The organism is Hungatella hominis (genome assembly GCF_014288005.1).
Classification (GTDB): domain Bacteria; phylum Bacillota; class Clostridia; order Lachnospirales; family Lachnospiraceae; genus Hungatella; species Hungatella effluvii.
This window is the reverse complement of the sequence record NZ_JACOPB010000020.1, coordinates 1-57671: the sequence shown is the minus strand read 5'-3', so window position 1 is coordinate 57671 and position 57671 is coordinate 1. Positions and strand designations below refer to the sequence as shown.

The 57671-nt window shown below is 49.6% G+C and carries 53 protein-coding genes, 8 tRNA genes and 1 pseudogene (1 of these 62 running past the window's edge); 7 read left to right on the top strand and 55 right to left on the bottom strand.

Translation table 11 applies throughout. The features are described from left to right. The 13 genes from H8S75_RS27290 to H8S75_RS27230 form a co-directional block, all read right to left on the bottom strand. Nucleotides 1-266 carry the beginning of a helix-turn-helix domain-containing protein gene (locus H8S75_RS27290; protein WP_025529170.1) on the bottom strand. It extends 283 nt beyond the left edge of the window, so the window shows 266 of its 549 coding nt (coding positions 1-266); it begins with the start codon at nucleotides 264-266; its stop codon lies beyond the left edge, outside the window. Nucleotides 267-497: 231 nt separating this feature from the next. After that, nucleotides 498-2783: a xanthine dehydrogenase family protein molybdopterin-binding subunit gene (locus H8S75_RS27285; protein ID WP_187024268.1), complete on the bottom strand. Its 2286-nt coding sequence runs from the start codon at nucleotides 2781-2783 to the stop codon at nucleotides 498-500. Between the two features lie 8 nt (nucleotides 2784-2791). After that, nucleotides 2792-3253, bottom strand: coding sequence for a (2Fe-2S)-binding protein (locus H8S75_RS27280; RefSeq protein ID WP_187024221.1), 462 nt, complete (start codon nucleotides 3251-3253; stop codon nucleotides 2792-2794). A gap of 3 nt (nucleotides 3254-3256) precedes the next feature. Beyond that, a complete protein-coding gene (locus H8S75_RS27275) occupies nucleotides 3257-4021 on the bottom strand; it encodes an FAD binding domain-containing protein (RefSeq protein ID WP_187024220.1) in 765 nt (254 codons plus the stop codon). A gap of 280 nt (nucleotides 4022-4301) precedes the next feature. After that, entirely contained in the window at nucleotides 4302-5189 is an 888-nt protein-coding gene (locus H8S75_RS27270) for an SDR family oxidoreductase (RefSeq protein WP_187024219.1), read from the bottom strand. A gap of 18 nt (nucleotides 5190-5207) precedes the next feature. Further along, nucleotides 5208-5783 carry an RNA 2'-phosphotransferase gene (locus tag H8S75_RS27265; protein ID WP_187024218.1) on the bottom strand — a complete coding sequence of 192 codons (576 nt, stop codon included), beginning with the start codon at nucleotides 5781-5783 and terminating at the stop codon, nucleotides 5208-5210. Between the two features lie 64 nt (nucleotides 5784-5847). Next, nucleotides 5848-6966: a glycoside hydrolase family 25 protein gene (locus H8S75_RS27260; protein WP_187024217.1), complete on the bottom strand. Its 1119-nt coding sequence runs from the start codon at nucleotides 6964-6966 to the stop codon at nucleotides 5848-5850. Continuing rightward, nucleotides 6959-7504, bottom strand: coding sequence for a DUF6560 family protein (locus tag H8S75_RS27255; RefSeq protein ID WP_187024216.1), 546 nt, complete (start codon nucleotides 7502-7504; stop codon nucleotides 6959-6961). Before H8S75_RS27255 ends, H8S75_RS27260 begins: the two co-directional genes overlap by 8 nt. Before the next feature lie 42 nt (nucleotides 7505-7546). Further along, complete coding sequence (locus tag H8S75_RS27250; RefSeq protein ID WP_187024215.1) at nucleotides 7547-8239, bottom strand: hypothetical protein; 693 nt, start codon at nucleotides 8237-8239, stop codon at nucleotides 7547-7549. 28 nt (nucleotides 8240-8267) lie between these two features. Continuing rightward, nucleotides 8268-9128, bottom strand: a complete 861-nt coding sequence (locus H8S75_RS27245; protein WP_187024214.1) for a PhzF family phenazine biosynthesis protein — start codon at nucleotides 9126-9128, stop codon at nucleotides 8268-8270. Between the two features lie 300 nt (nucleotides 9129-9428). After that, on the bottom strand, nucleotides 9429-9635 hold the full coding sequence (locus H8S75_RS27240; RefSeq protein WP_187024213.1) for a hypothetical protein: 207 nt from the start codon (nucleotides 9633-9635) through the stop codon (nucleotides 9429-9431). 36 nt (nucleotides 9636-9671) lie between these two features. Beyond that, nucleotides 9672-9926 (bottom strand): TfoX/Sxy family protein, encoded by a 255-nt coding sequence (locus H8S75_RS27235; protein ID WP_002601459.1) that lies wholly within the window; start codon nucleotides 9924-9926, stop codon nucleotides 9672-9674. A 286-nt stretch (nucleotides 9927-10212) separates the two neighbouring features. Next, the gene (locus H8S75_RS27230) at nucleotides 10213-10992 is read right to left on the bottom strand and encodes a nucleoside phosphorylase (protein WP_187024212.1); all 780 of its coding nucleotides are present in this window, start codon (nucleotides 10990-10992) and stop codon (nucleotides 10213-10215) included. Between the two features lie 215 nt (nucleotides 10993-11207). Between H8S75_RS27230 and H8S75_RS27225 the strand changes: the two genes are divergently transcribed. Further along, nucleotides 11208-12113, top strand: a complete 906-nt coding sequence (locus tag H8S75_RS27225; protein WP_187024211.1) for an AraC family transcriptional regulator — start codon at nucleotides 11208-11210, stop codon at nucleotides 12111-12113. 188 nt (nucleotides 12114-12301) lie between these two features. Here the strand turns inward: H8S75_RS27225 and H8S75_RS27220 are convergent, their stop codons facing one another. The 13 genes from H8S75_RS27220 to H8S75_RS27160 all read right to left on the bottom strand — a co-directional run bounded on the left by H8S75_RS27220 (nucleotide 12302) and on the right by H8S75_RS27160 (nucleotide 28851). After that, nucleotides 12302-13363 carry a MerR family transcriptional regulator gene (locus H8S75_RS27220; protein ID WP_187024210.1) on the bottom strand — a complete coding sequence of 354 codons (1062 nt, stop codon included), beginning with the start codon at nucleotides 13361-13363 and terminating at the stop codon, nucleotides 12302-12304. 373 nt (nucleotides 13364-13736) lie between these two features. After that, nucleotides 13737-14984: a serine hydroxymethyltransferase gene (glyA, locus tag H8S75_RS27215; protein ID WP_187024209.1), complete on the bottom strand. Its 1248-nt coding sequence runs from the start codon at nucleotides 14982-14984 to the stop codon at nucleotides 13737-13739. A 163-nt stretch (nucleotides 14985-15147) separates the two neighbouring features. After that, nucleotides 15148-16617 (bottom strand): glycoside hydrolase family 32 protein, encoded by a 1470-nt coding sequence (locus H8S75_RS27210; protein WP_187024208.1) that lies wholly within the window; start codon nucleotides 16615-16617, stop codon nucleotides 15148-15150. Then, nucleotides 16604-17671 (bottom strand): LacI family DNA-binding transcriptional regulator, encoded by a 1068-nt coding sequence (locus H8S75_RS27205; protein WP_187024207.1) that lies wholly within the window; start codon nucleotides 17669-17671, stop codon nucleotides 16604-16606. Before H8S75_RS27205 ends, H8S75_RS27210 begins: the two co-directional genes overlap by 14 nt. 24 nt (nucleotides 17672-17695) lie before the next feature. Further along, nucleotides 17696-20173, bottom strand: coding sequence for a GH116 family glycosyl hydrolase (locus H8S75_RS27200; RefSeq protein ID WP_187024206.1), 2478 nt, complete (start codon nucleotides 20171-20173; stop codon nucleotides 17696-17698). Nucleotides 20174-20192: 19 nt separating this feature from the next. Beyond that, nucleotides 20193-21077, bottom strand: coding sequence for a carbohydrate ABC transporter permease (locus tag H8S75_RS27195; RefSeq protein WP_187024205.1), 885 nt, complete (start codon nucleotides 21075-21077; stop codon nucleotides 20193-20195). Further along, nucleotides 21070-21981: a carbohydrate ABC transporter permease gene (locus H8S75_RS27190; RefSeq protein WP_187024204.1), complete on the bottom strand. Its 912-nt coding sequence runs from the start codon at nucleotides 21979-21981 to the stop codon at nucleotides 21070-21072. The genes H8S75_RS27195 and H8S75_RS27190 overlap by 8 nt, the downstream gene beginning before the upstream one ends. Nucleotides 21982-22014: 33 nt before the next feature. Beyond that, a complete protein-coding gene (locus H8S75_RS27185) occupies nucleotides 22015-23364 on the bottom strand; it encodes an ABC transporter substrate-binding protein (protein WP_187024203.1) in 1350 nt (449 codons plus the stop codon). A gap of 196 nt (nucleotides 23365-23560) precedes the next feature. Then, nucleotides 23561-24106: a GNAT family N-acetyltransferase gene (locus H8S75_RS27180; protein WP_243007997.1), complete on the bottom strand. Its 546-nt coding sequence runs from the start codon at nucleotides 24104-24106 to the stop codon at nucleotides 23561-23563. A 57-nt stretch (nucleotides 24107-24163) separates the two neighbouring features. Beyond that, nucleotides 24164-25303 (bottom strand): Gfo/Idh/MocA family protein, encoded by a 1140-nt coding sequence (locus H8S75_RS27175; protein ID WP_187024202.1) that lies wholly within the window; start codon nucleotides 25301-25303, stop codon nucleotides 24164-24166. 15 nt (nucleotides 25304-25318) lie between these two features. Beyond that, complete coding sequence (gene recJ, locus H8S75_RS27170) at nucleotides 25319-27031, bottom strand: single-stranded-DNA-specific exonuclease RecJ (RefSeq protein ID WP_187024201.1); 1713 nt, start codon at nucleotides 27029-27031, stop codon at nucleotides 25319-25321. Continuing rightward, nucleotides 26982-28118, bottom strand: a complete 1137-nt coding sequence (locus tag H8S75_RS27165; RefSeq protein WP_187024200.1) for an MCP four helix bundle domain-containing protein — start codon at nucleotides 28116-28118, stop codon at nucleotides 26982-26984. Before H8S75_RS27165 ends, recJ begins: the two co-directional genes overlap by 50 nt. Then, entirely contained in the window at nucleotides 28084-28851 is a 768-nt protein-coding gene (locus H8S75_RS27160; RefSeq protein ID WP_349769000.1) for a M48 family metallopeptidase, read from the bottom strand. Before H8S75_RS27160 ends, H8S75_RS27165 begins: the two co-directional genes overlap by 35 nt. A 193-nt stretch (nucleotides 28852-29044) precedes the next feature. Between H8S75_RS27160 and H8S75_RS27155 the strand changes: the two genes are divergently transcribed. After that, entirely contained in the window at nucleotides 29045-29941 is an 897-nt protein-coding gene (locus H8S75_RS27155; RefSeq protein ID WP_055659605.1) for a tocopherol cyclase family protein, read from the top strand. Between the two features lie 35 nt (nucleotides 29942-29976). Here H8S75_RS27155 and H8S75_RS27150 read toward each other — a convergent pair whose 3' ends face one another. From H8S75_RS27150 to H8S75_RS27105, 10 genes are all read right to left on the bottom strand, one after another. Further along, nucleotides 29977-30822, bottom strand: a complete 846-nt coding sequence (locus H8S75_RS27150; protein WP_187024199.1) for a serine hydrolase — start codon at nucleotides 30820-30822, stop codon at nucleotides 29977-29979. 147 nt (nucleotides 30823-30969) lie between these two features. Further along, the gene (locus H8S75_RS27145) at nucleotides 30970-31875 is read right to left on the bottom strand and encodes a C40 family peptidase (RefSeq protein WP_187024198.1); all 906 of its coding nucleotides are present in this window, start codon (nucleotides 31873-31875) and stop codon (nucleotides 30970-30972) included. Nucleotides 31876-32006: 131 nt separating this feature from the next. After that, the gene (locus tag H8S75_RS27140; RefSeq protein ID WP_187024197.1) at nucleotides 32007-32942 is read right to left on the bottom strand and encodes an ATP-binding cassette domain-containing protein; all 936 of its coding nucleotides are present in this window, start codon (nucleotides 32940-32942) and stop codon (nucleotides 32007-32009) included. Then, nucleotides 32942-33991 (bottom strand): ABC transporter ATP-binding protein, encoded by a 1050-nt coding sequence (locus tag H8S75_RS27135; protein WP_187024196.1) that lies wholly within the window; start codon nucleotides 33989-33991, stop codon nucleotides 32942-32944. The genes H8S75_RS27140 and H8S75_RS27135 overlap by 1 nt, the downstream gene beginning before the upstream one ends. Nucleotides 33992-34025: 34 nt before the next feature. After that, complete coding sequence (locus H8S75_RS27130; RefSeq protein ID WP_172683671.1) at nucleotides 34026-35039, bottom strand: ABC transporter permease; 1014 nt, start codon at nucleotides 35037-35039, stop codon at nucleotides 34026-34028. Next, a complete protein-coding gene (locus tag H8S75_RS27125; RefSeq protein ID WP_187024195.1) occupies nucleotides 35036-35977 on the bottom strand; it encodes an ABC transporter permease in 942 nt (313 codons plus the stop codon). Before H8S75_RS27125 ends, H8S75_RS27130 begins: the two co-directional genes overlap by 4 nt. Before the next feature lie 166 nt (nucleotides 35978-36143). Next, nucleotides 36144-38099 carry a peptide ABC transporter substrate-binding protein gene (locus H8S75_RS27120; RefSeq protein ID WP_187024194.1) on the bottom strand — a complete coding sequence of 652 codons (1956 nt, stop codon included), beginning with the start codon at nucleotides 38097-38099 and terminating at the stop codon, nucleotides 36144-36146. A 65-nt stretch (nucleotides 38100-38164) separates the two neighbouring features. Beyond that, nucleotides 38165-39250: a dipeptide epimerase gene (locus H8S75_RS27115; protein WP_187024193.1), complete on the bottom strand. Its 1086-nt coding sequence runs from the start codon at nucleotides 39248-39250 to the stop codon at nucleotides 38165-38167. Next, nucleotides 39247-40047 carry a serine hydrolase gene (locus tag H8S75_RS27110; protein ID WP_187024192.1) on the bottom strand — a complete coding sequence of 267 codons (801 nt, stop codon included), beginning with the start codon at nucleotides 40045-40047 and terminating at the stop codon, nucleotides 39247-39249. Before H8S75_RS27110 ends, H8S75_RS27115 begins: the two co-directional genes overlap by 4 nt. A gap of 192 nt (nucleotides 40048-40239) precedes the next feature. Then, nucleotides 40240-40887, bottom strand: coding sequence for a Crp/Fnr family transcriptional regulator (locus H8S75_RS27105; RefSeq protein ID WP_002601480.1), 648 nt, complete (start codon nucleotides 40885-40887; stop codon nucleotides 40240-40242). Nucleotides 40888-40990: 103 nt separating this feature from the next. Between H8S75_RS27105 and H8S75_RS27100 the strand changes: the two genes are divergently transcribed. Further along, entirely contained in the window at nucleotides 40991-41695 is a 705-nt protein-coding gene (locus H8S75_RS27100; protein WP_187024191.1) for an ATP-binding protein, read from the top strand. A gap of 184 nt (nucleotides 41696-41879) precedes the next feature. Here H8S75_RS27100 and H8S75_RS27095 read toward each other — a convergent pair. Beyond that, a tRNA-Arg gene (locus H8S75_RS27095) sits at nucleotides 41880-41953 on the bottom strand. A 61-nt stretch (nucleotides 41954-42014) separates the two neighbouring features. Next, nucleotides 42015-43028: an MBL fold metallo-hydrolase gene (locus tag H8S75_RS27090; RefSeq protein WP_187024190.1), complete on the bottom strand. Its 1014-nt coding sequence runs from the start codon at nucleotides 43026-43028 to the stop codon at nucleotides 42015-42017. 184 nt (nucleotides 43029-43212) lie between these two features. Here H8S75_RS27090 and H8S75_RS27085 point away from each other — a divergent pair, with 184 nt between their 5' ends. Continuing rightward, nucleotides 43213-44100: a LysR family transcriptional regulator gene (locus tag H8S75_RS27085; RefSeq protein ID WP_187024189.1), complete on the top strand. Its 888-nt coding sequence runs from the start codon at nucleotides 43213-43215 to the stop codon at nucleotides 44098-44100. A 130-nt stretch (nucleotides 44101-44230) separates the two neighbouring features. On the opposite strand, the gene H8S75_RS27080 is transcribed toward H8S75_RS27085, so the two are convergent. The 9 genes from H8S75_RS27080 to H8S75_RS27040 all read right to left on the bottom strand — a co-directional run bounded on the left by H8S75_RS27080 (nucleotide 44231) and on the right by H8S75_RS27040 (nucleotide 54778). Beyond that, complete coding sequence (locus tag H8S75_RS27080; RefSeq protein ID WP_187024188.1) at nucleotides 44231-45532, bottom strand: GntP family permease; 1302 nt, start codon at nucleotides 45530-45532, stop codon at nucleotides 44231-44233. A gap of 17 nt (nucleotides 45533-45549) precedes the next feature. Beyond that, on the bottom strand, nucleotides 45550-46863 hold the full coding sequence (locus H8S75_RS32870; RefSeq protein ID WP_243270488.1) for an SLC5/6 family protein: 1314 nt from the start codon (nucleotides 46861-46863) through the stop codon (nucleotides 45550-45552). Nucleotides 46864-46874: 11 nt separating this feature from the next. Then, nucleotides 46875-47432 carry a hypothetical protein gene (locus tag H8S75_RS27070; RefSeq protein WP_187024187.1) on the bottom strand — a complete coding sequence of 186 codons (558 nt, stop codon included), beginning with the start codon at nucleotides 47430-47432 and terminating at the stop codon, nucleotides 46875-46877. Then, a complete protein-coding gene (gene fadK, locus H8S75_RS27065; RefSeq protein WP_187024186.1) occupies nucleotides 47425-49068 on the bottom strand; it encodes a medium-chain fatty-acid--CoA ligase in 1644 nt (547 codons plus the stop codon). The genes H8S75_RS27070 and fadK overlap by 8 nt, the downstream gene beginning before the upstream one ends. Before the next feature lie 104 nt (nucleotides 49069-49172). Further along, complete coding sequence (locus H8S75_RS27060) at nucleotides 49173-50186, bottom strand: electron transfer flavoprotein subunit alpha/FixB family protein (RefSeq protein WP_187024185.1); 1014 nt, start codon at nucleotides 50184-50186, stop codon at nucleotides 49173-49175. A 25-nt stretch (nucleotides 50187-50211) separates the two neighbouring features. Further along, nucleotides 50212-51000, bottom strand: a complete 789-nt coding sequence (locus tag H8S75_RS27055; protein ID WP_187024184.1) for an electron transfer flavoprotein subunit beta/FixA family protein — start codon at nucleotides 50998-51000, stop codon at nucleotides 50212-50214. 106 nt (nucleotides 51001-51106) lie between these two features. Continuing rightward, on the bottom strand, nucleotides 51107-52249 hold the full coding sequence (locus H8S75_RS27050) for an acyl-CoA dehydrogenase family protein (RefSeq protein WP_187024183.1): 1143 nt from the start codon (nucleotides 52247-52249) through the stop codon (nucleotides 51107-51109). Nucleotides 52250-52288: 39 nt separating this feature from the next. Beyond that, complete coding sequence (locus H8S75_RS27045; RefSeq protein ID WP_187024182.1) at nucleotides 52289-53515, bottom strand: CaiB/BaiF CoA transferase family protein; 1227 nt, start codon at nucleotides 53513-53515, stop codon at nucleotides 52289-52291. Nucleotides 53516-53593: 78 nt separating this feature from the next. Beyond that, on the bottom strand, nucleotides 53594-54778 hold the full coding sequence (locus H8S75_RS27040) for an acyl-CoA dehydrogenase family protein (RefSeq protein WP_002601501.1): 1185 nt from the start codon (nucleotides 54776-54778) through the stop codon (nucleotides 53594-53596). A 321-nt stretch (nucleotides 54779-55099) separates the two neighbouring features. Here H8S75_RS27040 and H8S75_RS27035 point away from each other — a divergent pair, with 321 nt between their 5' ends. Continuing rightward, on the top strand, nucleotides 55100-55498 hold the full coding sequence (locus H8S75_RS27035; protein ID WP_187024181.1) for a PaaI family thioesterase: 399 nt from the start codon (nucleotides 55100-55102) through the stop codon (nucleotides 55496-55498). A 15-nt stretch (nucleotides 55499-55513) separates the two neighbouring features. Here H8S75_RS27035 and H8S75_RS33450 read toward each other — a convergent pair whose 3' ends face one another. After that, a complete protein-coding gene (locus H8S75_RS33450) occupies nucleotides 55514-55720 on the bottom strand; it encodes a DUF6783 domain-containing protein (RefSeq protein WP_432764206.1) in 207 nt (68 codons plus the stop codon). Here H8S75_RS33450 and H8S75_RS33445 point away from each other — a divergent pair. Together H8S75_RS33445 and H8S75_RS27030 are read left to right on the top strand one after the other, a co-directional pair. Then, nucleotides 55637-55837 (top strand): annotated as a pseudogene (locus H8S75_RS33445) (DUF6783 domain-containing protein); the annotation flags it as partial. The gene H8S75_RS33450 and the pseudogene H8S75_RS33445 sit on opposite strands and share 84 nt — an antisense overlap. 63 nt (nucleotides 55838-55900) lie before the next feature. After that, on the top strand, nucleotides 55901-56725 hold the full coding sequence (locus H8S75_RS27030; protein WP_187024180.1) for a linear amide C-N hydrolase: 825 nt from the start codon (nucleotides 55901-55903) through the stop codon (nucleotides 56723-56725). 55 nt (nucleotides 56726-56780) lie between these two features. On the opposite strand, the gene H8S75_RS27025 is transcribed toward H8S75_RS27030, so the two are convergent. The 7 genes from H8S75_RS27025 to H8S75_RS26995 form a co-directional block, all read right to left on the bottom strand. After that, nucleotides 56781-56866 (bottom strand) — tRNA-Leu (locus H8S75_RS27025). Nucleotides 56867-56888: 22 nt separating this feature from the next. Next, nucleotides 56889-56961 (bottom strand) — tRNA-Val (locus H8S75_RS27020). Nucleotides 56962-57034: 73 nt separating this feature from the next. Continuing rightward, nucleotides 57035-57108 (bottom strand) — tRNA-Asp (locus tag H8S75_RS27015). Nucleotides 57109-57136: 28 nt separating this feature from the next. Then, nucleotides 57137-57210 (bottom strand) — tRNA-Ile (locus H8S75_RS27010). 113 nt (nucleotides 57211-57323) lie between these two features. Further along, nucleotides 57324-57396, bottom strand: a tRNA-Thr gene (locus H8S75_RS27005). 37 nt (nucleotides 57397-57433) lie between these two features. Continuing rightward, nucleotides 57434-57505: transfer RNA gene (locus H8S75_RS27000), tRNA-Glu, on the bottom strand. Nucleotides 57506-57554: 49 nt separating this feature from the next. Next, nucleotides 57555-57627: transfer RNA gene (locus tag H8S75_RS26995), tRNA-Asn, on the bottom strand. Between the last annotated feature and the right edge of the window lie 44 nt (nucleotides 57628-57671).

Below are 57671 nucleotides of genomic sequence, written 5' to 3'. Positions count from 1 at the left end.
TGATACATATACCAAAGTCTTAAAGGAAAACATCTCTCAGGGATTGTATAGTATTCCATTAAAGCGGGATTTTCTTCCAATATCTTTAACAGAGTGACAACAGGCCCTGTAATTGGTTTCTTTTTTCGTTCCCAGTATTCTACTGTTTTTTTTGAAACATTCATAAAGTCTGCCAGTCTCTGCTGAGTTAAACTCAACCGTTTTCTAATTTTGATAATATCCTCTGCTGATGCCTGGCTTCTGATGGCAAACGTTTTATTCTCCACTTCATCACCTCCTCTTACAATAATTATATCCTAAATTTTAGGATATAACAACTCTGTTTTACCCTAAAATTTAGGATATTTTGTTTTTATACCACTCCACGATCCCCCTGCTGCTTTCTAAAACAACTGATTTTCTTATTATACCGGCGCCGTTCTCATGTTATACTCTTCTTATCATAAAAGAGGGACCAGAACATTGAGAATATTTCATGTTCCGGTCCCTCTATTATTTTACTCTTTTCCCTGCTCACGCATCCCCCGATACACTTTTTCCGCAGTGATCGGAAGCTCCCGAATCTGCACTCCGACCGCATTCGCCACAGCGCCCGCGATGGCAGGTGACGGAGTGTTGATCACGATCTCGCCGATGGACTTTGCGCCAAACGGGCCGGTCGGCTCGTAGCTGCTCTCAAATTCCACCCGGATGTTTCCCACATCGATCCTGGTTGGAAGCTTATATTGAAGGAAGGAATTTTCAATCAGGTGACCCTTCTTCGTGTAGGTGATATCCTCATACAGCGCCATACCGATGCCCTGAGCGATTCCGCCCTCGGTCTGAACTCTCGCCAGATTCGGATTGATGACGGTTCCGCAGTCAACAACGGCCGCGTAATCGATCAGTTCCACCTCGCCGGTCTCCGTATCCACTTCCACCTCGGCCATTCCCACCATAAATGGAGGCGGTGATACCGGGGAAGTATGGGTGTATCCGGCTGACAGCATCTTCTCGTTGCAGCACATGATGCGGTTGCCGATATCCTTTAAGGAGATCTCTAATTCCCCTTCCGGCTGATAGACCCGTTTGCCGTCAAATTCCAGCTGCGCTGCATCGCATCCTAAATAATCCGCTCCCTTTTCCACGATTTTCTGCCTCAGTTCCTCACAGGCCCGGACAACCGCCATTCCCGTCAGATACGTGGTGCTGGAGGCATAGGAACCGGAATCGTAAGGAGAGACATCCGTATCGCTGCTGTGAACCACAATCTGGTCCATATCGCACTCCAGACAGTCTGCGGCCATCTGCGCCAGAATCGTATCGCAGCCGGTGCCCATGTCGGAGGCGCCGATCAGCAGAGTGTAGAAACCATCGTCATTGACACGGATCTCCACAGAGCCCACATCCACATTGGAAATGGATGAGCCCTGCATAGCCATGGCGACTCCGACTCCGCGGACCTTTCCATTGCCCAGATCCACGCGGGGGGCTTTCTGATCCCAGCCGATCATCTCCTTCGCTCTCGCCATACAGCGGTCCAGAGCGCAGCTGTTTAACTTTTCACCGTAGTAGGCAGGCATCACATCGCCTTCTCTTACCATGTTCTTTTCCCGGAGCGCCACCGGGTCCATGTGGAGTGCAGCCGCCAGTTCATTGACTGCGGATTCCACTGCAAAAATCCCCTGGGTTGCTCCATAGCCCCGGTAAGCGCCGGAAGACATGACATTCGTATAGACTACATCGTAACGGAAACGGAACGCTTCCGGCGTCCGGTAAAGCGGAATCGATTTGTGGCCGGAAAGGCCTACCGTTGTCGGGCCGTGTTCTCCATACGCTCCCGTATTGGAGAGCGAATAGACATCAATGGCCTTAATCGTTCCCTCAGCATCCGCTCCCAGCCGCACACGGATCTCCATCTCATGGCGCGGAGATGAGGCAATCTGAGACTCATAGCGGGTGTAGACCATCTTGGCCGCCCTTCCCGTCTTCATGGTCACGATAGCCGGATAGACTTCCGCGACTACCGTCTGTTTTGCACCGAAACCGCCGCCGATTCTCGGTTTAATCACACGTACCTTCGACTTGGGCACATCGAGCGCATGGGCGAGAATTCTTCTCACGTGAAATGGAATCTGCGTGGAAGCCACCACGTTCAGCCTGCCGTAAGTATCCAGATACGTATAAGCCCGGAAGGTCTCCATCATGGCCTGCTGGTTCGCCTTCGTGTGATAGACGCGGTCAATCACATACTCGCACTGTTCCAGCGCAGCATCCACGTCACCATTTTCCTCACCGCCGCAAGCGCAGAGATTACGCCGGTTGTCCGCGCCTACAGGGCAGAGGCTCTTCCAGTTCTTTTCCGGATGAACCAGAATGGAGTTATCTTTCGCTTTCCGAAAATCGAGAATTGGCTCCAGCACCTCATATTCTACCTTGATCAGACGAAGGGCGTGATCAACCGCCTCCTCCGTCTCGCCCGCCACAATCGCAGCCGCATCGCCCACAAAACGCATTCTCTTATCCAGAATCAGCCTGTCATAGGGGCTTGGCTCCGGGTACGTCTGGCCAGCCATGGTAAAACGCTTATCCGGCACATCCTCATAAGTCAGTACACAGGCAATCCCGTCCACTTCGGAGGCGGCCTTCACATCGATTGCCTTAATCAGGGCATGAGCGTGAGGACTGCGGAGCACCTTTACAATCAGGCTGTCCTTCGGCGCCAAATCATCCGTATAGACAGGCTTTCCCGTTACCAGCGCCCTGGCATCCACCTTTACTACAGGGGAATTTACCGCATGCATTTCCATTTTCATCTCGCCTCTCCTCCCCTCGCCAGATACTTTCTTATGGCCCTCATCTGGCCCATATAGCCGCTGCACCGGCATAGATTGCCGGCCAGGTACTCCCTGACTGCATCTTCTTCCGGCTGATTCAGTTCCTTTTCCATTGCAAGCACGTTCATGATCAGGCCGGGGCTGCAGAATCCGCACTGTTCGGCTCCCTCTCCTGCCAGATACATTCCAAACTCTTCCGCTTCCTTCTGAACGCCTTCCAGAGTCACCACGTCCTTGTCATCAACACGGGCCGCCAGCATAGAACAGGAGAGAACCGACTTCCCATCGACCAGAACGGTGCACAGGCCGCAGTTTTCCGTCTCACAGCCGCATTTTACACTGTAGCAGCCTTTTGCCCGGAGTAAATCAAACAGGGATGTATCGTCCTTGATCTCCGCATACGTCACTTTTCCATTTAAAGTAAATTCTATCTCCACGTTCTATACCTCCCCGCCAAGCTGCTTCATCAGCCGCCCTGCGTATACTTCCGTCAGATGCCTCCGGTATTCGGCGCTTCCTCTCGTATTGTCTCCAAATCGAAAATGCTCCGCCACGGCACCGCAGTCCACCTTGCCGTCCTCGGCCGCCACTTCCACCACTTCCGCTCTGGAGGGCCTGGCTCCGACCGATACGTACCATGTCCCCTCTTTTTTTGCCACACAGCAGGCAATCAGCGGGAAATCCGTACCGGATCGTCTCTGAGCCGCGTAAGCAGCCCTTCTGCCGTCTTTTTTTATAATAATGCGCACCAGAATATCGCGGTCGTATTTCATGTGGTTAAACTCTTTCAAGGAGACGACTCCGCCCTGATAAAGCTCCACATAAGTATCGAGCGCCATCAGGCAGGTCATGATATCGGAAAAACCAAATCTTCCGAACACACTGCCTCCGACCGTCGCCCCGTTTCGAAACTGAACGCCCACAATCGCCCGCGTGCACTCCTTAAAAACTCCCTGAAAATATGTATTCAGCCCCTCATGTGTCTCCAGCATGCGCAGGGTGCACATGCAGCCGATCCGGAATTCCTCATCCGTCTCCTCGATCGTATCGAGCCCCAGTCCCGCCAAATCGATCAGGGTCATTTTCACGCGGTTCTGAAGCTTCAGCCACATCATACCGCCGCCTACAATACTGCTCTTTTTCTGATTCAGCTCATAGGCCTCTGAAAGGCTTCCCGCCTTCACGTAATTTTTAAACCTTACCACCAGAATTTCCTCCTGACTCCAAAGCTTTCCTTCTTTTGCAACAACAGAATAAATCATAGATTCCGCATCCGGCCTTATGCCGCCTCACTCCGGGCAGACATAAAGCCGGAAAAAGTATATCATACTCACTCCGGCTTTGACAATCGATTCTTCGGTTTTCCGCTGTTTTTCTACATTTTTCGACTTTTCCCTGATAATTCACCGGGAAGTTAAGGCACTTTTCCGCCCTGGCTTCCCCTCATTTCGACTCTGATGTCTTTTTCCCCGCGAAAGGCCATTCCTATCGCTGCCGGATCATCCCCGTCATATATTCCGGACTCTCCTCGAAACACCTGCGGAACCCTTCCACTGTATCCGGAAATTCAATCCCACAGCCTCGTATTTTTTCTGTATCCATCAGCAGGTTCCTGGGCTGTTCTGCAAACCGCTCCTGGTCAGGAATGAGAAGTCCGCTTCTGTCCTCTCCGTCTGTCACCATCGCCAGAACCGCTCTCGCCGTCTCATATGTGGACAGCGTACCTCCGCTGCCAAAGTTATAGATTCCCGCCGGAAGCGTTCCCGCTGCCTCTATATTTTTCACGACCTCCATGGCCCAGGTGATTCCGCGATAATCGTGGACCGGAAGCGTCAATGGACGGTTTTGAATCAGAGCCTTCAGTAAATTCCCCAGAAGGTTGCTGTTGCTCTTTAGCCCCCGCCAGGGGAAATCATACATCCACGGCAATCGGAGGCACACCGAGTCCGGAAGTATGGCCATAATCTCCTCCTCTGCCTGCCGTTTGTGAAGCCCGTAGACATTGACCAGCTCCGGAGTATTCTCCTCCTTCGCCGGTACCATGGTCCGGTTTCCCGCGTAAATCTGATCCGAGCTCATAAAGATCAGCCTGCTCCCGGTCTCCCTGCAGGCCCGTGCCAGGTTCACAGCCCCGTTCACATTGACCGCCTCCGACAGGCCCGGATTTTCCTGGCAGGTCCCGGTGTTGGAGATAGCCGCGCAGTGAATAACCAGCTGTGGGGCCGCCGCTCTCACGAATTCTGCCGCCGCTGCCTCATCCGTGATATCCAGATTCCCGTGATGTGCTCCCGTTATCTCATATTTTTCCTGGTAAAATTTCATAAGCCTGGAGCCTAGAAATCCGTTTGCTCCTGTTACCAACCATCTCTCCATACTGCTTCCTCCGTCACCTTATTCTCTGTCCATGACTTTCAGATATTTACTCTCCACCGGTCCGGTCAGCCACACTCCGTTTTCAGACTGGTAAAATACCGCTCCGGCTCTCATCATTCTTTCCGTATCGACGCTCAATACCACCGGCTTTCCGTGCCTTTTTCCAACCTTTACAGCCGTTTCATAATCCCCGGACAGATGGACGTACAGCCGGCTCATGGATTTCAGCCCCTGAGCCATAATGGATGGGAGAAAACGCTCCGCCGTCCCATGATACAGCACTTTGGGCGGTTTCGTTTCTTTCAGTTCCACATCCACCGGAATACTGTGGCCCTGGTTTGCCCGGATCAGCGTACCGTCTTCGCTCATGCGGTAACGCCCCTTTTCATCTGTTCTCACAATCTCCTTCAGCATTTCCAGATCCAGAGGCCTTCCTGTTTTCTGAAATCCCTCAATCAATTCCTCCACATCAGCCCAGCCATGTTCGTCCAGCGTGATGCCGGCCGCATCTGGCTGATGGCGAAGAACCAGGCTTAAAAACACGCTCATCTTCTTCCATTTATTATTTTTTGAATTGTCGTTCTTATTCTCCATCCTTTACTCCTTCATGTTCCTGTCCCGCGGCGGAAGAGGCATTATCTTCTCTTCCCACGTTCTCCTATCCGTTTCCGTCATACGAATCGTATTTAGATATCACGGCGGCAGGGCGTTGCGCCTCCGGATTGTATTTCCATTCCTGTTCCGTACATTCATAACACCGAAGTCCGGTATCGGCAGACTGCGTCCATATCCGGTCCGTTCCCGGTTCCCAGCAGATTCCCCGGAAATCCCGCGCACGGTCCGTGATAAAGGCAAAAATACGTTCTCCGCTCTCTCCATCCTGAATCGTCACCCGAACCGATTGCAGACCGGTGCTCTCATCTGTCACCACGTCCTGAACCGCCAGATAGCGGCCGTCGCCGCTGTACTGCGGATCCGGGCGGAAGCTTCCCCAGCCTGGCCTGTAGTTCCAGCCCATCTCGTAATTCCTGGACCAGAATTCCCATTCATCACGGTCGCCCCCAAACACATTCATGTCAATATACGTTTCATCTCCCTCGTATCCGTTCAGCTTTTTCCGGTTTGTATACTGCCAGAACACCCAGTTCCAGTTACCTGTCTCCGGTTTCTTCATCACGTTTCTAATCCAAAGAGGATACTCCTCATATCTTCCTTCCAAATATAAATGCATCGTATCTTCCGTCGCATAGAGCACCGGTTTGACGCCATAATGTGCCTCCAGCCCCTGCAGCATCACATCCAGCTGCGCGCATACCGTCTCTCGATCGGGCGGATTTACTTTCTTATCGCCATAGAATTCGAAATCAACCACTGGCGGAAGCATTTGCCGGAAGGCTGGTACTGTCTCTGTAAAATGCTTCAGCTGGCTCTCTCCCGGGCTGTCAAAGCTGAAAAAATGGTATGCCCCGATCCTGAGTCCCGTGTCCTTCGCCGCTTCCCAGTTCTCCGCAAACTTCTCATCCGTATGAGAGCTTCCCTCTGTCGCCTTTATGTATGCAAAATCCAGATCCTGCGCCGCCAGAACCGGCCAGTCGATGGTCCCCTGATAGCGGGAGACATCCACACCGCGTACCGGATACCGCTTCTGTGAAGGATTATTAAACTGAATCAGGCCGCAATAGACCGCGTACCCATAGAACGCGCACAGGATGGCCGCCATCACGCAGACCACGCCGGCTGCTATTATCTGTTTTTTTCCTCTTCTGCTCTTATCCATTCCATATCCCACCTGCACTGCGCCGGATCTTCCGGCTCTCCATGTCCTTCATAAAATATTCCGCATTCACCAGATTGGAGCGAATCCAGAATAACCGTCTTCCCTCCCTGTCAAATACCTCGATCTTTCCGGGTTTCGACTGTCTGCCTGCCGACTCCGTCACATGAAGCCCGGATATTCCCGTCGTCTGTATTCTTCCGCTTCTGTCCCGGTACGTAATCTCCATGGAGGTGACCGTAATCCGCATTGTAAAGAACAGAAAAATTTCCCTGGCCAAGTTCACAAAGGCACAGACACCTATTGCATAAAAAAACAGGCTGTTTTTCCCATTCAGATATTCGGGATACACCGCTCTCCAGACGAAAAGGAGCACAATCAACGCGATCACAATCGTAAGGAGAAGTCCCCCTGCATTCTCATAAACCCGATACTCATCTCTCTGACGATTCTTCTCCGCTGCCTGCTTAAGACCGCGTTCCAGAGCCCATACCGCTGCTGCCACAACAACGCAGGCCGCCAGTATTCTATTAAATTCCATTTTCTTCCCTCCTCTGCCGCTGTCACTGCAAACGGGCTGCTGTCAACGGGAATGGGCCGCTTTCGCCATTCGGAACTTAAGGCCTGTCTCCCTGTTCACGCTGTCTGCCATGGATGCCGTTGCATATAAATACAATGGTGCCTCATGGCTGTTATCCAGATAGAAACGTTGTTCTGCACCGCCCTCCCGGTCCAGAATCCGGTTTAAAAATCCCGCCATCCCGGTATCCATCCAGTCGCGGTTTTTTCTGGCCTTCCATTGATAAGCACGGTCATGAAAACGGAAGGTTACCACATAACGTTCCTCCCCACTGATCTCCTCAAACGGCAGCCCGGATATCGCCTTCAGACCATTTAATATCTTCCCGTAGGAATCCCACTGATAGATACACTCCCGGTCCCCGGTCGAATAGACGCAGTTCAGCGCCTTCCTGCTCCCGGCCAGTATACAGAATCCATAGTATGGGTGACTGGCAAGATACTCATTTTCCGAAGGCGTAAGATCGAGAATAAATTCCTGTTCCATTTCAGCCGGAGCAATGGATATCCCCGCTTCTTTCAGTACCCGTATCTGCTCCAGTTTCGGAACACATCCGCTTGCCTCCACTCCCATCATATCCTCAATCGCCGCCACAGCGCGCCGTTTTACAAACTGCACACAGACGGCCAGAGCCACCGCAGCAGCCAGTAAAATCAGGAGACAGCTCATTACCGTACCGATAAAACCTGCTGCCATATCCGCTTCACTTCCTTTCCCGGTCATCTCAATCCATGGTGATCGTTTTCATCGATTCCACATACCCGTACCCGCCTGCGAAAACGCCGGTAACAGTATTGCCGCTGCTATGCACATGAACATATATTTCGGAAATGCGATTCAAGCGGTGTCCCTGTTCAAATATATACCGACTCCGTTTCTGTTCGTATTTATGCAGATAACAGGCCAGTGCACAGTTGGAGGTTCCGGTAGCGGATTCCTCATCAATACCATACAGAGGCGCGAAATTTCTGCATACTGCGGTTAAATTGCTCTCTCCCGTAAGAGAAAATGCATGAATCCCGACGCAGTCCCGTTCCTGGCTGAGCTTCGTAATAGCCGCGAAATCGGGAACCATGTTCTCCAATATCGTCGGCGACTCAATCGGAACTATGATATCTTTTAGACCGGTCGATACCATTTGAACAGGCAGATTTTCTATACCGGAGCCAGCTTTTAAACCGAAACACGGTTCGACCTCTGCCCTGTTCAGTGTTTCGTAAAATTGCGGAGTATTCTGCTGCATGAATATTGCCCCGTCCTGCTCCACATTTATGCTCAATATCCCAGACCTTGTCTCAATCGTATACCCGGATTTTTTCAGTCTGTTTAAATGATTTAACACGACAAAGGACGCAATTGTCGCATGGCCGCACAGGGGAACTTCTCCCGCCGGCGTAAAATATTCCAGACTATAATCTGCCCGCTCTGACTGAGAAAGAAAGGCAGTCTCGGAATATCCTAACTGATACGCTATCTTTGTTTTTTCTTCTTTACTTAAAATAGGACTCTGCAAAACTACACCGGCTCTATTTCCGCCCATATTGTTTTTGCTAAATGCGCTTGCTACGCAGACATCGATCAACATAGGAATTCCTTTCGCTGTAACAACGGTATTTTGCTGTAGGACATGTTGTCCTTATAAAAACGGATCATATATGAAAACAGCAAGCCATATCCGGCCTGCTGATCGGTCCTGCCATACCACGTTCCGCCTGATTTTGCCGCTTATCAGAGATTCTCTCGACTCCGGCTGGAAATGTACGTTTATCCCCATAAGCAGCAGGGTAACATTCAAAACCGTTACACTAATTATTTGCATTTTTTTCATTTGAATTCTCCCATTTTTCACAAGCTGCAATTTAGCTGGAACCTGACCGTTATGGGATCAGTCTGCTCTTTCAAAAATGACGGTCTGCTCTTTCATCGATATTTTACCGACCTGCCAGCCATACTCTGTCAACTCTTTTTTATAGTTCAAAAAAGAATGGTCTAATGGTATTCCAACTATATCCGCTATCTCATCAAACGTTAATTTCAATGACTTGCATTCCTTTTCCCGTACATATTCCCACAATGCCTGATATTTGCTCATTTCGTATTACTCCTTTCCCCCCTCTGAGGCTGCCGTTTATTGAAAGCCGTCGCTAAACGCCTTTAGATCTCTTTTGACTTCATCGGGCAATTGGTTATAACCCAGATCATCAATCGCTCCCTGAAGCGTATATAAATGGACTAAACAGACATTTGGGTAACGCAATTTCAAACGCAGAAAAGCTTCTTTGCTTCCTGTCTGCCTTAACTCCTCTGCCGTACAAATATCGACAGCTTTCAACTTCTCTTCCATTGTTTTTCCGATATTTCGCATGGAAGTCAATTCTGCCATAGAATACCTCCTGATCCTTGTCGTTTATTATCGCCTAAACGGTCAACAGACGATGCTTATATTCCCGTAACTCGTGACTTTTCGATATAAAAACGGTAACCGGTTTATAAAATTCTGCTTAAAGTCTAAAACAGTACTTTTGACCGTTATAGTTCCATTTTACAGTAATCCCTGCTATTTTACTACCACGTTTATTACGAAAATTCATTTTGTGAATCTGTATGCAGCGCTGACCTTGAAAATATAGGTACCTGCAGGACCACACAAATGACGTATCTGTGACATTCTATAATTGTAAGGCAAAGTTTACTGACTGCCTTACAAATTCTTCCCGTGTTTCTTTAAATCCCAAATTGCCCCAATCCCATTTAACATCATTTTCAGAAAGAGGATGTTTATCAGAACATAATAAAATCGATACCGCGGGAATGGAATAATATTTGCTTACAGATAAAAGTGCAGATGATTCCATATCTACGGCCACACAGCCTTTTTCTCTCCATTTCGCCTCTTTCGCATAGGTCTGCCGATAGAATGCATCGCTGGTAACAGCATCATCTGTGAGCACCTCAAACGCATTGGAAAAGTAAGCTCTGCCTTTATTGTAAAGGCTTCTGTCCGGCTCTACGAACTCGATATTGTCAAAATAGTGGAATGATGTTCCCTCTTCACAAAGGATTTTATGAGGGATTAGTACATTACAAACGTTGATACTATCAGAAAAACCGCCGCACATGCCCACTACAATCACGCGTTTGACGCCTAATGCCCTTACCGTCTCCAGAGTGTCTACTGCCGCTGGCGCACCATATCCGCCTCGCGTAAAGCATACTCCCTCATGCCCCTCGATCGAGATACATTCATAGCCTTCCAGAAAACAAGGCAATGTTTCAAGTAGTGTGATAGTTTTAAAATTTGCCTCAACAAACTTTAAAGCCATGCCAATTTCAAAAATCACACAGGTTTCCGGAAGCATGCAGGATTCCTTTTTAATATGCCTGCTCTTCACATGTTCTTCAGCCGTTATTACAGGCGCCGTGCTGTCATCAGGAAGTTTCCATTTCATTCTTGTACTATCCCCTTCCTTGCCTCTTGAGAGACTTATTAAATAAAGGCATTATACTACAATCTGCCACTGTCAACAAGGCAAAAGTAAACTCGGAGATAGCAATCACGCAGTTAATATGAAATCAACATACAAAAAGAGCATTGTGTGATAAGCTAATATTAAATTATCCGGTTAGAATATCATTAAAGAAAACAAAGGAGGGATATCAAATCGTGCATGCGTGGGAAGCAATTCAAAAGTCCGTTGATTATATAGAAAACCATTTAACGGAAGACATACCCATTGATAAACTTGCGGAGACTGCCAGCTTATCACCATTCTATTTCCAGCGTTTATTTTCACGCTTAGTTAAAAAGCCCGTCTGCGAATATATAAAGTTACGCAAATTGGCACAGGCAGCAGATGATTTGAAAACCAAGAATACCCGCATAATTGATACTGCAGTGAACTACGGTTTTTCCAGTCATGCTAGTTTTACAAGGGCCTTCAAAGAAGTTTATGGTATTACACCAGACGAATATCGAACGTCAGACGTACATCTGAACCAATTTGTAAAACCTGAACTGATCTTAAATTACGTAATGGTTGACGAAAATGTTCCACTGGTTACAGATGGTATTGTTCTGGAAGTCACACGCAGACAGCTGGCCATACCGCGAATATTTATTGGGATTGAAAAAGAAATACCAATTAAAGAATTGATGGGAGGAACTGAAACGAGCATTTCATATGCTGCAAAGCTGTGGAACGAATTTCACGAAATAAAACCGAAAATACCTCATCTCATCGAACATGGAAATGAATTTGGTGCTCTTTATATCGGAAATGCGAAAGAGGGATACTGTACCTATATGGCAGGCGCCGAAGTCGAATATGGAACTTCTGCAGAAGGATATTCTACCTTCGAACTACCTGCTGCAGAGTATATTGTATGCGGATTTGAAGCTGAAAGCTTTGAGGAGTTGACAAATTCTGCCGTTTATAAAGCACAGACATTCATGGAAAGGTGGATGAAAAAACACAAGCTGGCCGCAACCGATTTTGCAGGGGAAATGTATTATCCCACGGAAGGCTGTGCGTATTTGGAACATTGGGTGAGATCAGTTACAACAGATTAGTAACATCGCCCTCGTCGATGAACTATTTTTCTTCCCGGATTTGCAGAGAATTACCGCTGATATTGACAATGGTAACTAGTACAGCATTGCTGTCATGCCGTTCAAATCTTATTTTGACATTACAATGCGGCGCCGTATAACCGATTTTCCACTTTGCGGTGCCGCATTGATTCCGTTCTCTGCCTCGTCTAATCCCCGGCCCTTCTATCCCCGGTCACAATCCAAATGAACGGATCCATCTGTACATGCCTGGCATCGAATCCCAACGTTTCCAACACGCCTTCCAGCCGGTCCACATATGCGAAATATTCATCCTCCAGATCTTCCCGTTCCGCGTCAGAACAGTTTTCCGCAAATATCTTCCTTGCCTCTTCATCGGCAAACATCAGATCCGCAATCACAATACGCCCCTTCGGTTTCAGAATCCGGGCCATCTCCTTGACAGCCAGGATTTTCTCCTCCTCATTGCAATGATGGAACGCATAGGATGATACCACGGTATCCACACTCCCGGAATCCAGGGGAAGCTGCAGAAACGTTCCCAGTTTCACCTTCAGCTTGGGGAACTTCTTTTTAGTCTCCTTGAGCATATTCACCGACTGGTCGATTCCGGTAATTTCACAATCAGAAAGCCGCCGTCCAGCCAGTTCTCCTGTACCGACCCCAATTTCCGCCATGATGCCTCCGTGCTCCCGAGCCAGCCGCGCCGTCTCATTTAGGACCGTTTCATAATTCTCATAAAATGCGAGCCCGTTCACACCACGCCTCACCATCTCATCGTAATGAACCGCAGAGCTGTCGAAGTCCCACCGGTCCTCCCACTCCGCCATCCCCGCAAGCAGTGCCGCAGTTTTCTCCAACTCCTCCATGGCACTTGCCGGTATGGCCGCATTGAAACTGGAACCTCCGTCTTCCGTTCCATTTATCTCTCCCAGCATCCCATCGATGCAGCCCGCCAGGGAATCCCGGATCAGGCTCATGGAATGAACATGACGGTTTAAAATATCATACTGCTGAAAAAATAAATCCACCGGACTTTCCTCCTGCCCGAGCAGTTTTAATATCATTTCAATGGAAAATCCCATCCTTCGGTACAGCAGAACAATCTGAATCCTGGCGACATCATCCATCGTATACATACGATAACCATTTTCATCCCTGTGCGGTGCAAGAACGCCCTTCTTTTCATAAAAGCGCAGGGCGTTCGGATTGACATGAAGCATTTTAGCCGCCTCGTTGATTTTAAGCATCTTCTCTCCTCCTAAACATACCGTTTTCCCGGTGACAACGTAAGTATAGAGCTTCGCCCAGGGTGAATGTCAAGCGGATATCTTTCACCATTTTATACTATTGGGGTACTGTCCTGTAAAAAGCGATAAAATAAAATAAAATAAAATGAAATAAAATAAAAGCAAAAAACAACAGGCCGAAACCGCACAGTCTCCCATTCCAGGGAACCGCACGCCTCCGGCCTGCCTCAATCTCATTTACCGCTATCTTATTTACCGCTATCTTATTTACCGCTATCTCATTTACCGCTGTCTCATTTACTGCAATCTCATTACCGTGTCGCATTCTATCATTATCTGCGATTTACTCTACAATTTTCTATTATTTACTGAATTATTCGTAGATCGGATACTTCGTACAGATTTTCGTCACTTCAGCTCTGATGTAGTCGGCCTTGTTCTCAAAATCAGTCGCAGCCAGCCAGATGCATTCTGCGATCTTTTCCATATCCTCTTCCTTTAATCCTCTGGAGGTTACGGCCGGAGTTCCTACACGAACGCCGGAAGTCACGAACGGGCTTCTCGGATCATTCGGAACCGCATTCTTATTCAGAGTAAGATAAACCTCGTCACAACGGTTCTGAAGCTCCTTACCGGTTACTTCCATACCGCGTAAGTCGATTAACATCAGATGATTATCCGTGCCGCCGGTCAGAATGTTGAAGCCCTGCTTCACAAGAGCCGCAGCCAGAGCTTTGGCGTTTTTCACTACCTGCTCCTGATACTCTTTGAATTCCGGCTTCAGCGCCTCACCAAAGCACACTGCCTTGCCAGCGATTACATGCTCTAAAGGACCGCCCTGGGTCCCCGGGAAGATAGCTTTGTTGAAATTGAATTTCTCTGCAGCTTCCTTATTCGCCAAAATCATACCGCCTCTCGGTCCGCGAAGCGTCTTGTGGGTTGTCGTTGTCACGACATCCGCGTACGGGATTGGACTTGGATGGAGCCCTGCTGCCACTAATCCGGCGATATGAGCCATGTCTACCATCAGGTAAGCGCCTACCTTATCGGCAACCTCACGGAATCTCTTGAAATCAATGGTTCTTCCGTAAGCACTTGCGCCTGCAATGATCAGTTTCGGTTTGTTTTCAACAGCGATACGCTCCATCTCGTCGTAATCGATGAATCCCTCGTCATTGACACCGTAAGGAACAATATTAAAATAAAGACCGGAAAAGTTGACTGGACTTCCATGTGTTAAATGGCCGCCGTGGTTTAAATTCATGCCCATCACGGTATCGCCCGGCTGCACCATGGCTACAAATGCCGCCATGTTAGCCTGTGCGCCTGAATGTGGCTGTACGTTGGCATAATCACAGCCAAACAGCTTCCTGGCACGCTCGATGGCAATATTCTCCACGATGTCCACATCCTCGCAGCCGCCATAATAACGCTTTCCAGGATATCCTTCTGCATACTTGTTGGTGAGAACGGTTCCCATCGCCATCATAACCGGCTCAGAAACGATGTTTTCTGATGCGATCAGCTCTAAGTTTCTTCTCTGGCGCGCGCATTCCAGCTCAATAGCCTCGCCCACTTCCTTGTCATAGCTGGTGATAAACTTCATTACTTCATTGACCATGTCCACTTTCCCTCTCTTTTCCCTTTCAATTTAACAGTTGCACAAAGACGCTGGCAGAGGGACTCTTCCCTGCACCAGCGCCTCTTACCGTTGAGGTTGATTATAATGCATTTTTAATAAGACTGTCAAGTTCTTTCCGGGGTCTTAACAATCTTAGGTCCCCCTAATCCCAGATCCTGTGAAACGATATTACCTCAAGGCGTTCAAGCGCTGCAGTTTTATACGGTGTTCTTATAAAACAGCCTGTCTGTTCCTTATCCGGATATACATTAGTCGTCATACAGCAGCGCCCCTCATCCGTAATCACCTCCACGGAACTGTGATCGACCAGTATTCTCATCTCAAACACCGGACGTGAGGCATTAAAAGGCGCGTGAATGCGGCCCACATCCCACGGCCCCATACGGCTCTTATCAATAGTAACGACTCCCGCTACAAAGTCTGCATCAATCATCAGCACATGCTCACCGTCGTCGAACAGCCCGATCTCAATGGCCTGTGATTCGATGTTCTTGGTACTTACGCGCACCGCCATTTCAAAACAAAAGGGGTCTCCCGGATAGAGATATCGTTTTCTCCCAGTCAGTTCGCACCGTTCTGCAACGGTCCGGTCCCTTTGTATGGTATCCAGAGAGATCGGCGCTGCACAGATACTCCCCTCCGAATCCAATGTAATTCTTCTTGGAAGTGCCAGAACACACCGCCAGCCTTCTTTTCCTGATGGCCCCTGCCCTGTACACCACGGCATCCAGTCCCAGCCATTCTGCCAGGCCGTCATAATGCGTTTTCCGAATTGATCCAGACAGGACTGTGCTGCATAATAATCAGAACCATAATCCAGACATCCGATTTTCTCCACTTTATAACGACATGTTTCAAAATCCATGGTTCCCACACAGTAAAGCGCCTTATTTCCTCCTGGGTGATACATAGGCGAACAGGTAACGATCCATTTTCCATCCAGTTCAAACATGTCTGGACACTCAAACATGGTGCCAAGCCTGCCGTCAGATGCGAGCACCGTACCGGCAAACTTCCATTTTAAAAGATCCTCAGATCGGTAGAGATAGATTCTTCCATCTCCCCCGCCTCCGTCCCTGCAGGCGGAACCGCCTACCACCATGTTCCAGCTTCCTTCTGCAAAAAAAACTTTGGGATCTCTGAAATCTTCGGAATTGCCTTCAGGCGGCTCTGCAATTACAGGATTGAAACGATACTTATGAAAAATAACCCCGTCATCAGAATAGGCCATACACTGTGTCTGAACAGCCCTGCCGCCTCGTTTTACCGCCCCTGTGTAAAAGAGCCACAGTCTTCCATCCTTCTCTACTGCACTGCCCGAAAAGCAGCCTCCTTCCGGATCGTCGTCATACGGCTGGTCTGGTTTCAATGCAGGGGGCAAATCTTTCCAGTGCAGAAAATCCCTGCTCACGGCATGTCCCCAATGCATAGGGCCCCATTCGCAGCCAGCCGGATTGTATTGATAAAATAAATGATACCAGCCTTTATAATAAATAAGCCCATTCGGATCATTCAGCCATCCTGACGGCGCCGTAAAATGATACGCCGGACGCCAGAACTCTTTCTTCTCCCCCTTAAACCGTTCAGAGGGAAGTAACTCATCCTCTATCATTAAACTCCTCCTCACCGATGCTGCGGACGGAACTGCGGATAATCAGCTTGGGACTGATTAAAATCTGCTCCGCATCAAACGGGTACTGGTGGCGGAATAAGTAGCTCACCGCCTGGTCACCCATCTCATAATGGGGCAGCTCAATAGTCGTTAAAAAAGGTACCAGGAATTCTGCGATAACCGTCTGATTATCATAACCAATCACCGATAAATCCTCCGGAATTTTTAGTCCAAGCGCATTAGCAGCGGAATACACGCCCATCGCCATTCTGTCATTATAACACATGACAGCAGTCGGACGGTCCGCAGACGATAAAATATCCGTTGCCGCCTCAAATACATCATGGCCTGTTATGGTGATCGGAATAATCGCAGCAGTTTCTGACGAAACTCCATGATCTTCAAACGCCGCTTTAAATCCACGTTCTCTCAACAAAGTTGCTGGCAGTCTCTCGCCATTCCCCGTCTCCCGCTTCTCGTTGCTTAAGTAGACAACATTCCTGTGACCACATTCAATCAGGTAGGATGCCGCCTGATATGCGCCTGAATAATCATCCGGCAGAATGGCCGGATACCGGTTTTCAGAATCGAAGCAGTTGACCAGTACGGTCGGAATATCCTTTAAATTTGACGGAAGTTCGATTCTCCTGTGATACATGGAGGCATAAAGAATGCTGTCCACCCGGTATCCGATCATCATATCGACCGATTTTTCCACCAGCCGCCCCTCGTTCTCCAGGGCCGCAAGCATCAGTATCTTATTTTTTCCCAGGGCACGTTCCTGGGCGCCCTTTACAATTGCACCGGCAAAGTTCGTCGTGATCAGCTCATCTGTCAGCATGCCTATGATTCCGCTGCCTGTACTGTTTAACGCACTGGCCAGCTTGTTCACCCGATATCCCAGTTCACTGCTGGCCTGGAATATCCGGTCCCTGGTAGCCTCCGGTATGTTATCCCCCGCTTTCCCCCGAAGCACAAGAGAGACTGTGGACTGTGAAACTCCTGCTAACCTGGCGACATCCGTCATAGTAGGCAATTTTCTATTGGCACCCATTTTAACCCTCACATTCTATTGTTCTTATCTTTCTAATATTCTAACACCGTCCAGACTTCCGTACAATACTTGAATACCAGATTTTACCACGCCATCCTCGCCGATGGATTGTTCATAAGTGCCCCAGGCTTTTCCGTTAATCCAGAAGGACTTAAAGTGATTCTGGTTGATTACCGGCTGGAAGGACATGGTCTTCTCCGTCATATCACACTCATAACCGGACAGAGCCGGAATCAGGGAAAAGCTGGACATTGGCCGTATATAGTGATGTCCCGCCTCAGTCTCACTCCAGGGGCATCTCTTATATCCGTCATACCTGTCACGGACTGCCCTTATTATGGTAAATGCTTCCTCCAGCATCCCCTCCTTAATCATGCATACTGCCACCTGGTATTCAACACCGGTCCACACTTCATCACAGTAAGCGAACGGGAATCTCGGACGGCCGCCTTTTGGCCAGGAGCAGAGAACCAGCCCAGCCTCATCATTCAGCGCATAGGTTCGCTGAACATTAGGGACCTCTTCCATGCAGTCACGGAAATTATAGCGGTAAATGGATTCCAGCGTCTTTTTTACATGATCTTTCGGAAGCACGTATCCCAGCCCCGCGGCATGTGCCATGAACTGTCCCAGAAGCTGGTCCGTAAGGCACCCGGTACCGTACTGGTAACGATAAGCATCCACATCATCAAGCTTCTGCACGTAATACTCCCCGTTAAACAGCATTTCATCCACTAACGGTTCTGCTTTCTCATACAAAGCACGATATTTTTCCGCCTCTTCTGTCTTTCCCAGATGTTCTGCCATCAAAGCAACACCTTTGACAGCTGCCAGATAAATAGTATTTGTCATCGTATTCGGACCATAGAATTCGATGTCATAGGTAACATGCATTTTTCCGTCGAGAACGCCGTCTCCATCCGTATCCCACTCATGGATCGCATATTCAAGTGCTTTTATCGTTGGCTCCCATATTTCTTTCAGGAAATCGTCGTCTCCGGTATACTTCCACTCACGATATACCCGTAAAATAGAGCCAAACTGCCCGTCACATGCGGGTATCATATCCCAGCGGCTCTCCCCTAGAACCTTTCTTGCTCTGAATGGCATACCGCCGTCTTCATCCAGTTCCTTCTTAAATTCTACATTCCGCATGGTAATTTCAAGATCGGGGAACAGGGCCGCCACAGCTGTAGCATAATTCCAAACATGGTTTACATTACCCTGACCACAGCCTACATAGTCTCTGATCCCTTCCCAGCCCAGAAACTCTCCCGTCTCAATCCGGAAGCAGCAGTGGCTCTTCATTGACATGATATTGGCGGCCACTGCATCGATCACATAAGCTGGAATCGTAGTCTCAAACAGTGCCTCTTCAAATGCCCGGGAAGGCATTTCCAGCTCGTCCATCTTCCCTGCTACATACTCCGTTACATTCCATGCATCGGTAAATCTTGTGGCGTAATAATTGCGTACCGTATCATATCCGCCATCTCTGTATCTCTCTAAATCCTCATCGTATTCGATCCAGCCCTTTGGACGGTTTGGAAAATACCAGGAAATCACGAATTCAAACGTCTTCTCCTCGTTTGGCCCAACCATTTCCATACTTCCGACAGAGCTGATGCGTTCCTTGAGATTTAAGAAACTGAAATCGTAATGGGAAAGAAGATCACATCCTTTTGACTCAATTGTTTCCATATCGTCCAGAACTCCGTCCTCAGTAAAATCATCCCAGAAGTCCTGCGCATTATCCGTCCATTGGCCGTGCAGCCACTGTTTCTTATAAGTATTCTTCGCTCCCACAGATGCGATGGACATGCTTCCAAATTTCATGTCCGTTTCTTTTAAGTGCTTTGCAGTATAATACCAGCCTTTGATTTCTCCATTTTCACGATATTCATTCTGTACTTCATCAACCAGCTTAACATTATTAAATACATCGTAGCCCTGAAATCCGACCACATTAGCCATGGTGCCCACTACGGATACTTCTACCGCTCTATCGGTTGGATTCTTCACGTGATAACGGATAATTGCTGTTGGAATCCCGGAATCGTCGGAATTAAGCGGTATGAATGGTGTAAATGCCTCCATTTTCACCGCCACCGGCACCTTGCTGTCCTCCAGATCAATATAAACGAAGGGCTGCTTCCCTACCATTTTAGAAGATTCAAAACGAGGGATTCCTGCCAGTTCCCCATTTAAAAATCCGTGAGATTTATAGTAGGGCGGACATATCTTCGACTCCAGAATCCTGCTGACCGGTTCCTTTCCCTCCTCCCTGGTACGGATTGCAAAAAATGAAAATGGAACGAATTGTCCCTTTCCCGGCCAGTTAAATATTTCCCAGTCCCTAAGCTCCCCTCTGGCCCCCACGGAAATATTGCCCGTTCCGATTCCGCCCAAAAGAAATTTAGCAACTCCGGCATCCCCATTGTAGGAGATCTCCCCGCCGGTCTTGAATAAATCTGTCTTTGAATGCAGCATTTCTCTGTTCATCTCTTAAATACTCCTCCTCTTATCCCTTCACTCCCACATGCGTCATGCTCTGTACGATCCATTTCTGCCCCAGAATAAACACGAACAGGACCGGCAGCACCGCGAGACAAACTGCGGCAAATACAACATTATCACCTGTGGAAAACGGTTGTTTAATTGATAGAATTCCTACGGGCAGCGTCAGCTTTTCCGTAGAGTTTATCATAATAAATGTAGTAAAATAATCATTCCAGGCAAATGTAAAAACTATAATTGCCAGGGAAGCCAGCGTCGATTTTGCCATTGGCAGCATGATGGAAAAAAAAGTTCTGATAATGCCTGCCCCATCGATCGTAGCCGCCTCTTCCATCTCAGCCGGCACCGTCATAAAAAACTGCCTCATCATAAATATTCCAAATGCCCCCGCAAATCCCGGGCACATGGCTCCAAAAACAGAAGGCAGTGTCACGGCAGCAGCCGTGTTGATAACCCCCAGCAGATTCATGATCTTAAATAAAGGGACTATCGTCACCTGTACCGGTACCATCATACCCACCAGCATCAGCCCGAACATCACATTCTTTCCTTTAAACGAGAGACGGGCATAGGCGTAGCCTGCCAGCGCACCGTGGCATACCATTCCAGCAGTGATGATTGTGCTGATTTTCAGACTGTTCCGCATAAAAGTAAAAAATGGGATCTGCCCCGAGCATAATTTGTCAAAATACTTCATATTCCACTCGCCGGGGGCAGGCGGAAGCCATTTGGGCGGCAGTGCCGTCGCATCGCTGAATGTCCTTAGCGACGCTGAGAACACCCACAAAAACGGGGCAATCATAATCATGGCCATAAGGATCATACCAATGGCCAGAAGAATCTGTCCGGGACGTACTCTTTTTCCTTTTATTCTTATTATCTTAGTCATAATGTACCCACCACCTGCTTCCCGCGAATTGAATCATTGTAATGATCCCGATCAAAATCAGAAGAATCATGGACAGAGCCGAAGCTATTCCATAATCGAATGAGGTAAACGCCTTTTCCGCAATAAGCATAACAAGACTTCTGCTGGAATCTCCCGGCCCGCCGTTTGTCAGAACATATACCGATTCGTAAATGCGCAGCGCACCCGTCACATTCATAACCAGCACAAAGAAAATGGTCGGAGACGCGAGGGGAAGAGTCATCTTTAAGAACTTCTGCACAGGTCCGGCCCCATCGATACCCGCTGCCTCTAAAAGGCCTCTGTCGATATTCTGGAGTCCTGCCAGAATAAGCAGCATGGACATCCCACAGTTCTTCCATACGTCAAGGATCAGAACAGAAAACTTTGCCATGCTCTTGTCACTGAGCCAACCGATTTTACTGATTCCAACCTTCCCCAGATAATAATTAATCACTCCGGCATCCGTCTGGAAAAAATACTGCCAGATAATTGCTACAAACACCAGCCCGATTAAGGACGGAAAAAAATAGATGGACCGGAAGAATACCGTAATCTTTCCCGGAAGCTTATTGTCCACAGCTATCGCTAAAAGAAGCCCCACCGCTGTGTTTCCTACCGTTGCGAAGATTGCATACCACAAGGTATTCCCCAGTGTGGTCACAGATCTTGGATCCTGTAAAATATGCAGATAATTCTTTACCCCGTTCCATGTGCTGGCCCCGGTAAATACATTGTATTTTTGAAATGAAATGATAAGGGCCCAGAATACCGGAATCAGAACAAAGGCTATGAATCCAAGGAAGGATGGCAGGGTAAATAAATACCCTGTCAAAGCCTCTTTTCTCTTTCTTCGGTTATCTGGTCTTCGTTTTATGCCTGCCATCGCTTCCTCCAATCTAGTGTACGTCGAACCGGCCTACTTGTTTGCAATCGTAGTCTCCACCTCTGACTGTGCCTGATTCATGGCATCTTCTACACTCATGGAACCTGAGAATACATTTTCCAGTCCGCGAAGCATCGCCTGCTCAATATCCCCAAAGAATACGGGAGCCGCAACCGGTGAAGCAATCGTAACTGCCTTCCAAAGCCCCAGAATGTTATCCGGTACTGTCCCCATGATTGCCGTATCACAAGCCAGCTTCTCTGTCGGAGGTATCTGCTGTCCGCCCGCCGCTACTGCAGTCAGCGTCTCGTCTGCCACCATTTCCTTCAGCAGTTCGACAGCCAGTTCTTTCTCCTTTGTCCCAGAACCGATACACCATGCAGAACCGCCATATACACTTCCCTCTTCTGTCTTCTTCGGCCACTGCACACAGTCAAAATTCTTCATTCCCGCATCCTGCCATGTATTCAGTACCCATCTGCCAGCACCTACCATAGCCAGCTGACCGGAAGAAAACATCGTATAAACATCGGAGCTGATCGGATCTGGCGTCACCTTCTTATCTGCCATGGATTTTAAGAATGTAATGGATTCCAGCATAGCCGGTGAATTTAATGTTGGCTTCTCATAGTCTTCACTGACCGGATATGCGCTGTTTGTGGCCCACCACGGTGTCAGCTGAAAATAAGAACTGGATAATCCGTATCCATATACTGTCTTTCCATTTTCCTCATATGTAAGCTTTTCAGCCGTCTCCAGGAATTCATCCCAGGTCCAGCCTTCCTTCGGATATTCGACGCCTTTTTCATCGAAAATATCCTTGTTATAGTACATAACCATGGTCTGTGTTCCACTTGGAAGCCCATAAAGCGTCCCACCCTCGCTGAAGCCTTCCAGCAGCGACTCCGCATACTGTTCTTTCTTACTCTGTAATTCTGCATCCCCTGCTGCAATGTCATCGAGCGGAAGCAGTAAATCATTGGCAACTGCCATCTTCGCGCCTTCCAGCCCCAGATTAATCACATCCGGCGCCTCCCCCGAGGTGCTCATGGTAATCCACTTCTGGATAAAGTCGGACCAGGAATCAACTGGAACACATGTCTGTTCAACCTCCACTCCCGGATGCTTCTCCTTAAATCTGCCAATCGCATCATTGGCGATAGCTTCCTCCTCCGTATTTCCCCAGTTCAACATCCGGAGTGTCACCATCTTTTCTTCTCCCCCCGCGGAAGATTCCTTTGAAACCTCGCCAGACGTCTGCGCCTCCTTCTGGCTGCTTACCGCAGCTGGATCTGCTGTCTTTTGCGGGCTGCAGCCTGCTGCCTGGAGTACCATGAGAGCGCCGAGTGCCAGTGCCGTAAACCGTTTCCATTCTTTTTTCATTTTACCTTCTCCTTTTTTCTTAAAGTTAGTAATTCGAATTAGTAATACGTATTACTAACTTTAAATTAACACACTGCAAGACCTTTGTCAAGAGTAATTCCTCTACTAAAGGCGAATTTTTTTCAAAAAAAAGAACGCTGTTTTCACAGCATTCCTTCCCTAATTAGATCCCCTAGAGACAATCCGTCCCAAAGCTCTATAGCTCAATCCAATATCTCTGCGTAATCTTGCCTAGATACGGGACTTCATTTTCCAATACCGCACCGTTTTTCTTCATAGTGGCGATCGAAGCCGTTTTATCGCTGTCGACCGTCAAAAGTACTCTGTCCAATCCTATCTTTTTCGCCTCCTTCAGAGCCAGCCGCAGCATTTCAGCTGCATATCCCTTCTGCCGCTCTGATTTGCGGACGCAATAGCCAATATGTCCTAAATACCGGTACATTTCTTCGGTTAAATCGTATCTGACATTAATCATACCAACGATTCTTCTGTCCGACTTTCGGATAGCCATAAATTCATAGGACGGTGGTCTTCCGTTTTCTGCAGTTTCCTTCTTTTCGTTTCTTTGTACGTTTTTCAGCCACTCTTCAAAGCTCACCGCATCCGTTAATTGTTCTGTCCCATACGCAGTTTCATGATTCCGCAGAAATTCTTCTCTGAAGTCCATAATCTCATGCTGATACTGCTCAGAAGGCTGTATCAGACAGATATCTGACTGAGTGAGTAAGTTGTTTTGTTCCATCCTTATCCTCCATTAGAAAAACAGATCAAATTCCCTTCGCATTTAAGCCGGAACACTTCATCTATCAAGACAGGCCAGCGATTTCTGTTCGTCCCGGACCTTCTCCTCCAGCATTGCCGCATACTTCTCATCATCGATCGGGAACTCAACCCGCTGTCCCTGCCAGGAAGAGAGGTACGCGCCATTCGCAATCATCAGTACGCGGAGTCCATCCTCTCCCGTTGCAAGCAGCGGTTCCCCTTTTATCAAATGATCCGTAAAATTCTGGAAGATCTTCTGATATCCTTCGACGCCATTTTTCTCCACTGTAATCTCCCTTGCATTGTGCTCCGGCATTCCATAGATATCCTGATTCAGACGGTTAAAATCATCCGTAGACATCACATTTTCGTCAAATATAATCCGGCTGCTGTCCTCGATGCACAGCCTTCCCTTCGTTCCCCAGATTTCCAGACGGTTGACTCCCGGATACTCCCCGCTGGAGGCAATAAAGGTTCCGTGGAGCCCGTTGTCATAGAAGAATTGGAGATCCATACTGTCGTCTACCGTGATATTACTGTATTTTCCGCATTCTACCGTTGCCAGCACCTGGTCCGGCATGCCGAGAAGCCACTGCCACACATCGAGGAAATGCTGGCTTTGATTGATCAGCAGACCGCCGTGCTCTCCCTCCCATGTGCTGCGCCAGGGCGCGGAATTGTGATAGGCCGGAGTACGGAACCAGATATTGGATATCCACACTGCGCGGTTAAGCCGCCCCAGTTCTCCACGCTCGATCATCTCCTTTGCACGGAAAAATACGCGGTTCATCCTCGTATTAAAGATCATTCCCAGACAGACTCCGGCGCGGTCTGCTGCATCTATGAGTCCCTTCACTTCCTTCGTTGATATCCCGGCCGGCTTATCCAGCAGGATATGCTTTCCCGCCGCGGCCGCCATCTTTCCGATCTCGACATGGGTGGCGTGAGGTGTCACGACAACTACAGCATCAAATTCGTCTCCGCATGCGAACATCGCCTCCACATTCGGATAGACAGATGCCCCCGGATAGACTGTCCTGATCTCATTCTGCCCTTTTTCATTTCGGCAGCAAACTCCGGCGAGTACCATACCATCGATTTCACCGTCATAAATCATCTGTACGTACTGGCGGCCCATACCGCCGAATCCAACCACTGCGGCTCTGATTTTATCCATCGTCCTGCTCCTTCGTCAAACCGGTATTTTATAATTTTTTATTATAATCTGTAAAGTCCTGCTGCCATTGTATACATTAACCGTCGGATAATAAATCACATCGATTACCCGGCTTCTGCCGAGTTCCTCCAAAAATGCGTCGCCGTCTGTAAACAGCATGGCGTCGATCGGAACGCCCTTATCGTCAGCCAGGGAAAACTTCACCGCGTTCCGGTTCTTTCCCAGCACCCGCACGCTTCTGATATGAAGTCCTTTCAGTGCAAACAGCGGCTTTTCATTGCCCTGTCCAAATGGTTCCAAAAGCTCCAGTTCTTCAATAAGAGGCTCATTTATGTAATCGAGAGGCATGGGAACATCGATCCAGATCTTGCGGACAAAGTCATCCTCTGTAAGTTCCGCTTCCTCATTCAGCCTGCGGCGGAATTCATCGATATTTTCTTTTTCAAGTGAGAGTCCTGCGGCCATGGGATGGCCTCCGAATTTAAGCAGGAGATCCTTTACCTTCACTAGCCCTTCGAACATATGATACTGCTCGATCGACCGCCCTGATCCCTTCGCGCATTCCTCTCCATCCGTCAATACAAAGGCCGGTTTCTGATACTGCTCCCGCAAACGCCCTGCAATGATTCCCGCCAGCGATTCATGGCAGGAAGGCAGATACGCCACCAGAACCTTATCGTCACGATAGCACTCCTCCACCTGCGCAATGGCTTCCTCGGTCCCCTGCTTCGTCATATCTTTTCTCTGGTCATTTAAATCCTTCAGTTCCATGGCCAGCTGGTCCGCCTCTTCCCCGTCCTCACACAGCAAAAGCGACAGAGCCAGCTTGGCTGTCTGAAGACGTCCGCCTGCATTTAAACAGGGTCCGATAACAAATCCGATATGATATGCGGTAATCTGGTCTTTATCCAGGTCATTCCGCTCGATCAGCTTTAAAAGACCGATACTCTTCGTATTTGCGATTCTTTTTAATCCTTCTTTGACAATGATGCGGTTTTCATCTCGCAGCTTCATCACGTCGCCCACCGTGGCAATCGCTGCAAATTCCAGCATGGACAGCCAATCCTCCTCCGGAACGGAAAATGCCTCGTAGAGGGCCTTTACAAGCTTATAAGCAACCATTCCTCCACAAATCTCCGGATACGGATAGCTGCAATCGCTCTGTTTTGGATTGACCACCGCGTCCGCGGGCGGAAGCAGATCATGGCCATCCTCCTGCATGATATCGTGATGGTCCGTGATCAGCACGGTAAGTCCCAGTTCCTTCGCCAGGCTGATCTGCGCCACAGCGGCGATTCCATTATCACAGGTCAGGATCGTATCGACTCCATCCTCAGCCGCGGCGCAGATAATGGATTCATTGATTCCATAGCCATCCTTGATCCGGTCCGGAATCTCATAATCCACGTTAGCCCCGATTCTCGTGAGCGCCCGGTAAAGCAGGTACGTAGAGCAGACGCCGTCTATATCGTAATCCCCGACTATCCGGATCCGTTTTCCCTGCTCCGTCTTCTCCTTCAGGATCTCTACTGCGAGATCCATGTCCTTTAACAGATGAGGGCTGTACAGATCCTTTAATGATCCCCGGAGATACTTCTCTACCGCCTCCTCTCCCACAATATCCCTGTTCCGGATAATCCTCGCCGTTACAGGTGTAATATGATGGATTCTTGCCATCTCATGAAAGTCTGCCTTCTTCGTCTGAAGCATCCATCGTTCTGCTGCCATCCTTCTTCGTCTCCTCACCAGCCTGTTCTCGATCAGGCGTTGTATTTTCTCCCGCCGACTGCATCTCTTCCGCCAGCTTCTTCTCCGCGATTATCTCCGCCGCAACCCGTTCCTCCAGGCGCTTTTTCAGTTCTTCCTTCTTCTGCTTTGCAATATCCAGTCTGCTCATCAGGCTGGCAATGGAATACAGGATAGGTGCAAAATCCCCTCTGTAAGCCTGTTCACAGGTAGACTTCACCTCGAAATTCTCACTTCCGATCTCGCGGAAAAGGTATTTCTCATCGTCAATAATATTCTTCAGCCGCTCAATCAGCTGATTCACGGAATCCGTCAGAATTCCGATCTCATCCTCAGAATCGTAGGGAAGGTACACATCCAGGTCACCGTTGGAGACCCTTCTGGTCCCCTCCACGATCGCCTTGACCGGCTTATCGATAGCAATAATGATATAGATGACAAGCAGCGTGATCATCAGCGCAATCAGGCAGATGGACACGATCTTCACCCTGGCCAGCCTGGCGTAAAGCTGATCGCCCCGGACACTGGCCGCCTCAGCTCCAAGCCGGTTAAACTCCGCCATCTTTAAAAAGTTGCCGCTGGCTTCATCAAATAAGAGCCTGGACTCTCCGATGATCATTTTCAGCGATTCCTCGTTATCATTGCCCCGGCTGATCGGAAGAAGCCGGTCGCTGTATTCCAAGTACCGGTCCCAGTAGGCCCTGGCGTTTTCCATCAGCTCACGGTCCGTTTCGTCCGTAATATAATTCTGCTCATACTCCGTAAAAGCCGCGTCGATCTCATCACGGACCGCCATCATCTCTTTTTCCAGATGATCCATGGTCTCCTGGTCGTGGGTTATGGCATGGTAAAATTCCTTGATCCTGTAATCCGAGGTCTCGGTATTCAGTTCCTCCGCGATGATGATCGCCGGAACCCAGGACTGGGAAATCTCCGTGCTGGCCTGGTTAATCTGTCTCGCCGTGATAATGGACTCCGCGCCGATAAACACGAGTCCCAGAATACTGACTCCTCCCAGAAACAAAAGCTTCGTTTTAATCCTGATATTTCTGATTGATTTCACTTTCATAACCCTTAAGTCTTCTCCTTCTTTGCCGGTAATCCGGCAGTTCTCTCTCAACGACTTTCCAGAAGTCCTTTGAATGATTCATCTCTGTGCGATGAGCCAGTTCGTGCACTACAACGTAATCCGCCAGCTCCACGGGCAGAAGCACCAGCTTCCAGTTATAGTTAATATTACCGCGGGCGCTGCAGCTTCCCCATCTGGTGGCCTGATCCCGAATGGCGATTCGCAGATACGACACCCCCATCCGATCCGCCCACCACGCGGTTCTCTCCTCCAGAAAACGCCTCGCCTGCTTCCGGTACCAGTTTTCCATGGCCGCCTTCACAAGCGGCTCGTCTGCCTCCTGCCCCGTAAAAGGGCCGGATACCAGAAATTTATCGCCCGTATCGCATACCCGGAACCGTTCCGCCTCATAGTCCCGTTCAAAATGGAGTTTTCTGGGGCTTCCATGAAAGAGCAGTAAAGCCCCCTCCGTCCAGTGAAACTGTTCTCGTTTCTCCAGCTCCTCCCTGATCCTGGAAGCATGCGCAAAGATCCATTCCTGATTCCGCTGCGCAAATTCTTGCCCGGCCTTCCACGATAGCCGATCCGGTATCCGCACGACAATCTCACCCTCCCTGGTTACGGAGACCGCCATCGTGCGCCTGGCGGATTTCACTATCCTGTAAGGGAAAAAATCCCCATCTTCACAGATGAGTATCCCTTGATCAGGCAGCGCCTGTTTTTCAGTTTTCATTTATTTTCACATTCTTTTCTATCATGCTTCAGCCTTGCTTTTACCTTCAGTACACGCCGCATTCTCACGGCCTGTATGTCACATTATAGCGGATAATGTCAAAAGAAACAAGTGTGAATGTTTCCGCAGCACCTGGACAGACTATAAATGGTACTATCTGCTAAAAAACAAAAAAAATACGGAGGTTCACCTCATGAAATATTTTCACGGCTATCAGAAAAAACACTCTTTCTTTGAAGGCTGGTACTTAAAACATCAGTCGCCGGACGGTGTACTTGCCCTGATTCCGGCATACCATATTGACAGGCAGGGAAAGCCATCCGCCTCCCTCCAGATTATCACCAATACCGAGTCGTGGGTTATCCCCTGCTCCGCCGACCAGTTCCGTGCGGCCTCAAGTCTATTTTATGTAAACCTTGGTACTTCCACCTTCGCGGAACAGGGCATCCATCTGGATATTGCCACAAAAGAGGTGACACTGACCGGTCACCTCTCCTATGGGCCATTTACACCGCCCAGCTACGATATTATGGGACCTTTCTGCGCCGTTCCGTTCATGCAGTGCCGCCACGGAGTCTTAAGTCTCTCCCACCGCCTGTCCGGCCAGCTGGTCTTAAACAGGAAAAAGCTGAACTTTGACGGCGGTCTCGGCTACATCGAAAAAGACTGGGGCCGCTCCTTTCCCTCCCGGTACGTATGGACCCAGTGTACCTGGACCGACAAGAAGACAAAAGCCCCCTGCTGCGTCATGCTTTCCGTGGCTGATATTCCCTTTGCCGGAACGCATTTTAACGGTTCTGTCGGTTCTGTTTTGTTCCGCGGAAAGGAATACCGCCTCGCCACCTACAAAGGGCTTAAAATCCTGGAATTCACCGACCGCGAGCTCCTGGTCAGCCAGGGCGGCCTGATGCTTCACGTCAACTTAATCAAGGACCAGCCCCTGTCTCTGGCCGCGCCCTCATTCGGAAGCATGAGCCGCACCATAAAAGAGAGCGCGGCCTGCCAGGTCCGCTACCAGTTCTTCTACCAGGAAAAAAAGATATTTGACATCCTGTGCCACCATGCGGGATTTGAATCCCAGATCATGTGACACTTAACTGACAAAAAGCAATTTTCAGACATGCACTACATCTGAAAACGGCCTTCCAGCGCGATGAACTGATCAAACAGCATCCGGCTGACTCTGGCGCCGAAAACCGTCGCCGGATGCGCCGGATAATACATGGCGTCGCTGAACTTTTTATTGAACATCACCAACACATACGGGCCGTACGGGGTGTATATGATGCCGCCGTCATTCCGGCAGGCGTTCATACTGCCGCTCTTGGAGGCCACATTTACCATCACATCATCCGTATTGTCACTGTCCATGTAAACAGCCGGAAAATCCTTTGTGATCATGCTGTTGTAGTGCTGCTTCTTAAAAATCTCCAGCATCTTCGCGTCCGCTTCAGGGCTTATCAAAGTCCCCGCTGCCAGCCTCGTAAAAATGCTGGCGTAATCCCTGGGAGTTGATGTTCCCAGCTTGTCATACCGCTCAAAATGAAGCGGATTATACAGCATCGTGTCCCTGCAGCCCAGTCCGCGGATACACGCGTTGATCGTATCCAGCCCCAGATAGTCGATCATCATGTTCGTCGCCACATTGTCGCTGACAATAATCATCAGGGTGGCTGCGTCCTTCACCCGGAGAACCGCCCCCGGCTCCAGCGCACACAGGACTCCGCTGCCGTCGACCGTGTGCTCCTCTTTAAATTCCACCATATCCTCTAAGCTGGCTATTTCCTTTTCCACCTGATCAAACAGACACGCCAGAATATATGTCTTTATGGTACTGGCCGTCTCAAACGGCTCATCCGCGCCGATGGCAATAACATTTCCATGAAAATCGTCGGCGTAGATACCCATCGTCCCATCATAACTCATGAGCTCCGCCTCAATCCGTTTCTCTATCGTCAGTCTCTTATCCATTCTCTTTCTCCTCTTCCGTCTATGCGCCGCGAACGATCACTCGCACGCTCTGCGCACGAGTCACCGTGACAATCTGTGCTGCTTATCCGTTCCTGTACCTATCCGCTCCCAAAACCTGCCCGCTCCCAAAACGGCATGGTTCCTCTGTCAGAAAATACTTCCCACCGCATACAGGCTCTCTGCCAGATCGGCTCTGAAATCCGCCTCCTCCGGGTTCAGGCTGTTGATCACCACTCCGCCGCTTCCCGCCTTTCCGGTGGAATGAATATACTTTCCATTCCCCATATACATGGCGATGTGTCCTGGGAAATACAGCAGATCTCCCATTTTTTTCTCACCCGCTGCGATCTCGCGGACCGGATACCCCTCCACGATTTTCGCATCCCGGTAGGTCAGGATTCCATTCATCATATAACTTACCGAGGTAAGCCCGGAACAGTCGATCCCAGCGGTGGAACGGCCGCCCCACCGGTACTGAATCCCCAGATACGTCTTTGCAGTCTCCACTACAGCGCGGCGAAATGCATCTTTATCCACAATTTTCTTCTGCGGAAGCACCTCTGTCCACAATCCAGCCTGCGAAAACTCCTTGTTTTCCAGAAACTGCTCCCTGATGTATCCGAAACGGCCGTCTGCCAGCTTCACCTTCCCCCAGCCTTCTATGCCGCATTCATACGGTATCACACTCACCAGAGACCCCCGGAACAGGCTGACAAGCCTTACTCCCTGCACTTTTGGCACGGAAACCACATCGACGCAGAAAGCGGTAGTCACCATAAGACCGCCTTCCTCCCACGCCATCATTTCCTCTAAAGAGACAAGCCGCACCGCTTCTTTCCGCACATAGCCCGTATAACCGTAAAATGTGCGCACCGGCAGAAATCCCTGCCCGGCAGCCTCCCTCCCGGTAATCTCTGCCCCGGTAATCGCAAGCCCCGTTCCATACATCGCCTCATCCGCAATAGCGGACAGCGTCATTCCAGCCTTAACCATAGTCTCCGCCGGAATCTCATAAATAGTTGCAACCGGCTGTATCACAATTCCATACTGCATCGTTCCATCTCCTGTTCCGGACTCCCTGGAATTCCCTGAACCACAGGAAAGGCAGCGCCAAAGCGCCGCCTTCCTGCTGCCTCTTTCCTCTTTCCATATGGTCCTTTTCCATGATTTCCGCGAAGAGCGGACTATCTATCCCGGTATAGCTTCTTATACGCCTCATACTCGCTGCTGTTAGCCAGCACATAATGTTCCGGCCTTACCTCCCGCCAGGAAGGCGGATCCGTCTCATAGTGATGCATGGAGGTGTCATAAATCAGAAGCTTTTTCTCCCTCTCATGCCGCGGATCCGGCATGGGGATCGCTGACAGCAGCGCCCTTGTATATGGATGAATGGCGTGGGTAATCAGTTCCTCCGTCTCCGCCATTTCCACGATCTCCCCTTTTCTGATGACCGCGATTCTGTCGGTGATAAACCGCATAACCGACAGATCGTGTGCGATAAACAGATAGGTGATCCCGCGCTTCTTCTGCATATCCGCCAGAAGGTTTAACACCTGCGCCCGAACCGACACGTCCAGCGCGGAGATCGGTTCATCCGCGATAATAAACTCCGGATTCATAATGAGTGCCCTGGCAATACCGATTCTCTGCCGTTGACCGCCCGAAAACTCGTGAGGGAAACGGCTGGCAAATTCCGGCAGCAGCCCCACATCGAGGAGTGCCTGATCCACCCGCCTCTTCCGTTCCTTCTCGCCGATTCCTTTCTCAATGTTCATCAGGCCTTCGCTGATGATGTAATCCACCTTGGCCCGCTCATTCAGCGAAGCCTGAGGGTCCTGAAAGATCATCTGGATCTCCCCCATTACCTTTCGGTCCAGTTCTCCGCTGATCCTGCCGTTGATCTTCTCACCTTTATAGATGATCTCCCCGCCCGACGATGGGATAATTCTCATGATGGCCCGGCCGATGGTCGTTTTTCCGGAACCGGATTCTCCCACCAGTCCGAAGGTCTCTCCCTTGTAGATCTTGAAATTGACCTTCTTTACCGCCTCATACCGCTTCCTCCGCTCGCCGAACGTGACATCTAAATCCTTTACATCCAATAATACTTCTCTCTCCATTAAAACAGACCTCCGTTTCGGATTTTTTCTACTACGGAAGGCGGGTTCACCTTCGGAGCCCGTTTATCGAGCAGCCAGGTTTTGGCCTTATGGGTCGGTGATACGAAAAAATACGGAGGCCGTTTGATAAAATCGATCTTTAGCGCTTGGGGATTTCTCGGCGCAAACGCGTCCCCCTTTATCTCCGTAAATAAGTTGGGCGGTGTCCCGGGAATCGAGAATAGATCCGTCCCCTTCACGCCCACCTGCGGAAGCGACGAGAGCAGCGCCCACGTATACGGGTGTCTCGCATCGTAGAAAATGTCCTCGCCCGTCCCGATCTCGATAATGTCTCCCGCATACATCACAGCCACGCGGTCCGCGATATTGGCGACCACGCCCAGATCGTGCGTAATCAAGATGACGGATAAATGGTATTTGTGGCGCAGCTCCTTGATCAGATCGAGTATCTGTGCCTGGATCGTCACGTCCAGCGCCGTTGTCGGCTCGTCACATATTAAAATCTGTGGGTTGCAGGCAATGGCGATGGCGATCACCACACGCTGCCGCATGCCGCCGGAAAATTCATGGGGATACTGGCCGAACCGTTTCTCAGGCTCACTGATTCCCACATCCGCCAGGTATTGCAGCGTTCTGGCCTTCGCCTCGGCGCGGTTTACATTCTGATGAAGCAGCACCGCCTCCATAATCTGCACACCGATCGTCTTTAACGGGCTTAAGCTGGTCATGGGGTCCTGCATAATCATGGCGATCTCATGGCCCCGGATCTTCAGCCATTCCTTTTCCTTCTTTAAGGCAGTCAGTTCCACCGGTTCTTTGTTGTCCGCACCGTAATACGTGGCCTTCCCCGCCGTCACATGGCCGTTCTGGTCCAGAAGTCCCATAAAGGACTTGGTAAACACGGATTTTCCGCTTCCCGACTCGCCCACAATGGCCAGAATCTCTCCTCTATGTAAATCCATGGAAATTCCTCTGATTGCATGCAGAGTCTTTCCCCTCAGTTCAAATTTAATCTCTAAATCTTCTACCGTCAGTATCTTCTCTGGCATTCCTTTCCTCCTTCTGATCGATCCGTTCTGTCTTCTACACATGGTTCTTCGGGTCAGCCGCGTCCGAAAACGCGTTGCCGATAATATAGAATGAAATAGTGACGAACGAAAGAATGATGGTCGGATATACGAGCTGGTAACGGAGCGCCGGGCTGGTGATGAGGGCGCGGCCCTCATTGATTAAGTTGCCAAGGCTTGGAATATTGACTGGAAGCCCCAAACCGATGTACGTGATAAAAACCTCATTTCCAATGGCGGACGGAATCGTCAGCGCCATACGCAGCATAATAACCGACACCAGATAAGGAAGCAGGTTTTTTATGATAATCTTCGCCGTCGGCGTGCCGAGACAACGGCTGGCCACATTGTAATCCCTGTCGCGGATAATCAGAATCTGGTTTCTGATGAAACGCGCCATCTGAATCCATCCCGTAAGGCACATGGCGAAGATCAGTGTCTTCACACCCGGCTTCAAAATATAGGAAATCAGAATCAGGACAATCGTATTCGGTATGTTGTCTATAATATTATAAATCTCAGTCAGTATAAAATCAGCCTTCCGCACGTAACCCCAGATGACACCGACCGTGATGCCGATCAAAGCTTCCGCCAGCGCCACAGATAAGCCGATCAGCAGGGAGGTTCTGGTTCCCGCCCAGATTCTGGCCCACAGATCCTGGCCAATGGAGTTGGTTCCCAGAATAAACTGGTCTCCGGGCGGAATATTGCGATACTGCATTCCCGCCTCATCATTGACGATCATGTTCGGGTCATACTGGCCCGGAAGATGGGGCTGAATAAAGGTAAAGGCCAGAAGAAGGAGCAGGAGAACGAGAAGAACAACCGCCCCCTTATTCTTTAAGAAAGCCCGAAACGTGCTGCTCCAGTAGGAATAGTTGCTGTAGCCGGTCCGCTCCACTTCCGCTTCGTTAAATCCGGCGAAGGAAAAAAGCTCCTCATCGGTCTGTGGGGCGCCCTTTGCCGCCTGTTCCATGCTGTCCATCAGCTCTGCCTCTTTCGTATGGCGGTAAGAAAACTGCTTCATCATCTGTCACCTCCCTTTTTGCTCAGGCTGATTCTCGGGTCAAGCAGGACCATCAGGATATCGCCGAGAAGCAGACCCATAACACCGACGCAGGCATAGAGAAGCACGATTCCCTGAACCATGGTATTGTCGTGTTTCTTAATCACCGTGACCAGCAGGCCGCCCATTCCCGGAATGCTGTATAAGGATTCGATGTATATGGAGCCGATGACCGTGTTCAAAAATGCGGTCGGTATGTACTGGGCCAGCGGAACAAAGGCGTTTCGGAAAATATGCTTGAACATGACGCCGCCCTCGGACATGCCCTTTGCCCTGGCCAGTTTCACATAGTCCTTATTGCTCTCATCCACCATGTAGCGCCTCAGCCACATGCCGTAAAATGCGATATTATTTAAAGACATGGAGACAACCGGAAGAATCCAGTACTTCGGATCGTCGATTTGAAACAGCAGACCGACGCCCAGCGCCTGCGTTCCGTACAGCTGGATATAAAGAAAGTAGACCGCTGCTGGAACCGCCTGGATACAGACGATAAATAACGTCCCCAGCTTGTCAAACCATCTGTACTTGTACCGCGCCATCAGTGCTCCCATGGGAAGCCCGATAAACAGCGAGACAATCATGGACAGGACGCCCAGCTTAATAGACACCGGAACCTTATCGGCCAGAATCTCCGCTACCGGCACATTTGCCCGGTAAATCCTGGATACCCCTAAGTCTCCGTGCACCAGGTCGTTAAAAAAGCGTACCACCTGCACCGGAAGCGGATCCGTAAGTCCCATCTCCTGTAAGCTTACCTGAATCTGCTGTGGGGTCAGCTTATCAAAATTGGTGAAATAGCCTTCAATCGGCATCAGACGCAGCAGACAGAAAACAACAGTCAGAATAATGATTAGAGTAAGAAACGATCGCGCAATTCTTTTACCTAGATATTTTAGCATCAGCAACATAACTCCTTTGTAATTTCTTTTATAAAAACACTCTCGGAAGCAGATGTCATCGGCAATTTCGTAAATTACATCTATTTCCGAGAACATTTTTACTTAATTCCGCAGTGATGCGGATACTTACCGAAGTAAATGCTCCGGTAAGCATCCGCCCTCCGCTCTACTGGCCGGCCTTCTCCTTATTCGCTTCAAATTCTTCCATGGAGATGTAATGATCCTGCAGATGCTGGCCCTTATATTTTAAGTTGGACACGCCAAACGGCGCATACTGGCCTTCAAACACATTGAGCTTCGTCGCAAGATATTTGCTTACGCTGATGCTGAAAGGCACGACAAGCGCATGATTAATCAGAGTAGCCTCCGCTTTGGCAAATGCCTCATAACGGGCGTTGATATCCACCTTGATGTCCTTGGCTTCCTCAATCGTTGTAAAATACTCTAATACAGCGTCGGCAGAAGGGGTACCATCCTCAATGGCTTTCGCAAGGTTTGCATACTTGTAGCCCGGATCGTAACCGCTCTCGCCTTTCGCCTGGTAGAATGGATCGGTCCAGGTCTCCGGGTCCGCGTAATCGGCGCCCCAGTTACACTTTAGCATTGCGTACTTTCCGTTGCGGCGGATTTCAGTCAGGAATCCGTCGGTTGGACCTGTCTGCACGATAATATCGATGAAATCAGTTCCCAGCAGCGATTCCATCTGCTGTTCCACAACCTGACACTCCTTATCCCAGTTGACCTCGGTAGGATTATACGGCAGCAGCACCTTCACCGGGAAGGTCACGCCTTCTGCCGCCAGCTCACTCTTTGCCAGATCACGATACTCCACAGCCTTCGCCTCATTAAAGGTATCTCCCAGTGCCGCCATATCGCCGATCTCTGTAAAATCGGTTCCATCCGCGTTGAAGGTAAACTTCGCCGGAGTGATGGTATTGATCACGTAATCTTCCGGAACGTTCGGCTCCAGCACAGCGACTTCCTTGGTCTTATTTAAAGCGGAAGAGAGGGCCTTACGGAAGTTCTCATTGTTCACAGCCTTTCTCCAGTTATCCGGCTCATACTCCGCATCGAACTGCGGATCAAAGTTGAAGCAGTAGAAATAAGAGTAGCTGTTTCTCGGCCTCTCACGGCTGATCAGATTCTTTGTATCCTCGTTGCTCATCCAGTCGTCCAGAATATCGGCTGTGATTTCCGCGTAATCGATCTCACCGCGCTTGATCATCTCCGGTCCGATGGTATTCGATTCCGCATTGTAAATTTTCTGTATTTCATCGATATAGACGATATCCGCATCATAGTTTAATGTATTCTTTTTATAGATCCGGCGCTCCTGAGGAGAAAATTCCGACATATAGTAAGAACCATTGTAGTACATCTTATCCGCGGCCGTTGCAAACGTCTTGCCCAGTTCCTCCAGCTGAGGTCCATAAGCCGGCATATAGACGATATAAGCCAGAGAAGACAGGAAATACGGCACTTCCGTCTCCAGCGTATAGGTAAGCGTATAGTCATCCACTGCCTTTACTCCCACCTCGGAGAAATCAATGGCATTCCATACCACACCGTCCTCATCGGCTCCGCCGTTATATACAAGGCCATTGTAATAAGCTTTGGCATTTGCAATCACACCGAACAGATTCTGCACAATCCCGCTCTCGTATTCCGGTGTCAGCTGGTATTTGATGGCGTCGACGTAGTCCTGTGCCGTCACGTCGGCTACCGGCGCGCCTGTGTTATCCACCCATTTGGCTTCTCTTAAATGAAAGGTCCACGTCCTGGATGCCTCATCATATTCCCATTCCGTCGCCTGTCCCGGCCGGATCTTTCCTTCACTGTCGTACTCGATCAGAGTATCAATACAGTATGCTGCCGTTTTAAAATCAGCTTCTGACGCAGAGACCAGATAGTTTAATGTTGTAACCTCCCCCGAGTACAGCTCCTTATACACAACCGGCTTTCCCCCGTCTTCGCCATTCCCATTCTCATTTTTCCCTGCCTCATTACCGGCCTGGGCGGAGCTTCCGCCTTCCGTCGTCTTTTTACCGCCGCATCCGCTGAGCACGGTCGAAGCAGCAAGAACAGCACAGAGCAGTGCCGCAGTCAATCTTCTTTTCTTCATAAGTTTTCCTCCATGTTCCTAATATTCTAACCCTTGCGGGATTAGTTTCCATACGATTACGCCAGTTACGGCTCAAATGCGGGAACTCCGGTAATCCCGATCCCGTCATTGTCATTCATTCGGATGACCGCGCCCTTATAAACCGGTCCCCCTGTATACGGATCGATGGAACAGAGGGATGGGCCGTCCAAATCCGCACGGGTAATAATCCCCTTACCCGCCGCCAGATGCGCCGCTGCGCTGACCGCGATCTTGCTCTCCAGCATACACCCGATCATGCACTCCACTCCGTAGCTTTCCGCAATGGCACAGATCTTCAGTGCCTCATAAATCCCGCCGGTCTTCATCAGCTTGATGTTAATGAGATCCGCCGCCCGGTTCTGGATAATCCGAACCGCATCCTCCGGAGAAAACACGCTTTCATCCGCCAGGACAGGCGTGGCCACATTGGCTGTCACAAACTTCATCCCGTCAAAATCATGAGCATTCACCGGCTGTTCCACTAAATCCATCTCAATTCCCGAATCCTCCATGGCCCTGATGATACGAACGGCATCCTTGGCCGTCCAGCCCTGGTTGGCATCGATGCGCAGCCGGATCTCCGGCCCCACAGCCGCCCGGATCTCCCGGATTCTCTCGATATCTTTTACGCCTTCTTTTCCCACCTTGATTTTCAGGATTCGAAATCCCTGTTTAACCGCCTTTAAGCTGTCCTCCACCATCTCGTCCACACCGTTGACACTGATGGTCAGATCCGTCTCCACTTCTGTCCTGCTGCCTCCCAGAACCCGGTACAAAGGCTTCCTGCAGGACTGTGCATACAGATCATAGAGCGCCATATCCACCGCCGCCTTGGCCGATGTGTTCTTCACCATACAGCCGTGAAGCTTCTTCATCATGCCGTCCAGGTTATCGATCTCCATTCCGATCAGATTGGGAGCGATAAATTCCTCAATGGCACACCGGATGGAGCCTTTCGTATCCCCGGTGATCACAGCCGTGGGAGGTGCCTCTCCAAAGCCCGTCCTTCCGTCATCCGCGGTAACCCTGACCACAATATCATTCACGCTGTTCACGGTTCGCAAAGCCGTCTTAAACGGCGTTAAAAGCGGAATATTTACTTCCGCAGTCTCTATCTTCGCAATTCTCATACTCTAACCTCCGAATTTCTATGGTACAGCCACAGGGAAGTCTCCGCCATCACACGCTCATATGCCGGCGTATCGGTATCGTTTCCACAGTAGCACACAACAAATGGCTGTTTTGCATATACAATTCCAACATCATGTGTAATTCCGCAGTCTTCCCCTGTCTTGTGGGCGATTTCCGGTTCCTCCGGCAGCGCCTGCAGATAAAACGGAATCTTGCTGCACAGCTGCTGGTTCTTTAAAATAGAAATCATCTTTTCACTGGCCTGCCGGCTCACCAGTCTGCCCTGATACATCTCACGCAGCAGACGGCCCGTCTCCGCTGCCGTTATGTAATTCTGGATTCCCCGCTTTGATTTCTCCGTATCGTACATCTTCCGCTGAAGCACCGTATCGCGGTATCCCATCCGCCTGATCGTACGGTTAATCTCCTCGATTCCAAGAAGATTGATAAGCACATTCGTCGCAGTATTATCGCTGAAAATAATCATCAGCGTCACGAGATCGAGAACCGTCACTTCGATTCCGTCATGGAGATACGTAAGTGCCCCGCAGGACGGCACACAATCCTCCCGCTTCATGCGGATGATCCTGTCGGGATTCAGAGTCCCATCCTCGAACCTCACAAATGCTTCTGTCATCACAAACAGCTTGATAACGCTGGCGGCCATCATCCGTTCATCCTCGTGATACGCCGCCCGCTCACCGGTTACGAGATTTTCATAATAAAATCCCGTTTTTCCCGGAAGTCTCCTGAGCTTCTCTGTCACTTCCTCTTCCAGACTGCCTGTCAACCGCATAAGTCCCCTCTCTACGCCTGCCGAATTTTTATTATAGAAAAAAAGAGGCACTGCACCTACCACCTACAGCTACCTCATTGCACCTGATTTTGCGACTGATTCGTATTCTTTATGAAATATAATCTTATGTATAAGTATAATAAATTTCACAAAAAAAGCAAGCGCTATTTCCCTCTGTTTCGGAGGTTTTGTCTACCGCAGCTCCGCTTTCAGCAGCTGAAACTGATTTTTATGGAAGGATATCTGTCCTTCCTCCTTCAGCCGCCCCAGCTCCTTTGACATGGCGCTCCTGTCCACAGCCAGATAATCGGCCATCTCCTGCCGGTTTAACGGAATAGTAAAGGACTCCCCTCCCGCCTTCTTTGCCTGCTCCGACAAATAGGAAAGAATCTTCTCCCTGGTTGTGCGTTTTCCCATGTGACCGATCTTCTGTGTCAGAGTCATATTCTTTTCCGCCAGGATTTTAAGCATATTGCGGACCAGGCGGTTATGAAACTCACATGCAGACGGACAGACGGTTATGATTCTCTCACAGTTGATGAAGAGCACCTCCGTCTTCTCCGCGGCGGTCACACTGACCGGCAGACACTCCACGCGCGCAAAGGAAAATGCCTCACCGAACAGACCTCCCCGCTCCACATGGGCCAGAATGGTCCGGTTGCCCCAGAAGTCGTCAGAAAACACCAGCACGCTGCCAGACAGAACCATACCTACCTGATCCGCCCGGCCGCCCGCCATTAAGATATACTCTCCCTCATCAAATAAAACTCTTCTTCCGCCAAGACATGGAAGCAGCTGTTCCAGTTCCCCATTTTCAATCCCGTCAAATAATGAAACCATCTCGCTCCGCCATTTCGATTTATTTTAATTTCGTTGCAAAAACAACATACTTTTCGATTTTAGTATAGTATGATACAGCTATCGAGTCAAGGAGGAAAAAAATATGATAAGAAAAATCATTCACATTGATACAGACGCCTGTACCGGCTGCGGACTGTGTGCCGAAGCCTGCCACGAGGGAGCCATTCAGATGATAGATGGAAAAGCAGTTTTAACAAGAGAGGATTACTGTGACGGTTTGGGGGACTGCCTGCCCGCCTGTCCCGCAGGAGCCATCTCCTTTGTAGAGCGTGAAGCGCCCGCCTACGATCACGCCGCTGTACAGAAGGCCAAAAAGGCCCTGGAACACGCCGGCTCCCGAGACAGCCACTGTGCCTGTCCCTCGGCTGCCTCCCGTTCCTTATCCGGCAGCGCCGCCCAGAACCAGGCCGGACCGGAAGACGTTCCAAGCTGCCTGTCACAGTGGCCGGTCCAGATTAAACTGGCGCCCATCCACGCCCCCTATTTCGCCAATGCCGACCTGTTGATCGCAGCGGACTGCACCGCTTTTTCCTATGGTAATTTCCACCACGATTTTATCCGGGACCACATCACTCTGATCGGATGTCCAAAATTAGACAGCATGGATTACTCCGAGAAGCTGACGGAAATCCTGCGTGAAAATGACATCCGCTCCATAACGGTAACCCGTATGGAAGTTCCCTGCTGCGGCGGAATCCAGTTCGCGGTGGAACGGGCAGTAGAAAACAGCGGGAAGAAGATTCCGTGTAAGGTCTTTACCATCGGAATTGATGGGAATTTGCTTTGAGGATGGGTTAAAAAGATGAGAGATACTTCACGCCTGCATATCTATAATACCGTGAAGTATCTCTATTTTTGTGCCCCCTGCGATTGTCCGCACTTATAATCCAATGACTAAAAAACATGCAGCTATCAGCAATAAAAAAGACACCCTCACTCGGATGTCCTTTTCCTTAAACTTTTGCTTTTAATGCGCCGAACATGATTCGAACACGCGGCCTTCTGGTCCGTAGCCAGACGCTCTATCCAGCTGAGCTATCGGCGCATATTGCTTTCGCAACGGTATTAAGTATATCCGATATAACTCGTTTTGTCAACTATTTTTTTTAAAATTGTTTCCAACGCTTCCAGTAAATAATCCCCTCCCGCTCGCATCTCTCCACAAGCCCTTCCCCATACATAAATTCCAGGCAGGAAAATGTCTTCGCCCAGATCTGGGTACAGGAGACGAAATGGCGGTAGTCGGGCGGCCCCTGGCTTCTTCCGTAGGCCCGGACGCCCACATCCCGGGTGGTCATCATCCCTCCGTCCTCTTCCAGTATCCCTTTCATGATTTCACATTTATCCAGATAGCCGAGAATAATCCGGTTGGCTTCTTTTTCCACATCTGCTATAGGCCCATAATGGCACGGCAGAATCCTGCAGTCCGCGTACCGGTGCTTCATATCACCAAGGGACTCCATATAGCATTTTAAAAGTCCCAGATCCTTCTGCTGGCTGCCCACGATCGGCACGATGGTCGTCATGATCTGATCCCCGCAAAACAGGAATCCGTGTCTCTTCTCATGGAGACCGCACTGCCCAAACGTATGGCCCTTTAAAGAAACGACATCGAACTGATACTCCCCATATTCCAGTGTCTGGCCGGGATGAACCGGGATAAAGGGGAAGTCCTGAGCCTTTCCCCGCTCCGCGTAGGCGCGCCCAGTGTATTCCATAACAGCCTCATAGACGTCCGGAGTATCCTTCTTCGTCACGCCTACAATCCGCAGATTCTGTATACGCGACTCCTCATCCGCCAGGTAACAGTGAAGCAGATCCGCCCGCTTCCTGGTCTCCTCCGGATTCATGTACACGCTTGCCCCCAGCTCCTGCAAAGCCGGCACAAGCCCCGTATGGTCCGGATGGTCATGGGTAATAAACACGTCCAATTCCTTATAGGAGACGCCCAGAGTCTCCACCATACCGCGCAGACTCTCCCAGTCCCGTTCAAACCGAAAAGAGGTATCCACCATCAGACTGCGCCCAGGCTGCCGGATCAGATAGAGATTGCGCGGACTCATGTGACGGTCAGAATAGGAAATCGTCTCCTGAAACAGATTGTGGTAAATCTCCTGCATATCGTCCCCCCCCCCTCTCATCGCTGTTATTTCCCGCTGATAACCTCCATTGTAAAAACTTTCCGGACAAATGTCAAATAAAATTGCCGTCAGCGCCGGAACACCTCCGGAATTATACCGCTGTTTACTGGCTTTTCCATTGTTCATCCTGTATAATAAATATATCGATTTATTGGAGGGGCTTATGAACTTACCACAACTGTACTATTTCCGAAAACTGGCTGAAGTCCAGCACTACACGGAGGCCGCCAAAGCGCTTTACATTACGCAGCCCAGCTTAAGCGATTCCATCGCATCTCTGGAGAAGGAACTGGGGGTATCCCTCTTCCAGAAAAAGGGGCGTAATATTAAGCTCACCAAATACGGGGAAGAATTTTACCAGTACGTCAGCGAATCCCTGAGTATCCTGGAACACGGCATCTCCCTGATCAAGGAGAAATCAGGTCATATCAGCGGCTCCATCGATATCGGATGCATTCCCACCCTGTTAGGTGACTTTTTACCGGAGGCGCTGGATCTTTATCAGGAGAAGAATCCGCTCGCCACGCTCAATATCTACCACGGAATGTCCATCGAAGTGGCGCAGGGCGTTTCCTGCGGTAAATATGACATCGGCTTCTGTTCCATGGTGGACGATATGCCCGACCTGGTCTTCGTCCCCATCACCTATCAGGAGCTGATCGCCATCGTCCAGAACAACCACCCGCTGGCCGGCCGGGAAGCCATGTATCTGTCGGACCTAAAGGATTACAGGCTGACCACCTACCGGGACACGATTCCCATCGGCAAGGTCGTCCGCAAGCTGCTGAAAGAAAAAGGAGTGGAGGCCGTCTATTCCTACGATGACGAAATCTCCATTGCAGGCAGAATTTCCAAGTCCTCAAAAGTGGCCATTGTGGCCGATACCCCCTATTTGAGGCAGTTTAACAATCTTGCCAAAGTCCGGCTTTTGGACGTGCCCAAAGACACCCGTATGATTTACATGGTATACAGCAGTAAAAACTTCATTACCTCAGCTGTGGAAGCATTTGCAAACTTTATGGTTGCCAGTTGCTTAAATATGCCGGACTAGCACAGCCTTGACCCGGCCGCTCTGTGCCCGAATCACAGGAGACTTTCTGCGCCGCCCGAATCACACAAAAGAAACCGCCCCCTGCTGTCTGAAACAGAGGAACGGTTCCTTTTCTCATACTCACAAATTCCTAAAACGTAATGCCAAAGGTGGCCATCAAAGCGATTACCAAACCCGCAACAGCCGCCGGAATCATGGTCCCAAGAATTACATGCTTGTAACTCTCTTTTAAACTGCATCCGCAGATAGACATCGTGAGAATCGCCACAGAAGAGTTAGGCAGCTTATTTAAAATCAGGGCAGACTCTGTCACGATTCTGTGCAGGGCCTGGACATTGACCCCCATATCCACAAACGCCTGGCCAAAGCTCTCCAGGAAAATGGTTTCACCGGAGATTGCAGACCCTGTCAGACCGGTCAAAACCGCGGTCCCGAAATACGCCTTTAAATACACCGGCATATTCATGGATAAAACAGCCTGCTGCAGCGCCTGAAATGCAGGCGACAGGCTGAGAACCTTGGAAAGTCCCATAACCGCAGCCACGGTCAGCATAGAATTCAGTCCGGATCCCGCGCCAGTTTTAGCGGAGGACTTGATGTTTTCAATATGCTTAAACTGGGTTGCCATAATCAGCAGAATCCCTACTGTCAAAGAAAACAGAATACTCGTGGAGGTTCCCCAGCTGGAGGTAGCCACAACGATTCCAAATACCACAATAAACGGAAGTACCGACATTCCGATGCCGGGCAGCTCTTCATCGCTCATTACCTTATTGGAAGAGGTATACATGGCCAGCAGTTCTTCGTTTGTATGCTTCTTATGGCTCTGAGCCTGGGCATAATTGAAATATACAAAGTAACACACAGCCACGATGGCGGTAAACACCAGAGATAAGAACGGTGCCGATCCCAAAGACGTTCCAAGATAACCGCTGGGCAGCACGTTACAGATATCCAGGGTATACATGAATCCATTGGCGGAGGCCCCGCCGCCCAGCAGCATGAACGGAAGCAGCCGGCGGTCCATCTTGTTTTCACGAAGCAGATTGTCTGCGATCGGATACAGTACAAACACCATGATATAACCGTTGATGCCTAAAAGCGTAATAAAAAAGGTACAGATCAGAATAACCAGGCCCACCATCCTGGCTCCCAGCTTCTGCGTCAGCCACTTGGCGATTTTTGTGGCCAGCCCGGTTTCCAGCACCAGCTGTCCGAAGATGCCTCCCATCCCCAGGATCAGGAACCAGGAAGTTACGAAACCGCCGGCGCCGCCGGAGAATGTGGTAAGAAGACCGTCGGACAGGCTGAGCTGGCTGCTTAATAATATAATTACCGCCGTAATTACGGTTGCGCAGATCATGTCAATCCCCTTGATGATCATGACTACTAAGAGAGCAATGGCAAAGATAAGACCCATTGTTGCTAACATAAAAATACCTCCATCAATTATTTTTTAGTTCCGGTCTGCACTTTCCTGCCGCTGCCGTACTCTCTGTCCGGCCATCCGATTATCACATTCATCACCGTGGGAAGGATGAGGGTGAATAAATTGATATAGGATGCCGCGGTCAGTCCCTTGGACACCAGCGCCGTAAGCCCCGCCTGGGAAATCACCCAGGTAAGACAGATATAGACAAAGGTAAGGACAGCTCCCCGCCGGTTGCGCTTAGCTTCAGAAACCTTCGGATCTTCCCCGGTCTTTTTCTGATACCAGTTCAGAGCACGGTCGTTAAAGCCCTGTGCATAGTTGATCGCCGTGGAGATTGTTGCAAAAAAGATTGCTATGGTAAGAAGCGTCAGCGAAATCGCTTTGACAGCGCCGCCCGCCCAGCCATTCTGTACCACCAGAATTGTATACACGGCTTTTCCATTTGCCCACCCATCGTAAACCGCACTGTAGTTTCCCGCCAGGTTAATGGCGTTCATCTCCAGGAATACCCAGTTTACAATCACGGACAGGATCACCGCCCTGCGCAGAGTTTTCTTGTTGTTAAACAACTGCGCATGATTGACGTACGCGCCGAATCCAGCCAGATTCTGACCAGAAAAGATATAGGCCCATACAAATGCAATGAAAAGATATTTTAAAAAGCTGCCCGCGCCCGATGCGATTCCTGCCTCCATGCTGCTGCTCATAACAGCCATCTCATTTGCCAGTTTTCCGCTCCCGATATTGAAAATAAGATTTGGAACGTGAACAATAACCAGGGCGATAAAGATAACAGCACTCATGAACACCGCGTTCTTGCGGACCAGCTCCGTGCCTTTCATACAGAGAAGAAACATGATAACTCCCACAATAAATGTGGTCCATATGTACGGAATCCCCGTCAGCTCCTTAAGGGCTGAGCCGGAGGTGGAATAGGCCAGTGCCATACATACGATGAGCAGCCAGTTAAAATTCAGCTCATACACGATCTGCATCGGTTTTGCCAACACGCCTCCCCAGAATCTGGAACCGTATTTTTCAAGGAAATTCCCATAGTCAAAGGTTCTGAAATCCATGGCGAATTTCATGAAAAAATAGATAATAAAGCAGTTGATCGCCGCCACCACAAGAGGCATCAGCAGGCAGAAGTAAGGCTGTGTCACCTCCGGAAGCATACCGTAAAATCCTGTGTTCTGGAAAAAATAAGTCCAGGGTGTGGAGCCTGACGCAAAACCGCCTCCGCACTGTGAGCTGAATGCAATGGATACAAACACCAGCACTGCTCTCCAGTCCACTGCTGTCCCACCACTTCCGACATTTTCGCTTTTCATATGTACCTCCCCTACCTCTCCGTTTCCTTTTCCCGTGTCTGCCAGTGGGCTGTCATTCTGTCCAGCGGCATTTCCAATAGTCCCGTCCCCTCTGAATATGCGTAAACCGTAAATCCCCTCTTACAGCGGAACACGCATTCCAGACAGGGATCTTCATCGCAGTAGCAGAACGCATCCGTGTCTGCCAGTGCAAATACCATGGGGGAACGTTTTTCCTTCATCACGTATTTTAGATAACCGCCCGTGAAGGTCTTCAAATAAATCCACTGCGGTGCGCACTCCTGTTTTTTCGTCTTCCAGGATACCTTTACCGCGTTGTCGTTATAGCCGCCGGTAATCTGGTAACTGAGTTCTAAAAACTCCTTTGCCTCCCCGGCGTCTGTCGGCGACAGGCGCTCTGCTTCCACATTACAGCAGAGAATCTTCTTCTCCTCAAGCGCCTGGCCTCCGGTAACTGGAAATAAGCTGTTACAGCTTCTGCAGCGATAAAATACGACATCCGGACACTGATCCGCGCGTGGTTTTCTGGTATCCCTGCACCTTCTCGGTCCAAATTTCTGCTCAATCATTGCGTTCCGGGCCCTCCATTCTTTTTTCCAGTTCCTCTTTTAACAGATACTTCTTCACCTTTCCACTGCCCGTATGGGGAATACGGTCAATCAGCTCCAGCCTCTCCGGCCAGAACCGTTTCGGGACACCGTTCTGACAGAGCCATCCGGTCACATCCTCCAGCTTCAGATGCTCAAATCCCGGCAGCGGAACGGCAAAGGCGCAGATTCTCTCGCCCAGCCGGTCGTCCGGCATTCCGATCACCGTGTGGTCGCCCATTCCCGGACAGCCCTCCAGCCGGTCATTGATCTCGTTGGAATTCAAATTCTCGCCGCCGCGGACGATCATATCCTTCTTTCTTCCAATAATGCGAATATTACCCGCTTCATCCATGACGCACAGATCACCGCTGTGAAACCATCCGTCATCATCCAGGGCGCTGTCCGTAATCTTCTTATCCTTTAGATATCCCACAAATACATTGGGTCCTCTGGAAAGCTCTTCTCCCGGCACCCCGGGCGGCACATCGTTTCCCTCGTCATCCACGACGCGGATCTGGACGCCTTCTACCGGCCGGCCGGAAGTGGTTCCGTTTAATTCCAGGGCCTCATCGGGCCGTACAAACACGTGGGGGACACTTTCTGTCGAACCGTAGACCTCGCAGAGCAGGATTCCGAAGCTCCACGCCTTCCGTACCATATATCCCGGCACCGGAGCGCCTCCGCAGAGGTATAGCTTCAGAAACGGCAGTTCTCCGCCTCCGTTCTCCAGTTCCCGGAGAATGTCATAGATAAATGGCGTAGCGCCCATGGAGAAGGTACACCGCTCCCGGTTCATCAGATCAATGGCCTCGCGGCAGCGGTACTTCTGCTGAAGCACCACCTTGGCCCCGATCAGCATGGGAGCGATCAGCCCGTGATGGAAGCCCGTTGCATGATTTAACGGCGCAGGCATGAACATGATATCCTCACTGGTCAGCCCCAGCTCTCTGGTAAATACCTCCTCGCTGTAGCGGATATTATTGTGGGTGAGCAGCACTCCCTTCGTCCCGCTGGTCGTCCCGGAGGTGCAGAGAATCAGCGCCAGATCCTCACCTGTCCGTCTGATCTCCTGCTTTTCCGTATCCGCCTGGTCCATAATTTCCGTAAACGCCAATACCCCGTTTCCCTCCGGCTTCTCACCGCCCACGATGACGACACAGGACAGCGACGGAATGCGTTCTCTCACAGCCAGAATCCGGCTCGCATAATCCGTTTTATGAAAAAAGGAGGGGCCGAAGTAAACCTTTGACTCCGTTAAATTCATGCTCCGGATCAGTTCCTTTTCCTCATAGGACATGGCGATGGGATGGGCTACGGCCCCGGTCATAAAGCAGGCGATGGTCACCACCGCGAACTCGCTCCAGATGGGGAGCTGGAACGATACCGCGTCTCCCGGCAAAACCCCCTGCTTCCGGAGAAAGGCCGCCACTTTTGACGCAGCCTCATCCATCTGCCGGTAGGTATACCGATTCCCCCTGTCATCCACCACATATTCCCGTTCGGAATACTTCTTCACGGATTCTTTCCAACAGTCCAGCAGCGTGATATCCTTCCAGCAGCCCTCGGAAAGATACTTTTCCCGCTGGATGGCATTGATCTTCATCTCATCAATCATGACCCGTCTCCTATACCTTTTTTGCGTGCATCCTGCCGGACCACGCCTGCCATCAGCGCATGTACTGCGGTATGCTCCGAGAAACGCTTCCTCAGCTCTGCTGTCTAGTGCAACGCTGTACTAGCCTTTAACTCCTTCACAAGAGCCGGAACAATCTCGAACACGTCGCCTACGATGCCGTAATCCGCCACCTCGAAGATCGGCGCCGTGTCATCCTTATTGATCGCCACAATAGTTCCGGAGCCGCTCATGCCCGCCACATGCTGGACAGCGCCGGATATGGCGCAGGCGAAGTAGATCTTCGGAGTTACCGTGGTTCCCGTCTGCCCTACCTGTTTGGACTGCGGCATCCATCCCGAATCGACCGCTGCCCTGGAGCAGCCGACCGTTCCGCCAAGCACGTCTGCCAGTTCCTTCAATACTTTGAAATTCTCTCCATTCTTCATGCCGCGGCCGCCGGATACGATCACCTCCGCGTCCTGAAGCGGGATATCGTTGTCCTCACATGCCTTAATGAAATCAATCACCTTAGTCCTGATCTCGTTTTCCGGTGTGTGGATCGGTTCCATGATGATCTCCGGCTTGTTGTCCATCACCTTCTCCGGCCTCTTAAATGCTCCCGGTCTGCAGGTTCCCATCTGCGGCCTTGTCTCGCTGCACAGAATCTGTGCGTAAAGATTTCCGCCAAATGCAGGCCGTTCCCAGACCACATTTCCGGTCTCCTCGTCTACGCTAAGGGCCGTACAGTCTGCGGTCAGACCCGTACGCAGGCTGACTGCAATCTTAGAGCCCAAATCCCTGCCGTTTACGGTTGCTCCCACCAGAATCGTATTGGGATCATACTTTTCGCATAGCTTTAAGAATACATTTCCATAAGCATCAGCGGAGTAATTCTCATATTCATCTCCCTTTACCACGTAAATCTTATCCGCGCCGTACTCGCCGGCCTCCTTCACCGCCTCATCCACATCCTTTGCGATGACTACGGCACATAACTTCTGCTTTAAGCCGTCCGCCAGCTTTCGTCCCTGGCCAAGCAGCTCAAGGCCCACGCTTTTAGGCTGACCCTGGAAGCATTCGATAAATACCCATACGTCCTTACATGTATCAAAACTCATCTCTCGCGACCTCCTTTTGCCGTCCTTAAAGTACTTTTGCCTCTGTCAGCCTGTCAATCAGGGTCCCTGCGGTCTCCGCCGGGCTGCTGCCTTCAATGTTCATGCAGTTTGCATTTCTCTTTGGCGTAAAAGTTGCTTTTACCTTAGTGGGGGAACCCTTTAAGCCCATCTTGGTCGTATCAGAACCCGGCAGACTCGCCAGAGTGATCTCTCCAATCTCTGCTCTTAAGGATGTGAGCACGCCCTTGATGGTAGCGTATCTGGGTTTATTGCTCTCCTTTGTCGCGGTACAAAGCACCGGAAGGCTGGCCTCGATAACCTCCACGCCCTCTTCCACCTGGCGTCTGGCGATCACCTTATCCCCCTCGACCTCCATATCGAGTATATACGTCAGCCTGACTGCGCCTAAATGCTCCGCAATACTGGGGGCTGTCTGTCCCGTATCTCCGTCGATGGCCTGTTTGCCGCCCAGGATCACATCGAACCCGCCCAGCATCTGAATCGCCTGAGACAGAATATAACTGGTAGCATACGTATCGGAACCGCCAAAGGCACGGTCGGTAACGAGATACGCCTCATCCGCTCCCATGGCCAGCGCTTCCCGGAGCACTGCCTTCGCCTGAGGCGGTCCCATGGAAATCACGGTCACTTTTCCGCCGCAGCGGTCCTTCAGCTGAAGGCCTGTTTCCAGCGCATTTTTATCAAAAGGGTTCATGATACTCGGCACGCCGGTACGAATCAGCGTATTTTTCACCGGATCAATCTTGATCTCAGTGGTATCCGGAACCTGTTTTATACAAACAACGATATTCATCTTCATTCCTCCTCGTTATAAGCACTTAGCGGCTGTCTTTTAGCCGGTTACGTGCGATACATGTCACTGGCACTTAGCGAGGTCTTTCACAAGCTTAGTGCAGTGACTATTTATATTCCTTATCCAATACGCCTGTAATCGTCATTCTCTGGATCTGGTTCGTTCCCTCAAAGATCTGGAATACCTTGCAGTCTCTCATGAGTTTTTCCACCGGATACTCTTTGCTGTAGCCGTATCCGCCAAAAATCTGAACCGCGTTGGAGGTCACTTCCTGTGCACAGTCGGACACAAATGTTTTACAAATGGAGCCTTCCTTCTGTACCATGATTCCCTGATCCATCATCCGCATGGTGTTATTCACCAGACACCTGGATGCTTCAATCTTAATTGCCATGTCGGCCAGCATCTGCTGTACCATCTGGAATTTAATAATAGGGGTGTTAAACTGTTTTCTTTCCTTTGCATACTTCACGGATTCATCCAGCGCCCGCTGCATGATTCCCACAGCCAGAGTCGCCACAAACGCTCTGGATAAGTTCAGAGCGTTTAAAGCCAGCTTGAACCCGGAGCCCTCCGGTCCCACCATGGCAGAAGCCTTCACACGGACGTTTTCGAAAATCAAGTCCGTAGTGTTGGAAAGTCTGAGCCCCATCTTGTTCTCATGGGCTCCTACGGTAACGCCTTCTGCATCCGCATCGATGATAAATGCGGACATGCCTCTGTGTCCTGCCGTCGTATCCGTCTTAAAGAATCCCACGAAGACATCGGCCAGAGCACCGTTGGTGATAAATGTCTTGGTTCCGTTTAAAATATATTCGTCCCCGTCCTTTACCGCCGTGGCGCGCATAGCCGCGGGGTCAGAACCGGCATTCGGCTCCGTCAGGGCAAATCCGGCAAATCCGCCGGGGGCAATCTTATCTGCAAAATACTGTCCCTGCTCCTTCGTTCCGGCAAGGATTACATTTCTAAGCGCCACGAACGTGGTTACAAAGGTGATGGCGTAGCCCGCGTCCACCTTTGCCAGCTCCTCAAAAATCATGGCGGTGGTCTCATAGCTTAAACCGGTTCCACCGTATTCCTCCGGGATTTCCAGCATGTGAAGCCCCATATCGAATCCCCATTTAAACAGCTCTCTCGGACACTCCCCTTTCTCGTCCGCGTCCTTTACATGAGGTTTTATTTCATTTTCTGCCATCTCCCTTACAAGAGCAAGCAGCGCTTTCTGTTCTTCGGTGTAAAGTAAGCTCATGTTATTTTCACTTTCCCCTTTCTGGTTGTTCGTTGTTCATTACAGTGGTTTCAGTCCTGTCGCGCCTTCTGCGGCTCCGGAAGCAATGATTTCGCAGATCTGTTCGTCACTGTATCCCAGCTGCTTCATAATCTCCACCGTATGGGCGCCCTGCATGCCTCCGATCACATAGTCCGGTTTGCCCAGAGAGGCGAAGCCTACGGGGTTGGTCGGCATGATCTTTCCGCCTGACGGATAAGGAATCTTTGTCAGCACATCGTTGGCCCACGCCTGCTCATCCTCATAGATATCCAGCGGCTCATATGCGGCTTCACACGGCATGTCATTTTCCTTTAACATCTTCATTAAGTCTTCTCTGTCAATCTTTGCAATAGCTGCATCCAGCACATCGGTCACGTCTTTATTCAAATGGTTGTTGTTGACATCCGCGCAGTGACGGTACTGCTCTTTCTCCAGCATTTCCGGACAGCCCAGGAGCGTGAACATCTTCTCATAATCGCGGTCGTACTCCGGACAGCAGATGCAGACCCACTTGTTGTCTCTGGTGCGGAATACATTGTTAAATGGATTTGGAACTTCTTTTCTGCTCTTCGGGTACTGGTTTCCGTACTGTGCGGAGATCAGGCCCGTGCTCAGCGCATAGACAGCCGCGTGATGCAGTCCGATGGTGACCTTGTCTCCCTCGCCGGATTTCTCTCTGCGGTACAGAGCCGCACAGATGCCGGACGCCAGAGCCATGGCAACCTGGAAATCTCCAAAACCGTTGGTCGGAATCATGGGAGCATCGCCGCGGTTTACCGTAGTTCCAAACACGCCGCCTCTCGCCATGTAACACGTTACGTCGAAGCCCGCCGTATCCTTTTCCGGTCCCTTTTCCCCGTATCCCAGGACCTGGGCGAAAATCAGCTTCGGAAACTTCTCCTTTAAAGTGTCGTAGTCCAGTCCCAGCTTTAACAGGGATTTCGTTCTCGTATTGGTTACGAATACGTCCGCTTCCTCCAGAAGCTTATAACAAACCTCCAGCCCCTTTTCTGTCTTCAGGTTCAGAGTGATAAATTTCTTATTTAAGTTTGCCACATCAAAGGCCAGGTTCTCGTCGTCGGTAAACGGCATGTTGAACACGGCGCCCTGAGTCCTGGCTGGATCTCCTTTGTGTGATTCGATCTTGATACAGTCGGCTCCCCATTCGCCAAGTACGCGAACCGTGGTAGGGGCCGCCAGATATGTGGTTAAATCCACTACTTTTACGCCTTCTAATGGTTTCATTGTCTTCCCTCCATATATGGAAAAGGGTCGGCAGGTCCGGAGTATGAACCTGATGACCCTTTTGTGTCAGATATCTCTTTAGACCACGTATTCGATATGAGCGCCGTGTTTAATGGTGTTTCTGGAAATTGTAATTCTCTGTACAGTCGGAGCGCCTTCCTCTAACCACATCGCGCGGCAGTCACGGTAAAGACGCTCAACCGGGCCGTACTTGCAGTCTTCAAAGTATCCGACACCGCCGAAGATCTCCAGCATTTCATCGCTGACTCTTCTGGTTGTATCGATGCTGTACAGCTTGCACATAGCAGCTTTTTCTTCAATATATTCGCCGGTTGGATTCTCCATATAGGATTTAGCAAAATCGTAAACCATGCAGCGAAGCGCGTGTACCATCATGGACATATCGGCAATCTTGCAGCGGATCGCCTGACGGGTTCCGATCGGCTTTCCGAAGGTTACACGGTCAGCGGCATACTGTAAGGACAGTTCCAGCATTCTCTGTGCCATACCTAAGTTGCTGGCAGCAATGTGAGCACGGGATACGGATAAGGAGTGCATGGCAATCTCCAGTCCCTGTCCCTCTTTACCTAAGAGGTATTTCTTATCGATGCGGCAGTCTGTGAATTTCAGCTCGCCATGGCCGGCTCCGCGGCATCCCATCATATGAGGCATGTTGATCACTTCAAATCCAGGAGCGTCCATTGGAACGAAGAATGCGGACAGTCTGTCGTTCTTATCTGATTCCGGATTGGTTACTGCGATTACATAAGCAAATTCGCAGCAGTCGGTATGGGAAATCAGTGTCTTCTCACCGTTTAATACGTAAGAATCGCCGTCTCTCACTGCGATGGTATGTAAGTCAGCGCCGGTACCGCCTGTCGCCTCTGTCAGTGCGAAACAGGTAAATACTTCCTTGTTCTGGAATTTTGGCATATACTCTGCCTTTACTTCCTCATTGCCGTAATCGTCGAGGATTCTCCAGTTTAAATCCATTGCATAGTGAAGATGCATTCTCATTCCGCCCGGTCCTCTGGAGAATTCCTCCTGAACCTGTAAAATCTCCAGCTCGTTCAAACCGTATCCGCCGTACTCCTCAGGAAGGGAACAGCGATATAAATCGTTCTGGATTGCTAAATCGTAGAACTCCTGAGGAAACTTATTGGTTACTTCCACTTCCTTCTGGATTTCCTCAAGGGGACCCTCTGCCAGCTCACGGATCTGTTTTAAATACGCCTGGAATTCTTCATTGGATAACTTGCTCATTTGATATATCCTCCTTATTTATTCTTGTTAAATATTTTTTTAACAATCTTGATAAATCCATTATAGCCTGTAGTGAAGGAAATATCCAATCGGCCCTGTCCGTGATAATTCCGATAATTGATAGTTAAAACCTATGATTCCTTTTTCCTGTTGTAAATGGATTTTTGCAATGATATAGTATAGCCTGAAGTCACTGCGCTAAGCTCGAAAAGACCTCGCCAAGCGCCAGTGACATGTATCGCACGTAAGCGGCCAAAAGACGTCCGCTATGCCCGATAAAGCGGGGCACGCTGAGTGCTCATAACGAGGAGGTATGCATACATGAGATCAGAGATAATGGACGGCATTCTGAGACATATTCATCCGATCGGAGGCATAGAAAACGCCAGGCTTTTGGAGGTCTCTCCGGGCCACGCGAAACTCTCCATGGAAATTACTCAGGAAGCCTTAAATCTTTACGGAAATGTTCACGGCGGATTTTTATTCTCTCTCTGTGATATGGCGGCAGGAATATCCACTTACGCCTGCGAGACCACCAATGTCACGGAATGCAGCAGCATCAATTTCTTAAGAGGGGTGAATACCGGAACCATCTATATAGAATCCAACGCCATACACAAAGGCCGGAAAACCGTTGTCAATCAGGTAACCGTCACCAACGACACCGGCAAACTGGTGGCATCCGCAAGCTTTACGATGTTTTTAATCGCACCGGTCTAGGTGAATTTCCCAACTTCATTCAGCACGAAAAATACAGCCAGCCATAACGTAATCCAACCTCTGTCTGCTAGGGTGTGTTTGAAAATTGCTTTCTGTCAGATGTACGTCACATTTTGTGGGAAATTTGTCCCGAATGAGCGCGGCGTAGTGGGCTACGTTAAGCGAATTCGGGGCAAATCTCCCGCGAAATGGGGCGTGCAGATGGCAGAAATGAATTTTCAAACAGGCCCTAGACAAAGACCGGTTCACGTCATGGCTGGCTGCCTTTTAAAGCTTAAGCCTGCGTGGAACATTTTCGAATCAGAAACATGTTGTAGGTTGAACCTTCAATATGCCTGATGATATCATATAGTTAGAAGCCATATAATATCACAAACTTATGTATGAAAAGGAGATTTCAAAATGTGTACAAGTTTTGCAGTATACCATCAAAAAAAGGCTGTTTACGGAATGAATTTCGATACCGATGAAATTGATTTAAAACTAATAGTCAACAGTTATCATGATAAGAACTTATTTTACTTTTCAGCCCTGTTAGAAAACAAATACAGGGATATCGCCGGTATGAACAGTGAGGGGCTTTTTATCTGTACGCAGGCCGTAGAATATGGTCCAGGCTTTCAGTCAGGCTGTGACGAAAATGATTGGTATGCCTTTGATATTCTTGATGAAGTGCTAAAGAAAACAAGAAAATCATCAGAATTTTTTGAAATTCTCAATAAAAGAGTAATCTCCTATCCTAGAAATCCATTATTCCCCAATTTAGGACTGCATACTATGATTGCTGATAAAACCGGGGATGCATTTATTCTGGAAGAGGGAAATGATACAAACAGAATAACCCCTGTTTCGGGTGATTTTATTGTCATGACTAATTTTCCAAACGGGAATTTTAAGGAAGCAGATTATAATAGGGTATATGGGATCGGAGCTGACAGATATATTTGTGCTTATGAATATATACAGAATCATATTCATAGCTTTGGAATCAATGAAGCCTTCGAAGCTTTAAACAAGACCAGCCAGAAGAATACGCTCTGTTCAATCGTATATGATCCCTTAGAGAACGAAATTTATATCAGTTTTAAGAAAGATCTGAGCAAACGATGGAAAATCTCTATGATCGAAAAAACAATCCAGTCAACGGATGGATTTTTGAGCAGCAATAAAATCCAACTTACAAACGAAGAGATACTTGTGAATGATCTTATTCGCTTATATAAGTGAGAACCAAAAAAGCTTGAAACTCTCTTAAACAGAGACTTTCAAGCTTTTTTATTAATGCCGGCGACCGGAATCGAACCGGTACGGGCGATTAGGCCCGCAGGATTTTAAGTCCTGTGCGTCTGCCAGTTCCGCCACGCCGGCATATCATGATTTCTCATGAAAATGGGACCTACAGGGCTCGAACCTGTGACCCTCTGCTTGTAAGGCAGATGCTCTCCCAGCTGAGCTAAGATCCCGTTTTTGTAACATGCTGTGAAACGATACAACATATGCTGGTAGTGAATGCTGCATCAAAATGTTTCATGCAAACGACCCGGATGGGATTCGAACCCACGACCTCCGCCGTGACAGGGCGGCGCTCTAACCAGCTGAGCCACCAGGCCAAATTTCAAATATTTAGTTCAGTGTTAGTGGACCTTCGGGGACTCGAACCCAGGACCGACCGGTTATGAGCCGGTTGCTCTAACCAACTGAGCTAAAGGTCCAAACATAAATATAGTATGGTAACACTATGCTCAATGTCGCGTAAAATACACGCTCGTTTCGCAAGTGTGCTTAATTGCTAAGTTCGAAAGAACCTCACTAAACAATTAATGCAAGCCGATGATCGGACTCGAACCGATAACCTGCTGATTACAAATCAGCTGCTCTGCCAATTGAGCCACATCGGCATTCTCATTCCTCCCTGCATATGCCTGGTGAAACAAATGACCCCAACGAGATTCGAACTCGTGTTACCGCCGTGAAAGGGCGATGTCTTAACCGCTTGACCATGGGGCCTTATAAATTCGTATCTGCTGAGTCTGAAATACAAATAAGTATTTCAAAACTCCCCGAGTAGGACTTGAACCTACGACAGCGCGGTTAACAGCCGCGTGCTCTACCGACTGAGCTATCGAGGATTATTATACCATGAGGTATCCTCTATTTCAAGGCATATACCCTC

Bases quoted from the DNA above. Each gene is read 5' to 3' on its own strand.
- H8S75_RS27285 (WP_187024268.1), bottom strand. From the start codon at position 2,783: ATGCATGCGGTAAATTCCCCTGTAGTAAAGGTGGATGCCAGGGCGCTG.
- H8S75_RS27270 (WP_187024219.1), bottom strand. From the start codon at position 5,189: ATGGAGAGATGGTTGGTAACAGGAGCAAACGGATTTCTAGGCTCCAGG.
- H8S75_RS27265 (WP_187024218.1), bottom strand. From the start codon at position 5,783: ATGGAGAATAAGAACGACAATTCAAAAAATAATAAATGGAAGAAGATG.
- H8S75_RS27260 (WP_187024217.1), bottom strand. From the start codon at position 6,966: ATGGATAAGAGCAGAAGAGGAAAAAAACAGATAATAGCAGCCGGCGTG.
- H8S75_RS27255 (WP_187024216.1), bottom strand. From the start codon at position 7,504: ATGGAATTTAATAGAATACTGGCGGCCTGCGTTGTTGTGGCAGCAGCG.
- H8S75_RS27250 (WP_187024215.1), bottom strand. From the start codon at position 8,239: ATGGCAGCAGGTTTTATCGGTACGGTAATGAGCTGTCTCCTGATTTTA.
- H8S75_RS27245 (WP_187024214.1), bottom strand. From the start codon at position 9,128: ATGTTGATCGATGTCTGCGTAGCAAGCGCATTTAGCAAAAACAATATG.
- H8S75_RS27240 (WP_187024213.1), bottom strand. From the start codon at position 9,635: ATGAGCAAATATCAGGCATTGTGGGAATATGTACGGGAAAAGGAATGC.
- H8S75_RS27235 (WP_002601459.1), bottom strand. From the start codon at position 9,926: ATGGCAGAATTGACTTCCATGCGAAATATCGGAAAAACAATGGAAGAG.
- H8S75_RS27230 (WP_187024212.1), bottom strand. From the start codon at position 10,992: ATGAAATGGAAACTTCCTGATGACAGCACGGCGCCTGTAATAACGGCT.
- H8S75_RS27220 (WP_187024210.1), bottom strand. From the start codon at position 13,363: ATGCTTAAAATCAACGAGGCGGCTAAAATGCTTCATGTCAATCCGAAC.
- glyA (WP_187024209.1), bottom strand. From the start codon at position 14,984: ATGGTCAATGAAGTAATGAAGTTTATCACCAGCTATGACAAGGAAGTG.
- H8S75_RS27210 (WP_187024208.1), bottom strand. From the start codon at position 16,617: ATGATAGAGGATGAGTTACTTCCCTCTGAACGGTTTAAGGGGGAGAAG.
- H8S75_RS27205 (WP_187024207.1), bottom strand. From the start codon at position 17,671: ATGGGTGCCAATAGAAAATTGCCTACTATGACGGATGTCGCCAGGTTA.
- H8S75_RS27200 (WP_187024206.1), bottom strand. From the start codon at position 20,173: ATGAACAGAGAAATGCTGCATTCAAAGACAGATTTATTCAAGACCGGC.
- H8S75_RS27195 (WP_187024205.1), bottom strand. From the start codon at position 21,077: ATGACTAAGATAATAAGAATAAAAGGAAAAAGAGTACGTCCCGGACAG.
- H8S75_RS27190 (WP_187024204.1), bottom strand. From the start codon at position 21,981: ATGGCAGGCATAAAACGAAGACCAGATAACCGAAGAAAGAGAAAAGAG.
- H8S75_RS27185 (WP_187024203.1), bottom strand. From the start codon at position 23,364: ATGAAAAAAGAATGGAAACGGTTTACGGCACTGGCACTCGGCGCTCTC.
- H8S75_RS27180 (WP_243007997.1), bottom strand. From the start codon at position 24,106: ATGGAACAAAACAACTTACTCACTCAGTCAGATATCTGTCTGATACAG.
- H8S75_RS27175 (WP_187024202.1), bottom strand. From the start codon at position 25,303: ATGGATAAAATCAGAGCCGCAGTGGTTGGATTCGGCGGTATGGGCCGC.
- recJ (WP_187024201.1), bottom strand. From the start codon at position 27,031: ATGGCAGCAGAACGATGGATGCTTCAGACGAAGAAGGCAGACTTTCAT.
- H8S75_RS27165 (WP_187024200.1), bottom strand. From the start codon at position 28,118: ATGAAAGTGAAATCAATCAGAAATATCAGGATTAAAACGAAGCTTTTG.
- H8S75_RS27160 (WP_349769000.1), bottom strand. From the start codon at position 28,851: ATGAAAACTGAAAAACAGGCGCTGCCTGATCAAGGGATACTCATCTGT.
- H8S75_RS27155 (WP_055659605.1), top strand. From the start codon at position 29,045: ATGAAATATTTTCACGGCTATCAGAAAAAACACTCTTTCTTTGAAGGC.
- H8S75_RS27150 (WP_187024199.1), bottom strand. From the start codon at position 30,822: ATGGATAAGAGACTGACGATAGAGAAACGGATTGAGGCGGAGCTCATG.
- H8S75_RS27145 (WP_187024198.1), bottom strand. From the start codon at position 31,875: ATGCAGTATGGAATTGTGATACAGCCGGTTGCAACTATTTATGAGATT.
- H8S75_RS27140 (WP_187024197.1), bottom strand. From the start codon at position 32,942: ATGGAGAGAGAAGTATTATTGGATGTAAAGGATTTAGATGTCACGTTC.
- H8S75_RS27135 (WP_187024196.1), bottom strand. From the start codon at position 33,991: ATGCCAGAGAAGATACTGACGGTAGAAGATTTAGAGATTAAATTTGAA.
- H8S75_RS27130 (WP_172683671.1), bottom strand. From the start codon at position 35,039: ATGATGAAGCAGTTTTCTTACCGCCATACGAAAGAGGCAGAGCTGATG.
- H8S75_RS27125 (WP_187024195.1), bottom strand. From the start codon at position 35,977: ATGCTAAAATATCTAGGTAAAAGAATTGCGCGATCGTTTCTTACTCTA.
- H8S75_RS27120 (WP_187024194.1), bottom strand. From the start codon at position 38,099: ATGAAGAAAAGAAGATTGACTGCGGCACTGCTCTGTGCTGTTCTTGCT.
- H8S75_RS27115 (WP_187024193.1), bottom strand. From the start codon at position 39,250: ATGAGAATTGCGAAGATAGAGACTGCGGAAGTAAATATTCCGCTTTTA.
- H8S75_RS27110 (WP_187024192.1), bottom strand. From the start codon at position 40,047: ATGCGGTTGACAGGCAGTCTGGAAGAGGAAGTGACAGAGAAGCTCAGG.
- H8S75_RS27105 (WP_002601480.1), bottom strand. From the start codon at position 40,887: ATGGTTTCATTATTTGACGGGATTGAAAATGGGGAACTGGAACAGCTG.
- H8S75_RS27100 (WP_187024191.1), top strand. From the start codon at position 40,991: ATGATAAGAAAAATCATTCACATTGATACAGACGCCTGTACCGGCTGC.
- H8S75_RS27090 (WP_187024190.1), bottom strand. From the start codon at position 43,028: ATGCAGGAGATTTACCACAATCTGTTTCAGGAGACGATTTCCTATTCT.
- H8S75_RS27085 (WP_187024189.1), top strand. From the start codon at position 43,213: ATGAACTTACCACAACTGTACTATTTCCGAAAACTGGCTGAAGTCCAG.
- H8S75_RS27080 (WP_187024188.1), bottom strand. From the start codon at position 45,532: ATGTTAGCAACAATGGGTCTTATCTTTGCCATTGCTCTCTTAGTAGTC.
- H8S75_RS32870 (WP_243270488.1), bottom strand. From the start codon at position 46,863: ATGAAAAGCGAAAATGTCGGAAGTGGTGGGACAGCAGTGGACTGGAGA.
- H8S75_RS27070 (WP_187024187.1), bottom strand. From the start codon at position 47,432: ATGATTGAGCAGAAATTTGGACCGAGAAGGTGCAGGGATACCAGAAAA.
- fadK (WP_187024186.1), bottom strand. From the start codon at position 49,068: ATGATTGATGAGATGAAGATCAATGCCATCCAGCGGGAAAAGTATCTT.
- H8S75_RS27060 (WP_187024185.1), bottom strand. From the start codon at position 50,186: ATGAGTTTTGATACATGTAAGGACGTATGGGTATTTATCGAATGCTTC.
- H8S75_RS27055 (WP_187024184.1), bottom strand. From the start codon at position 51,000: ATGAATATCGTTGTTTGTATAAAACAGGTTCCGGATACCACTGAGATC.
- H8S75_RS27050 (WP_187024183.1), bottom strand. From the start codon at position 52,249: ATGAGCTTACTTTACACCGAAGAACAGAAAGCGCTGCTTGCTCTTGTA.
- H8S75_RS27045 (WP_187024182.1), bottom strand. From the start codon at position 53,515: ATGAAACCATTAGAAGGCGTAAAAGTAGTGGATTTAACCACATATCTG.
- H8S75_RS27040 (WP_002601501.1), bottom strand. From the start codon at position 54,778: ATGAGCAAGTTATCCAATGAAGAATTCCAGGCGTATTTAAAACAGATC.
- H8S75_RS27035 (WP_187024181.1), top strand. From the start codon at position 55,100: ATGAGATCAGAGATAATGGACGGCATTCTGAGACATATTCATCCGATC.
- H8S75_RS27030 (WP_187024180.1), top strand. From the start codon at position 55,901: ATGTGTACAAGTTTTGCAGTATACCATCAAAAAAAGGCTGTTTACGGA.